This window comes from Clostridium sp. D5, from assembly GCF_000190355.1.
Classification (GTDB): domain Bacteria; phylum Bacillota; class Clostridia; order Lachnospirales; family Lachnospiraceae; genus Faecalicatena; species Faecalicatena fissicatena_A.
Genome location: NZ_GL870814.1, coordinates 145,964 through 203,634 on the forward strand (window position 1 = coordinate 145,964; position 57,671 = coordinate 203,634).

Consider the following 57,671-nt stretch of genomic DNA (forward strand, 5'->3'; position numbering starts at 1 on the left):
CCCTCCATGTTCCCTGTTTTTTCTCCTACGGCTTCTTCACAAACGGCCGCCAACAGAAATGGCATGCACAGCCCCGCAGGACCCCATGTCAGCCTTTCACTTAGCGCCCCTTCTGAACAAAACATCCTTCCCTACAGACTAATGATCCCTAAGGCATTCATTACGGAGCTTACGAGGATCAATACCAACAGAATCGGTGCGATCCATTTTATCATGACTGTGAAGAGTTTTTTGCTTTTAAAGCCCGCCCCTTCTACGCATGCCTCTTCGATGATGGCTTTAGGCTTGATAAAGAAACCTACGAAGATACATGTGAAGAGTGCAACAATCGGCATCAGGACGCTGTTGCTCATGAAGTCCCAGAAGTCCAGTATGGACATTCCGATTGGCTGTATAAAATCCCAGACTCCAAAACCAAGAGAGGACGGGATTCCCATCAGCAGTACATAGATTACGACTATAATACAGGTAAACTTTCTTGTCCATTTGAATCTGTCCATAAATATAGATACAATTGTTTCCATCAATGAAATGGCTGAGGTTACTGCAGCAAAGAATACAAGTACAAAGAAAAATGTTCCGACAAAACCGCCCATCGGCATGCTGGCAAATACTTTGGGGAGTGTGATGAACATTAGTCCCGGTCCTGCGCTGAGCGCAGACTGATCTCCGCCGGAGAAAATGAATACTGCAGGAACGATCATAAGTCCGGCAAAGAATGCAATACCGGTATCAAATATTTCGATCTGGCGTACAGCGCCCTCCAGACTGGTTGACTTCTTCATGTAAGAGCCGTAGGTAATCATAATTCCCATTGCCAGAGACATGGAATAGAAGAGCTGTCCCATGGCCGCCAGGAGCGTCTTGACCGAAAAGTCGGACATGTGGGGCATAATGTAATATTTAAGTCCTTCAATGGCTCCATCCATTGTCAAAACATAAATAGAGATACCAACGGTCAGGACAACGAGTATTGGCATCAGGAACTTGCTGACAGTTTCAATACCTTTTTCAACGCCTAAGATAACAACAACTGCTGTGAATACTACAAACAGTGCGAACCAGAAAAGCGGGCTCTGCACTCCGCCGATAAAATTGCTGAAGTAGTCATCCCCCGCAGCAGCTTTTGTTCCCCCAGTGATAAAAGTGGCAAAGTATTTAATAACCCAACCGCCGATAACGGAATAGTACGGTAAAATGATGATCGGTACAATAGCAGCCAAAACTCCCAGAAATCCGAAATGCCTGTCCAGTTTCTTGAAAGCACCGATTGCACTCAGACCTGTTTTACGGCCGATGGCAATTTCTGCTACCATAAGAGTAAAACCGAAAGTTATAGCAAGTATAATATAACATAATAAAAAAGTTCCTCCCCCGTATTTGGCTACGAGATAGGGGAAACGCCATATGTTTCCCAGTCCTACAGCAGAACCGGCGGCAGCCAGTATAAATCCGATCTTGCTTGTAAAATTACTTCTGTTTTCGTCCATCTTAAAAAAACCTCCTCAATTCTCACCCGTAATATTTAGACACGAATAGATATATTATGACATGAGGGTGAGTGATTTTCAAGTGGAATCAGCCAATTCCACCATAAAAAATCCCCAGAATATATACAAGAACAGCAACTCCGCAGAACACGTATCGGGTCATGGGTTCGAACCATCTGCCTACCTTTCTGCTTCTGCCCGTCTGGACGGATTCGCGGGCAAAACCTTTGCGGCAGACCCAGAACATGGTAATACCAGCCAGAAGAGCGCCAAGCGGTATGACATAGATTGAGATGGTATCCATCCAGCTGCTGAGCAGATCCCCTTCCACAAAAACACCAACGCCAAGTGTGATCACGCCGATGATAATGATGGATTTTACCCTGGAAAGCCCGAATCTGCTCTGCAGTGCTTCCACCGGACTTTCCAGAAGATTCATCAGGGAGGTGACACCTGCACAGAGTACTGCAAAAAAGAATATAATGGCAAACAACCGTCCGAAGGGCAGGCTTCTGATCACGGCAGGGATCGTAACAAACAGAAGGCCCGGCCCGGAATTTGGCGACATTCCATATGCGAATACTGCAGGAATAATGACAATTCCCGCCAGGAGGGCGGCAAGTGTATCAAAAACCGCCACATTTTTTGCGCAGCTGATGATATCCACATCCTTTTTCAGGTAGCTGCCGTATACGACAGTACCGCTTCCTGCCAGAGAAAGCGAAAAGAACGCCTGTCCCATGGCGTAAACCCAGGTTCTTGGATTGGCCATAGCGCCCCAGTCTGGTTTAAATAAGTAGGAGTACCCGGAAAAGGCTCCGGGAAGCATAGCTACGCGGACCGCCAGAAAGACAAACAGGATAAAGAATGCAGGCATCATGACCTTATTGATTTTTTCGATTCCATGTGAAATACCAAAAGACATACAAATCAGGACGATCAGCAGACCCAGAAAGTGCCAGGGAATACTCCCAAAATTCTGTGCCAGTGTTCCAAAGACTTCCCCAGGCTCCTGGTTTCCTAAAATATCTCCTGTTATAGAAGAAAAAAGAAATCGCAGGATCCATCCGATGACAACACTGTACCCGATGGCAATCCCCAAAGATCCGATGACCGGAATCAGTCCGATCAAGCTGCCGATCCCCGGAGCATTTCTCTGTTCAAATCCTTTTTTGAAGGCACCAAGCGGTCCGGACTGCATAGCACGGCCGAACGCCATCTCACCGATCACGCCGGTGAGCCCAATCAGTACGACAAACAGGATATAGGGTATTAAAAAAGCAAAGCCTCCGAATTCCCCGATCCGGTAGGGAAAGAGCCAGATATTGGCCATTCCGACGGAACTTCCGATACAGGCGATAATAAATCCCCATTTATTTTTGAATTTGTCTTCAGAGGGCTTGCCCTTAGCCTGATTTTGCTGTAAACTACTCATAGTTATTCCTCATTTCTGTAAAAGTAGCAATATTATAACATAGTTCAAAGAAAAAATTAAGAGGAAATGTATTGACATTTATCTGAAAATGTGGTAAATTATAACCTGCGTGAGGCAAAAAACAAAGTAGAGCATCCACTCTCACCATAGCACAATTGAGTGACTATTGGTTTGATATTGAAGCATTCACACAGTTCGTGGACTGTGCGTGTCGATATACGGGTGGATAGGATTCACTCGTTTTTTATTGCTCTCATGGAAGAACCTAAAGGAAATTCATTTGACGGAGGTATACGACAATTAGCGATTTAATGATTAACGAGCAGATCAGAGACAAGGAAGTTCGTCTGGTTAGTGAGGATGGGGAACAGTTAGGAATTATGTCATCCAGAGAAGCCCTGAAAATGGCCATGGATGCTGAACTTGATTTGGTGAAGATTGCACCGATGGCGAAACCGCCGGTCTGCAAGATTATTGATTATGGCAAATATAAATACGAGCAGACACGTAAGGATAAAGAAGCCAAGAAAAAGCAGAAAACTGTCGACTTAAAGGAAGTACGTCTGTCACCTAATATTGATACAAATGACCTGAATACTAAGGTTAACAATGCGAAGAAGTTCATCGCAAAGGGCAACAAAGTGAAAGTGACGCTTCGTTTCCGCGGAAGAGAGATGGCACATATCCAGCAGAGCAGGCACATCCTGGACGATTTTGCAAAAGAACTTTTGGATATTGCGGTTATTGAGAAACCGGCGAAGCTTGAAGGAAGAAGTATGAGCATGGTTTTAACTGAAAAACGTTAAAAATAAATTATTACGGGTGTCCATACACTCAGTAAACGCACAATGAAGGAGGAAATTTATCATGCCAAAAATCAAAACTAATAGAGCGGCAGCAAAGCGCTTCAAAGTAACAGGTACAGGGAAACTGAAAAGAAATAAAGCATACAAGAGCCATATCTTAACAAAGAAGTCTACGAAGAGAAAAAGAAATCTCAGACACCCGGCTATCACAGATGCTACCAATGTAAAAAACATGAAGAAAGTATTACCATATCTGTAAGATTTGGAAGTTGATGAAGGAGGATTAAGAAATGGCAAGAATTAAAGGCGGAATGAACGCTAGAAAAAAACATAACAGAACATTAAAGTTAGCTAAAGGATACAGAGGAGCACGCTCCAAACAGTACAGAGTTGCAAAACAGTCTGTAATGAGAGCACTTACATCATCATATGCAGGTAGAAAACAGCGCAAACGTCAGATGAGACAGTTATGGATCGCACGTATCAATGCTGCTGCAAGAATGAACGGCCTGTCATACAGCAAGTTCATGCACGGACTGAAGCTGGCTGAAGTTGATATGAACAGAAAGATGCTGGCTGAACTGGCAGTAAGCGACAAAGAAGGATTCGCTACACTGGCAGAGGTTGCAAAAGCAAAGATTGCATAGTAAAATAATACTATGAAGCCCAGTCCCCTTGGGGATTCGGGCTTTTTCTTTTTTTATCGGTGAAAGAACTTCGATGCGGCGTCACGGATACGGTTACACGAGAACCTCTTTTTCTTAGTTGATATGGCTGCTTCAGAAATTTGGATGGACAGGAGATGTTTGCATGAGAAACCATGAAGTTACAACAAAACAGCCTTTATTAAATGAAGACGGAAGCCTGAGGGAACCTGGATGGTCCAGGCAGCTCATCCAGGAATACGACAGAAACCAGATCAAAGCCCCCAGTATGCGGATAAAGGAATGGGATTATTACCTTGTTCTGAACCAGGACTTTGCGGCGGCATTTACACTGTCAGCCGACGGCTATATAGGCCTTCAGTCAGTCTCTCTGTTGAATTTCAAAGAAGGATGGGAACACACCGAGACAATTTTGAATAAATTTCCCATGGGAAAGATGAAAATGCCGTCTACGTCGACAGAGGGCAATATCCGGTATAAAGATAAACGGCTGAAGATGGAATTTGGCGTAGAACCGGGACGGCGTGTCATCACTTGTGATTTCAAAGACTTTTGGAATGGAAAGCCCCTTTACTGCGAGATAACACTTTCCCAGCCGCCGATGGATACGATGGTCATTGCCACACCATGGAAAGAGAAAAAAACAGCATTTTATTACAACCAGAAGATAAACTGCATGCGGGCGGAAGGTTCTGTTACCTTTGACGAAGTTACCTACTGGTTCAATCCTGACACAGATTACGGAACTCTGGACTGGGGGCGTGGTGTATGGACCTATGACAACCGCTGGTACTGGGGTTCAGGAAACGGAACAGTGGGCGGAAGACCCTTTGGCTTTAATATAGGATACGGATTCGGGGACACGTCTGCGGCAACAGAAAACATGCTGTTCTATGACGGCACATGCCATAAACTGGACGATGTCACATTTCACATACAGGACGATTATATGAAGCCCTGGCGTTTTACCTCCAGCGACGGCAGGTTCGAGATGGAATTCGAGCCGGTACTGGACCGCGCAGCCAAAATATCAGCCCTGGTCATCGCTTCAGACCAGCACCAGGTATTCGGCAGGATGAGCGGAAGGGCAGTACTGGATAACGGAATGTTTATCGAATTAAAAGATTTCATGTGCTTTGCCGAAGATGTGCATAACCGCTATTAAGAGGGACTGAGTGAACGAGATTTAGCCTTGTGAATGGAGGGGACGCCTGCCGGGGAACGGGACGGGGAGTAGACGAAATCCTATGTCTGTTTGGAATACCGCCCGTTGCGCTAAGCGGCAGTAAGAGGGAAAACCCAAAATCAGCCGGCACTGTACGCATTCACCGCCTACTCTGATGAGTAGACGGCTCAGGCGTACAGAAAAGTTAATTTGGTGATTAACTTTTCTCCGGCTGATTTTGTGTTTTCCCTCTAACTGCCGCTAAGCTCACTACAGGTATTCCAAACAGACATAGGATTTCGTCTGCTCCCCGTCCCGTTCCCCGGCAGGCTGGTGCATCCGCTCGGAAGGAAAGAACTCATTTCCCGGTGAGGGTCCCGGACCGGAGAGACGCCTGTCCCGCCTTGTCATTCGCGTCCCCTCCCCAACTCAATTAATATTTCTTCCCCAAAAAAGTATTGACATTTGAAAATTGACGTGGTAAAGTTTTCTCAAACCTATGAGGAAGAGCAAGTACCTTTTGTACTTACCATACAGAGAGCTGCAGGCGGTGGGATTGCGGCAGGAAGAGGCAATTGGGAATGGGCTTCTGAGGGCGAACTGAAAGTATCAGTAGGTGAGCCGGAGAGAGTACTCCGTTAACAAAGTCGGCATATGTTAGTATGCATGAGAGGATGCGTTCGCTGCATCAAGCTGGGTGGCACCGCAGGAGTTTTGATAATTCATACTCTTGTCCCTGCAATAATTTATTGTGAGGGATAGGAGTATTTTTTGTGCATATAAAAAAACTTATCCCTGAAAAAAAGAAAGGAGATATATAAAATGAGTGAAAACAAGATTCCCTACAAAATTTATCTGGAAGAGAGTGAGATGCCGAAGGAGTGGTACAATGTCAGAGCCGATATGAAGAACAAACCGGGACCGCTTCTGAATCCTGGAACTATGAAGCCTATGACGGCAGAAGAACTGGGTGTGGTGTTCTGTGATGAACTGGTAAAACAGGAACTTGATAATGATAACCGTTATATAGAGATTCCAAAGAAAATAAGGGATTTTTATAAGATGTATCGTCCGGCGCCTCTTGTAAGGGCATACTGCCTGGAGGAAAAGCTGCAGACTCCGGCAAAGATTTACTATAAGTTCGAGGGAAATAATACAAGCGGAAGCCATAAGCTGAATTCCGCTATTGCACAGGCTTATTACGCAAAAGATCAGGGACTCAAAGGCGTGACAACAGAAACCGGCGCAGGCCAGTGGGGAACAGCCCTCTCTATGGCGTGCTCCTATCTGGATCTGGACTGTAAAGTTTACATGGTAAAATGCTCTTACGAACAGAAACCGTTCAGAAGAGAAGTGATGCGCACATACGGGGCAAGTGTAACACCGTCACCATCAGAGACAACCGAGATTGGCAAGAAGATTCTGGCAGAACACCCGGGCACATCAGGCAGCCTTGGGTGTGCGATTTCTGAGGCCGTAGAAGTAGCAACACACTCTGAAGGATACAGATACGTTCTGGGAAGCGTTTTAAACCAGGTATTGCTCCATCAGTCAATCATCGGTGTAGAAGCAAAGATTGCCATGGATAAATATGGAATCAAACCAGATGTTATTATCGGATGCGCGGGTGGCGGATCTAACCTGGGAGGCCTGATTTCACCGTTTATGGGCGAGAAGCTCAGAGGGGAGGCTGATTATCAGTTTATCGCCGTTGAGCCGGCATCCTGCCCAAGTCTGACAAGAGGTGTATTTGCTTATGATTTCTGTGATACCGGTATGGTTTGCCCTCTGGCGAAGATGTATACGCTGGGAAGCGGTTTTATTCCATCCGCGAACCACGCTGGCGGCCTGAGATATCATGGGATGAGTTCCACTCTGTCACAGCTGTACCACGATGGATATATGGAGGCACGTTCCGTAGAGCAGACTTCCGTATTCGAGGCAGCAGAGCAGTTCGCACGGGTAGAAGGAATACTTCCGGCTCCGGAGAGCAGCCATGCAATTAAAGTTGCCATTGACGAGGCTGTGAAGTGTAAGGAGACAGGAGAAGAGAAGACGATTCTGTTTGGTCTGACAGGAACCGGATATTTTGATATGCTGGCATATGAGAAATTCCACAATAAAGAGATGACGGATTACATTCCTACAGATTCAGATCTTCAGGCAGGATTTGATGGAATCCCAAAATTCGAGGGTAACATGGAATAGAAAAAATAAGATTGTTCCACTTCCTCCAAGCCCGGTATTTACAGGGGGCGGAAGTGGAACAATAAATAACTATTTACAAATTTGCAGAGATTTATCATAATCTCAGTTTCAAAACAATTCAAATCGCATATCTGGTATCTGCCAAAAGGATTTAAATATTTCATGCTGATATTAAAACACATAAAAAGAGCCTTCCCAATTGTGAAAAAGCTCTCCTTAAATAACAAAAAACCTTGCAATCGCAAGGCTTCTTATACTGCGGAAGATGGGACTTGAACCCACACGAGCGCATTGCTCACAAGATCCTTAGTCTTGCTCGTCTGCCAGTTCCGACACTTCCGCATTTTGCAGCATCTGCTCATTTGCTGTTCACACGCTACGAATGATATAATACTATTTATTTCCTCAAATGTCAATAGTTTTTCGCCATTTTTCTGTATGGATTTTTACAAACTTTTCATATAATTCGAAAAATTCACCTATCTTGCTTTTTAGTTACATTTACCTCACTATAATAAAAATGTCAGGACAAAACTAATGCAAACCTGCATCCAATTTGTCCTGACTTTCGTACTGCGGAAGATGGGACTTGAACCCACACGAGCGCATTGCTCACAAGATCCTTAGTCTTGCTCGTCTGCCAGTTCCGACACTTCCGCATAATGTAGTACTTGTTAATTGCGCTACGAATGATATCCTACTATGTATTTCTGCAAATGTCAACAGATTTTGCTGAATTTTATATAAGATTATGATAATTTAAATATAAGTGGCAAATATCTCCCCATTTAAGGAATTTTTAATAAACAGTACATTATACTTTCCTTATCAACAAGGAAAGGGAAGGAAAAACACATGATACAGAGGATATTAAAAAAGGATCTGAGGCGAAGGAAGAGTGTAAATATAATTCTTTTTCTGTTCATCATGATTGCATCCATCTTTCTGTCAAGCAGCATCAACAATATTATGGTGGTGTCTTCGGCAGTAGACTACTATATGGATTATGCAAATGTGCCTGATGTGAATTATATCGTCTCGGGCACCCAGGAAAAAGAGCAGATCGACAAATGGATTGAGAAAGATGCACCTGGCGTGGAAGAATGGGGCTATAATACGGTTATTATGCTGAACGAGAAGGATATCAGGATGCAGAGGAGCGGTAAGGAGAGTGCTTTTAACGCGCATGGAGCCAGCATGTATCTGGGGACGATAGATGCGGATTACTGCAAGGTATATGATACAAAAGGGAAAGATTTCAGCCTGAAAGAAGGCGAAATAGCCCTTGGTCAGGGGATGGCTGAAAAAAATAAGCTGGAAGAAGGCGACCAGATTAAAATAAGTGTGGGTGGTTCTGAAAAAGAGTTTACCATTAAGCTGATGATTAAGGACGCGGCTTTTGGAAGTGACATGGCAGGAATGAGCCGGATGATCATTTGCCCCGCAGATTACAAATATTTTTCGGAGAAGGAAAATGCGGATATTATCGGCCTTTATTATGTTAATGTAGAGGATGTGAATGATTTTGTTAACGGATTTGACGATGAAGGGTTTATAACTTCTATGAATTCAATCACAAAAAATATTTATACAATGGCGTATTCATTTGACATGATTATGGCGGGGCTGCTGATTTTGATTGGAATCTGCCTGATTCTCATAGCCCTTCTGGTGCTTCGTTTTACGCTTGTATTTACAATAGAGGAAGAATACCGGGAAATCGGTATTATGAAAGCCGTAGGGCTGAAAAATTTTGCAATTAAAAAAATTTACCTTATCAAATATTTTCTAATCGTTGTTTTAGGAGCGCTGACGGGGCTGGGTGCAAGCGTTCCGGTCAGCAGAATGATGGTGGCCAGTGTCAGCAGCAATATGATTATGGAAGATACGCGGGTGAATCTGTGGGTGAACGGCATCTGTACACTGCTGATTGTCATTCTGGTTATGTTTTTCTGTTACTCCTGTACCAGAAAGCTGAATAAGGTCTCTGCAATCAGTGCAATTCGAGGCGGCCAGAGCGGGGAACGATACAGCAGGCGGGCAGGGCTGCGCCTGTACCGCAGGAAACGGATGCCGGTAGCGCTGTTTCTTGGAATCAATGATATGGCCAGCCATGTAAAGAGGTATCTGGTTCTGATTGTGACCTTTTGTCTGAGTTTTATCCTGATCACGATTCCTCTGAATACCTTGAACACGATGAAGAGTGATGAGATGGCAGGGAAATTCTGTATGGATCCGGACAGTGCCGTTTACGTTGAGAAGATAGAACAATATGGAGAAAATGCTTACAGAACCAGAGCAGAGCTGGATGAAGGCATGGAGAGAGTGGAAAAGGAACTGGCTGAGAAAGGGTATGAGGCCGAACTTACCGGAGTGCCTATCTATTTCCTGAGCTACTCATCAAAAGGGGAGAGCGGGAAGAACAAGATTATGACAGTTCAGATATCCGGTCCCAATAATGATTTTCTTTCTTATCAGGACGGGGAAGCCCCCAAATTGCCTAATGAGGTTGCGTTTTCCAGATATATTATGGATGAGAAAGGTTGGCAGACAGGTGATACTGTGGAAATGGAAGTGGGCGGGATGCAGAAGAAGCTCATTATTACCGGGAGCTACTCTGACTATATGCAGGTTGGAAAGAGCGCCAGAATGAATCCAGAGCTGGACCTGAAAAACGAAACAATGTTCCATTACTGGAACATCATGGTCGATATGGAAACGGATCAGACACAGGCAGAACTTGTAACAGAGCTTGGCAGACTGTTTCCGGAATATAAATGGACAACAGCCCAGGATGTGGTGGACCGGAATGTGGGCGGGATACAGGAGTCGCTCAAAAGTATGCTGATTCCGATGACCGGAATGCTCTGTGCGGTGATTATGCTGATTACCCTGTTGATGGAACGCCTGTTTATTGTCAGGGAGAAAGGCGAGATTGCCATGCTGAAAAGCATTGGGTACCAAAGCAGAACGATCCGTCTCTGGCAGGTGATGCGTATGGTATGGGTAGCCCTCATCTCTATGATTGCTGCAGTACCGCTGTCACTTTTGTCCAACCGTTTCATGCTGAAACCTATTTTTGCTATCATGGGAGCAGACGTGGAGATCCAGGTCGTTCCCTGGCAGGTGTACGGGGTTTATCCCGGAGTGCTGCTTGTGGGAATTATCCTGGCAACCGTGATAGCTGCGATGAATGTGAAAAAGATTAATATACGCGAACTCAATAACCTGGAGTAGGAGGATAGGTAAATGAAGACATTAGAAGTTTCAAATTTGTGTAAAACATATATTATAAATAAGCGCCAGAACAATGTTCTGCGCAATGTGAATCTGACAATCAATGATGGGGAAATGCTGGGAATTATGGGACCTTCAGGTTCCGGCAAAACGACGCTCTTATACACCGTGAGCGGCATGGATAATGCAACAGCCGGAAAGGTGGACTTTTTCGGCAAAGAACTGACTTCGCTGAAAGCCGGTGATATGAGCGATGTGCGACTGAATGAGATGGGATTCGTATTTCAGCAGATGTATATGCTGAAAAACCTGACCGTATATGATAATATAATCTTACCGGGATATCAGACAGCAGAAGGCAGAACAAAGAGCGGCAGAAAGCAGCTCAATGAGAGGGCAAAACTGCTGATGCATAAACTGGGAATCAGCGAAATTGCAGAAAATGATATCAATGAAGTATCCGGCGGGCAGCTGCAGCGCGCATGCATCTGTCGCAGTATGATCAACAATCCGAGAATTATATTCGCCGACGAGCCTACCGGGGCATTAAATAAGCAGAATTCCATAGAGGTTATGGAGGAACTGAATCATATCAATAAAGAGGGCACTGCGATCATGCTTGTGACCCATGATATGAAGGTAGCATCAAAATGCGGCAGAGTGCTGTACATTGAGGATGGAGACATCCGTGAAGAAATCACTCTTGGAAGACGGGAAAATGCGCAGGAGGACAGGGCCAGGGAGAGAACTTTAAATGACTGGCTGATTAAATTGGGATGGTAGGACATGAAAGATATATTACTGGTGGAAGATAATGAGGAACTGGCAGTCCTGATACGGGATTTTCTGATAAGAGAGGGATATTCTGTCTGCTGGGCTGTGTCTGGCAAGGAAGCGCTGGAGGTTATGGAGGAGCAGCCCATAAAAATGCTGCTGCTTGATATTATGCTGCCTGGAATGGACGGATTTGCAGTCTGCCGTGCCGTGAGAGAAAAGTGGAGTCTGCCTGTCCTCATAATGAGTGCCAGGGCGGGCAGAGATGATAAACTGACCGGATATGAGCTGGGTGCGGATGATTACATGGAGAAGCCTGTAGATGCAGATATTCTCATCGCCAAGGTTAAGGCATTGATGCAGCGCGCCTATGGAGCCCGCCAGGAATCGGATATGCTTGTATCCGGCCAGATAAGCCTGGATACCGGAGCCAGGCAGGCGTATCTGGCCGGGCGTGAACTGGAGCTGAATGTGAAAGAATATGAGCTTCTGCTGTTGTTTCTGGAAAATCAGGGGAAAACACTTAGAAAAGAATATATCTTTGCACAGATCTGGGGGATGGACAGCCTCAGCGAGAACCAGACTCTTACCGTGCATATTAAGATGCTCAGGAGTAAGATTGAGGATAACCCTAGGGAAGCAAAGCGAATTCAGACAGTCTGGGGAGTAGGCTACCGTTATGAAGAAGTATAACAGGCTTATTGTTCTTTCTGTAATGCTGTATCTGCTGGCCGCACTGGGGATAGCAGACGCATCATACAGGGAGACGGCAGAAAGGGAAAAGGCATATAAGGTCGAGATAAACCGTATCTACAGCAGCTTATCCGGGGGGATTTCTCTGGATAAGCTTGATTTGCGTTCTTATAAATATGTCCGCGAGGTGAGTTACCTGCCGTTGGATGAGCTGGATCATGAGGACATAACATTAGAATTTTACGGTGGCAGTGGCTCAGGGGAAATGGAATTTTCGCCCCTTTACACAGACGGAAGATTCGCGGGATTCCTGCGTTTCGATTATCACAGGCCTGAGTTAAATCAACGAAGGATTATCCTGTTAACGCAATTTGCCCTTGGACTAATGGAGCTGTTTTTGCTGGGAATTCTTTTCTATTTGAAATATCAGCTCATACGGCCCTTTCAGAGGATGAGCAGTCTCACATATGAACTGGCACAGGGGCATTTCAAAGGGGAAGTTAAGGAAGAAAAAAGCAGATTCTTCGGCAGATTTATGCTGGGGATCGGCCAGCTTAAAGATACACTGGAGGTGACGAAAAAGAGGGAGCTGGAACTGCAGCGGGAGAAAAAGCTGCTCCTGTTATCCCTTTCACATGACATCAAAACCCCTCTTAACACCATTCGTCTCTGCGGGAGGGCTCTGGAGGAGGAATTATATAAAACGGAGGAGCAGAAGAGGCATGCAGTCTGTCAGATCGAAGCAAAAGCGGAGGAGATTGAGCGCTACGTTGAGGAAATTATGAAAAATACCCGCGAGGACATCCTGGATATTTCCGTTAAAAAAGGGGAATTTTATCTGGAAGAGCTGGTTACCAGAGCTCTGGATACTTATCAGGAAAAGTGCAGTATCCGTCTTCTGGAACTGAACGTGAACGCTTATGAGAACCGTCTTCTGAAAGGCGATCTGGAAAGATCCCTGGAGGTGTTTGAAAATATATTTGAGAATGCATTTAAATATGGAGACGGCAGGAAAATTGAGATTACCTTCTGCGAAGAAGATTACTGCCAGCTGATCCGTATATTTAATACGGGCATTCCAGTGACAGATAATGAATTTAATCATATTTTTGAGAGCTTTTACCGCGCCGAAAACAGCGGTGGAAAGAAGGGGAACGGTCTGGGACTCTATATCTGTCGTGAGATTATGCGGAAGATGGGAGGGGAAATATTTGCTGAAAAGCTAAATGACGGTATGGCTTTTGTGCTCGTATTTCCCTAAAAACACTGCACCATGTCTTCTTTTTGCCCGAAAGGTTATACAATATGTGTTTCCCGGTAGGAGAGAGGTGTCATTCCGGTATATCTTTTGAAAGATTGGGAAAAGTAATTGGCAGAGGAGAATCCGACCAGCCGGGATATCTGGCTTATACTGAGATCGGTTGTTTTGAGCAGTTCTTCGCTGTTCAGTATCCTTCTTTCCAAAAGATAGTTGATCGGAGCAACCCCATATGTCTTGGAGAACATGCGGGACAGGTAATACTTATTAAAACCGGAAAAATCGGCAAGGGTATCCAGTGTGATATCCTCTGAATAATGGAGCTTAATATAGTCTTTCACGGCGGCACATTCTGGCGGAAAGTGGCTGGCGGAGTAAAGGGCCAGACGGTCGCCGATGATGCGCTGCACCTTCAGAAAAAATACAGACAGATAATGCTGGCAGATCTGCAAGGAGGACTGTTGTCTGTTCTGTAACTCTTCCAGCATCAGATTCATAATCGGAATAACAGTAACTCCATACTCCTCAAGCGCATAAGCATGGAAACGGAATTCAACGTTATCCAGGAACTGAAAGAAAAGATTGTCAATTCCCATAATCGTGTAGGTCAGCGGCACCGGACCGCAGGAACGTTCTGTATGAGGCGTGCCGGGATTGATTAGTACCAGAGAATTCTCATGGATTGGCACTTCTGCATCATTGGCACAGAAAATACCTTCCCCGGATGTGACAAAAAATACTTCTGCAAAACTGTGGGAATGAAGCGTGTACTCCCAGTCTGTCCCAAAAGTGGCGGATGTCAAATACACGAGCTGCTCAGAGGATCTAAGAGCCGAATGTAAAAAGCTGGCAGTTGAATACTGTATGTCAGTCATAGTTATGTCTCCTTTGAAAGATTGCAGCTTTGTTCCTTTTAATAAACCGTTTAATGATCTTTATCCTGCAGTGATCGGATATTCTGCTGTTTTCTGCGTTCCATTCGTCTTTTCCGGCGTTTTTTCTTCTGAAGTATCACATAATAGAAACGAAGGCATCCCAGTAACAGGAGAATTATAATAATGAGAAGCAGAACTTTTAGTACTATAGTAAACCAGGAACCTGTGCGCCCGGAAAGAATCGGGGCAGCTTCATATGAAACGGCAGGAGTTTGATATCCGGGCAGAAATTCTCTTTTTGAATTTACAGATACCTTACCGTTGTCCAGGTTAAATGAAAGATTAGTGCTTTTGGGTACACAGTCCCACAGGTCTTTTTTAACCTCAATTTTCTTATTATTAATCGTATGGATACCTTTTTCCAGTACTTTCCGGTACTCGAAATTTTGAAAGGCCTGTTCCATAATGGCATTGCCAATGAGATGGCGCATTTCCTCACCTGCCTGATCCTCCCACTTTGAAACACCCATTACAATCTCCACAAGACGGGTGTTTCCGCGCAGTGCAGTGGAAGAATAGTTGAAACCGTTTTGATTGGAACCGGTCTTTAATCCATCGGTTCCTTTCAGAGAATATTTGGCGCCTTCGAGCGAATACTGGTATGTATCAAATTTCTCTTCGTATGGAGTTCCTTCTTTTATCACAATTTTAGGGTGTTTTGTATGATTTAGGATATCAGGATAAGTTTTCACAAAATAACAGCACAGCAGGGCATAATCCTCCGGTGTTGTGACATTCACATCCGTAAGGGAGGCATTGACAGGCTGGTAGGGAACCAGGAGTTCGTTGGGCACTCCGACAGGGTTGTAATACCGGGTATTTTTCATTCCAAGAGAGGAGGCCCTTTCGTTCAGAAGGGTGACGAATTTGTCCGGGTCTGGCTCAATCAGATCTGCGAGCATATAAGTCGCGGCAGCGGAAGAGGGTACAATGATCAGGTCGATTAATTCCGCTACAGTATAGGAAGCTCCGGCCAGCATCTTGTTGTTGCTCAGTGAATACCTGCCGGCTATATCCAGATATTTGTCAGTGACAGGAACCTGGGTGTCCAATGAAAATTCACCTTCCTGAATGGCATCGTAGGCCAGAAGTATCGTCATTAATTTGGACATGCTGGCCGGCTCCCAGGATATCTGGGGATTTTCCTGCCACAGAACATGCCCCGTATTGATCTCTACAATAATGGAACCTGCAGGCTGATAGCGCTCTTCCAGTTGATGGCCACTGCTTCGGGCAATATCGATGGCCCGTTCTGCCCGGACATTCATTCCAGGAAACAGAAGAGATAAGCATAGTGAAAAGGCAAAAACAGGAATTAGGTGTAGATAAAGATGTTTTCGTGTTTTCATAGATGGGAATCCCTTTCTCAAAATTAAGTATTTTGATATTATCATAAAGATTGGAGAAAATAACCAGAAATAGTGTTGCCTGCTGATGTATACCTAAGGGCATCATGCAACGCACGCCCTGCGGGCGGATCTGCGGCAAGTCACATAATAAAGTATACCATTTTCAACAATATATGACAAGAATGTGGTATAATAATCAGCATAAAATCGGTGTTTATAATAGTCTGAAGATGCCGGCGTTTATAAATGATCTGACTCGTGAATACTAATAGCAGTAACGGACGGGAGGAAAAAATTATGTTAGAAAAAGTGGACCTTACCAAATCTATGACAAAAGAGGAATACAAAGCGAAAATGCCAATGCTTGAGAACCGGCTGGGAGAGCTTCAGCGCCAGTGCAAGACCCTGAATATTCCGGTAATGATTGTGTTTGAAGGCTACGGAGCTGCAGGCAAAGGACTTCAGATCGGGGAACTGATTCAGAGTCTGGATCCGAGAGGCTTCAGAGTATTTGCCATAAAGGAAGAATCTGAGGAAGAGCGGATGCACCCTTTTCTCTGGCGGTTCTGGACCAAAACCCCGGAAAAGGGGCGGATTGCTATATTTGACGGCAGCTGGTACAGAAAGGTATTGATCGACCGCTTTGATAAGAGAACAAGAAAAAAAGATATCCCGGACGCATATCAGTCCATCTGCTCTTTCGAGAAGCAATTGACTGATGACGGTTATGCCATCATCAAACTGCTGCTTGCCATTGATCAGAAGGAACAGAAAAAACGTTTCCATGGGCTTAAAAAGTCCAGGGAGACTGCATGGCGGGTAAGCCAGGGCGATCTGGAACGCAACGTAAAGTATCGGGAATACACGCAGATGATCGAGGAGATGCTGCAGATTACCGATACGGATTATGCACCGTGGACAATCATTGAGGCGATGGACAGAGAATTTGCTACAGTAAAGATTTATACCGTTGTCATCAAAGCCCTTGAAGAAGAGCTGGAAAAAGCCAAAAAGGCAAGAGCCAGGGAAAAAGCGGCAGAAGCAATAGCGGAGATGGACGAGGAGGCCTTGGCAGGTACAGAAGCGCCAAAGCAGGAAATCGATGAAAAAGAACTGCAGGAGTCTGTTCTTGCAAGGGCAGACTTAAGTCTGAGCCTTACCAGAAAGGAATATAAGGAGAAGCTGAAGAAGCTGCAGAAAAAAATGAGTCTTCTCCACGGAGAACTATACCGCAGAAGGATTCCTGTCGTGCTCGGTTTTGAAGGCTGGGATGCGGGCGGCAAAGGCGGTGCAATCAAACGCCTCACTGCCAGGATGGATCCGAGAGGTTTCGTGGTAAATCCTACGGCATCCCCCAATGATATTGAAAAAGCCCATCATTATCTATGGAGATTCTGGAGAGCCATGCCCAAGGCCGGACACATTGCAATATTCGACCGTACCTGGTACGGACGCGTTATGGTTGAGCGGATCGAGGGGTTCTGCACGAAGCAGGAATGGCAGCGGGCCTATAAAGAAATGAACGATATGGAGAAAGATCTGGCTGATGCAGGCGCAATTGTTATGAAATTCTGGATGCAGATCGATAAGGAGGAGCAGGAGCGCCGTTTCAAAGCCCGTCAGGAAAATCCGCAGAAACAGTGGAAGATTACAGATGAAGACTGGAGGAACAGAGAGAAGTGGGATCAGTATCAGGAAGCCGTCAATGAGATGCTGATACGCACGTCAACGGAATACGCTCCATGGGTTGTAGTTGAGGCAAACGACAAGTATTATGCCCGTATAAAAGTACTGGAGATGGTGGTGCAGGCCATTGAAAAACGCCTGAAATAACAATAAAAAGGAAATAAAATGAAAACACAGAATATATTATATATAGATTCATATTATCTTTTTAAGGTATACCCAAAGGGCACCCCGTAATCCATGCCCATACGGGCGGATCTGCAGCACAGCTGCAGAATAAGGTATACCCAAAGGGCACCCCGTAACTCATGCCCATACGGGCGGGTCTGCAGCACAGCTGCAGAATAAGGTATAAGTTTTGTCACCTGCAGTCAGTATTCAGTGTGAGGAATAGGCCTATGACAATCAGAGAGCAGCTGGAAGAACGAGAACTGGAATATTTAAGCCCTTATGCAACATTCAGTAGAAATTCAAAGGGCAGAAGAAAGACGGAGCCGGAATGTGATATCCGGCCCGTGTTTCAGCGCGACAGGGACCGCATACTGCATTGTAAGTCCTTCAGGCGGCTGAAGCAGAAGACACAGGTTTTTCTTCTTCCCAAAGGGGATCATTACAGAACCAGGCTGACGCATACACTGGAAGTTTCTCAGAATGCAAGAACAATCGCAAAAGCCCTCAGGCTGAATGAAGATCTGGTTGAGGCAATCGCACTGGGGCATGATCTGGGGCATACACCCTTTGGCCATGCCGGAGAGCGTGCTCTGAACAATGTCTATCATTTTTCCCATAATAAACAGAGTGTGAGGGTTGTAGAGTGTGTCGAGAAACAGGGGGCCGGCCTGAATCTGACCTGGGAAGTGCTGGACGGGATACTGAATCACCCCACATCGGGAGAGCCTCATACTCTGGAGGGGCAGGTACTGCGCCTGTCGGATAAGATTGCATATATCAACCATGATATTGATGATGCAATCCGGGGCGGTATTCTGGTGGAGGAAGATATTCCGTCAAAATACCGCAGGATTCTCGGCAATACCAGTAAAGAACGTCTGAATACCATGGTGCATGACGTTATCATCCACAGCATGGATAAACCGGCTATTATTATGTCCGAAGAGGTGGAAAATGCAATGATAGGCCTTAGGAAGTATATGTTTGATAACGTGTATATGAATCCGAAGGCAAAAGGAGAAGAAGACAAGGCGGTCCGCCTGATAGAGCAGTTATATGATTATTATATCCATCACCTCGAGCAGCTTCCCGAGCAGTACCTGCGTGCAATTGACAAGACAGGCAGCTGCCGGGAACAGGTGGTATGTGATTACATAGCGGGAATGACAGATAATTACGCGGTTAAAAAATATGAAGAATTTTTTGTGCCGGAAGCGTGGAAAAATTAAAGGAAATCAGAAAGTTTTGTCGAATATATATTATAGGGCTTTCATTTATTGGAGGAATATATGTATTATCCAGAGGAATTAATAGAAGAAGTAAGAATGAAAAATGACATCGTGGATGTGATATCCGGTTATGTGCGGCTTCAGAAAAAAGGAAGTTCTTATTTTGGACTCTGCCCGTTCCACAATGAAAAATCGCCATCTTTTTCCGTGAGCAGAGGAAAGCAGATGTATTACTGCTTTGGCTGCGGCGCCGGCGGCAATGTTTTTACATTTCTGATGGAATATGAGAATTTTTCGTTTATAGAAGCCGTGAAGTTCCTGGCCGACAGGGCCGGGGTGGAACTTCCCGAAATGGAGTACTCAAAAGAAGCAAAAGAAAAAGCCGGATTGCGCGCAACGCTTCTGGAAATTAACAAAGTTGCTGCGCAGTATTTTTATGTACAGTTGAAAACAGAGCAGGGAAAAACTGCGTATACATATTTAACGAACAGGGAGCTGTCTGATGATACGATCAAGGCCTTTGGCCTGGGCTACTCCAACAAATACAGCAATGACCTGTTCCAGTATCTGCGGAAAAAGGGATACAGCGAAGATCTGATCCGTCAGGCCGGGCTGATCAATACAGACGAAAAAAATGGCGTGTACGATAAGTTCTGGAACCGGGTGATGTTTCCTATTATGGATGTCAATAACCGGGTAATCGGATTCGGCGGCCGTGTTATGGGGGATGGGAAGCCCAAGTACCTGAACTCCCCGGAGACGGCTATATTTGATAAAAGCCGCAATCTGTACGGGCTGAACCGTGCCCGCACTTCGAGGAAGCCTTATTTACTTATATGTGAGGGGTATATGGACGTGATCTCTCTGCATCAGGCAGGTTTTACGAATGCGGTGGCTTCACTGGGAACGGCCCTGACAACCGGACATGCCTCTTTAATCAAGCGCTATGTACAGGAGGTATATCTGACTTATGACAGTGATGAAGCAGGGACAAAAGCAGCGCTCCGTGCCGTACCGATTCTGAAGGAGGCAGGGATTTCCGCCAAGGTAATCCGAATGGATCCCTATAAAGACCCCGATGAATTCATAAAGAATCTGGGGGCGGATGAGTTTGAAAAGCGGATTGGCAGCGCCAGAAACGGTTTTTTGTTCAGCCTTGAGATACTGGCGAAGAACTATGATATGGAATCCCCGGAAGGGAAGACCGCATTTTTTAAAGAAACAGCAAAACGTCTGATGGGGTTTGAGGACGAGCTGGAGAGGAATAATTATATTGAAGCTGTGGCAAAGTCATACAGGGTCAGCGAAGAAAGCCTGCAGAAGCTTGTAACCAAAACCGCCATCAGCGAAGGCATGGCGAAGCCCGCAGCGAGGCCCAAACAGGCAGGCGGCGTAAAGCCGAAGGAAGACGGCATTCTCGTTTCCCAGAAGATACTTTTGACATGGATGATTGAGGATGTTAAGTTATTCGGGACAATCAAACGTTACATAAGTCCGGAAGATTTTACAGAGGAACTGTACAGGACCGTGGCTGATCTGCTCTACGAGCAGTATGAAGCAGGAGAACTGAATCCGGCAAAGATATTGAATCATTTTACAGAGGAAGAAGAGCACAGGGAAGCTGCTTCTTTATTCCATACTAAAATCAGGGAACTGTCAACCAGAGAGGAGCAGGAACAGGCATTAAAGGAGACGATACTGCGGGTTAAGGGACACAGCATCGATTACCGGACAATGCACCTGGATCCTACGGATATGGCAGGGCTGCAGAGGCTGATGGAAGAGAAGCGCAAACTTGATGATATAAAGAAACTGCATATTTCTATTGAATAAGGATAAAATAAAACAAGATAGCCCTATACCGGGTATAGGCAAAGGAAGGATGGACACATGGAAGAAAACACACAGAAATTTGACGAGAGGCTGAAAGAACTTGTTGTGCTGGGCAAGAAAAAGAAGAGCATCCTGGAACTTCAGGAGATCAATGACTTTTTCAATGACATGGAGCTGGACGCAGAGCAGATGGAAAAGGTATTTGACCATCTTGAGTCAAATAATATTGATGTGCTTCGTATCAGCGGAGATGAGGATGACGTTGATGTTGAGGTCATCATTACTGATGAAGAAGAGGTGGATATGGAGAATATCGACCTTTCTGTGCCGGATGGCATCAGTATAGAAGATCCTGTGCGTATGTATCTGAAAGAGATCGGTAAGGTTCCGCTTTTGAGTGCGGAGAGAGAGATTGAGCTGGCACAGCGCATGGAGGACGGGGATGAAGATGCGAAGAAAGAACTTGCTGAGGCAAACCTCCGTCTGGTTGTAAGTATTGCGAAAAGATATGTGGGCCGTGGAATGCTCTTCCTCGACCTGATACAGGAAGGAAACTTAGGTCTGATCAAGGCGGTAGAGAAGTTTGACTACCATAAAGGGTATAAGTTCAGTACTTATGCAACATGGTGGATCCGTCAGGCAATCACAAGGGCGATTGCAGATCAGGCAAGAACGATCCGTATTCCGGTGCATATGGTTGAGACAATCAACAAACTGATCCGTGTATCCAGACAGCTTTTGCAGGAATTGGGGCGCGAACCCACGCCGGAAGAGATTGCAAAGGAACTGGACATGCCTGTAGAGCGTGTGCGTGAGATTCTCAAGATCTCCCAGGAACCGGTATCTCTGGAGACTCCCATCGGAGAAGAAGAAGACAGCCATCTGGGTGATTTTATACAGGATGACAACGTGCCTGTCCCGGCAGAGGCGGCAGCACAGACTCTGCTGAAAGAGCAGCTGGATGAGGTGCTTGATACTCTGACAGAGAGGGAACAGAAGGTACTGCGTCTGCGTTTCGGTATGAATGACGGCAGGGCCAGAACACTGGAAGAAGTGGGAAAAGAGTTTGATGTTACCCGTGAGCGTATCCGTCAGATCGAGGCAAAAGCACTCCGCAAGCTGCGCCATCCAAGCCGGAGCCGCAAGCTCAGAGATTATCTGGACTAGGTACAGGCATATGGAATTATCAAAGAGACTGCAGGCAGTTGCCGATCTGGTGACTGCCGGTTATATTATGGCAGATGTAGGCACAGATCATGCCTATATCCCGATCTATCTTATGGAACATGGGCTGAACCCGTCCGCCATTGCGCTGGATATCAATGAGGGGCCTCTTGGACGTGCCAGGGAGCACGTAGAAGAAAATGGAATGTCAGACCGGATAAAACTTCGTCTTTCGGACGGTCTGGCTGAACTTCTTCCGGGAGAAGCAGAGACGGTGGTACTGGCAGGCATGGGCGGCGGCCTGATGATCCGGATTCTGAAAAACAGCCCGGAGATTATTGCCGGACTGAAGGAATGCATTCTGCAGCCGCAGTCGGAAATAGCAAGAGTCAGAGCCTTTCTTTTAGAGGAAGGTTTTTTGTTTATCCAGGAAGATATGGTACTTGAGGATGGAAAATTTTATCCCATGATGAAGGTGAGAACACCATCCGGAAATATGCCTCATGCAGAAAGCTGGAGTGAAGTGGAGATCCGATATGGAAAACATCTGCTGACGGGCCGGCATCCGGTTTTAAAAGAATTTCTGGAACGCGAGACAGCCTTAAAATCAGAGATACTGAAAAATCTTGAAAAACAGAACAGCCAAAGTGCCCAACATCGAACAAAAGAGCTGAGAAAAGAATTGAACTATGCCAGAAAGGGGCTGGAGTACTATGCTTTGTAAGGAAATCATAACAGTAATAGAGGCTGCCTATCCAAAATCGGCGGCGCTGGATTTTGACAATGTGGGCCTGCAGGCAGGCCGGTCAGAAAAAGAAGTAAACTGCGTTTACCTTGCTCTGGATGCCACGGAAAAGGTAATTGAGCAGGCAAAAGAAGCGGGGGCGGATATGCTGATCACCCACCATCCGCTGATTTTTTCGCCCTTAAAGCACGTCACGGACGAGGATTTTATCAGCAGAAGAATTGTGAATCTGATTCAGTCTGATATTTCTTATTATGCAATGCATACAAATTACGATGTCCTTGGTATGGCAGAGCTTTCCGGCAAGATCCTGGAGCTTGAAGATACAGAAGTACTGGACATTACATCGGAGATAAATGGTGTACCGGAAGGCATCGGCAGGACCGGCGCGCTCAAAAATACTATGACACTTGAGGAATGCTGCGTCTATGTGAAGAATAAACTGGGATTAGGCTCTGTAAAAGTGTTTGGAGATATGGACAGAAAGGTCGTCAGACTGGCTGTCTCTCCGGGATCTGGCAAAAGCGCGGTTTTACCTGCCCTGCGGACGGGAGCTGATGTACTGGTGACCGGTGACATCGGCCATCACGATGGCCTGGATGCAGTCGAACAGGGGCTGGCGGTTATAGATGCGGGCCATTACGGGACAGAATATATTTTTATAGATGATATGAAAGAATTCCTTCAGACAAGGCTGCCTTGCCTGAAGGTAGTAACTGCACCGATCATTCATCCATTTCAGGTGTTATAAAAGAGTGTCTGGTCATCTGTGAATGTTCGGCGGTCTGCCGGTTATTATACTTTTTATGAAGATCAGATCATCATGCAGCAAAACTGCGGAAAGGGAAGTCTATGGAATCAACAACTTGTACAGTACGCATTGGAGAAGAGATAAAGGAATATACGGCAGGAATTACTTATCAGGAGATCGCCAGGGAGTACCAGGACAGATATGAACATCAGATTGTGCTCGTTTTTATCAATCAGTATCAGCTTCAGGAGCTGGATAAAAAACTGGAACCAGACTGCAGAGAGATAGAATTTATCACAACGGAAAATCGCATTGGATACGAGACCTACAAGAGAAGCCTGTGTTTTATGCTTGTCAAAGCGGTACATGACGTCGGAGGCCATGACAAGGTAGAGCGTGTCAGAATTCATTTTTCTCTGAGTAAGGGCTATTACTGTACGGTAGAAGGGAACGTGAAACTCAGCCAGGAATTTCTGGATAAAGTGAATGAACGTATGCAGAGACTTGTGGAAGAAAGAATCCGGATTGAGAAACGCTCCATCCATACGACAAAGGCAGTGGAGCTGTTTCGAAAACACGGGATGTATGATAAAGAAAGACTTTTTGAATACAGAAGAGTATCCAAGGTCAACATATACAGCATGAATGAGTTCGAAGACTACTACTACGGATACATGGTGCCGGATGCAGGGTATTTGAAGTATTATTCCCTCCATTTGTATGACGAAGGCTTTATCATACAGATGCCTACGCGGGAAGCGCCTGAGACTGTAGATCCCTTTGTACCAAGGCCGAAGCTGTTCCAGGTATTAAAAAAATCCATACTCTGGGGGGATCTGCAGGGCATTGATACGGTCGGAGCCCTGAATGATATGGTTACACAGCATGATATGAGTGAAGTTGTGCTTGTGCAGGAAGCTTACCAGGAGCGTCAGATCGGAGAGATTGCCAAGCAGATCGCCGACAGGCCGGAAGTGAAGTTCGTGTTGATCGCGGGCCCGTCTTCCTCAGGAAAAACAACATTTTCCCACAGGCTCTCCATTCAGCTGCGCGTAGGCGGGATGCACCCGCATCCGATCGCAGTCGACAACTACTTTTTAGACCGCGAGAAAACACCAAAAGATGAAAACGGCAACTATAATTTTGAATGTATAGAGGCCATTGATGTAAAGCAGTTCAATGACGATATGCAGGCGCTTCTCGCAGGTGAGGAGGTTTACCTTCCCGTTTTCAATTTTAAGACGGGAAAGAGGGATTACAGCAGCACTCCCAAAAAACTGAATGCCCAGGATATTCTCGTCATAGAAGGAATCCACTGTCTGAATCCCCTGCTTACAGAATCATTGAACAATGACAACAAGTTCAAAATATATATCAGCGCGCTGACACAGCTGAACATCGATGAGCACAACCGGATTCCGTCAACCGACGGCCGCCTGATACGCCGTATCGTAAGAGACGCCAGAACAAGAGGCACATCCGCAAAAAACACCATCGCCATGTGGCCGTCCGTAAGAAAAGGAGAGGAGCAGTACATCTTCCCCTACCAGGAACAGGCGGACGTGATGTTCAATTCTTCCCTTCTGTACGAACTGGCCGTATTAAAACAGTATGTGGAACCACTGTTGTTTGGAATGGGAAAAGACTGCCCTGAGTATGTGGAGGCTAAAAGACTTCTTAAATTCTTTGATTACTTCGTGGGGATCGGGAGCGAATCAGTTCCGACGAACTCATTGCTTCGGGAATTCATTGGCGGGGGATGTTTTAATGTGTAGATTTGATTGAAGCGGAAATGTTTTGTAGGTGGGACGCCTGTCTGAGGAGGGAGTTCTGCCGGGAGGCGGGGGACTTTGCATGTGCTTTCTGAAAGCGGTCCGTTTGCCTGCAAGTCACCTCATCCGCTGCACACGTCCAGGAGCTCCCGTGTAAGTCATTCCATCCGCCCGGATGCGACTAGCTGAGTGAAAGGGGCTGGGGGCGGGGCTTCATATGCTGTTTTTTGAACCCTCAGAGCGCGCTTAGAATCCGTTACAGGGAAAATAAGGGCAGGATTTGATTCACAAAATCAAATCCTGTAGCCGCCTGCGGTGTGAAATCATCAGATTTCACGCCAAATGCGGCTAGTCCCTTCCTTTCCCTTATTTTCCCTGTTACGGATTCTTAGCAAGCGGCCGGATTCAAAAAACAGCATATGAAGCCCCGCCCCCAGCCCCTTTCACTCAGCGTCCCCCTTACTTCGACTTCACCTCCCGCCACAGTTGGTTGTATATGGCGTCGTTTTCATCTCCGAGAAATTGGAATGTTTCGCAGTTTTTCAGGTCTTCCGGGTCGGGGAATGCTATTTTGCTGTTTCGCATCCAGTCGTCCTCGATCAGTTTGCGTCCTTCGGAGTTCGGGATGGAGTAGGTGATATAATCGAAATTCATTTTTGCTATTTCGGGACGGCAGATGAAGTTTATGAATTTTTCAGCGTTTTCTTTGTGTTTGGCATTTTTCGGGATGACCCAGGAGTCGATCCAGAGGTTGGATCCTTCTTTTGGAATGACGTATTCCAGATCGGGGTTTTCTACCTGGGTGTAGAGCGCCTCGCCGGAGTAGATAACTCCTATGGCGGCCTCGTTGCCTATCATTTTGTCGCGGACCTGGTCTACTACGTATGCCTGAACCAGTGGTTTCTGCTCTATGAGGAGCTTTTTAGCCGCCTCCAGTTCATCCAGGTCTGTGGAGTTCAGAGAATAGCCCAGGTATTTGAGTGTGACGCCGAATGCATCCCTTACGCTGTCCTGCATGAGGATGCTGTCTTTGTATTTTTCATCCCAGAGAACACTCCAGCTGTCTATGGGTTCGTCTACCATGGTTTTATTGTATAAGATACCGACCGTACCGAAAAGGTAGGGGACGGAGTATTTGTTTTCCGGGTCAAACTGGCGGGACTGATTCATGTAAGTGCTGTCAATGTATTTAATATTGGGAACATTGTCAAAATCAATTTCAGCGAGCAGATCATTTTCAATCATGCGCTGTACCATGTAATCAGAAGGACAGACCGCATCGTATGCGATGGCACCGGACTGGATCTTGGGATACATGATTTCATTTGTCTCGTATTCTTCGTAGACTACATCAATCCCGGTTTCCTCCTCAAACATGGTGATGGCATCAGGATCCAGGTATTCACCCCAGTTATAGACGATTACCTGATTGCTTCCGCCGTCGCGGTTCTGGGAACCGTAGAAAAAGCCGCCTGCTATGATGACGATTACCATCGCAGTGGGCAGTACTTTTCGGAAAACGACTCTCGAAACTCTGTGTTTCCTGTGGATTTTAAGCCGCTTTCCGCCGGAAGCTTCCTTTTTATCTGGAGTGATATTTACGAGGAAAAGAAGAAGCAGGACTGTCACGAACATGATTGTGGACAGGGCATACATCTCGGGCTTGATTCCTTTTCTGACTTCGCTGTAAATCTTCGTGGAGAGCGTATCCACTCCGGGTCCCTTTGTAAAATGGGTGATTACAAAATCATCCAGCGACATGGTAAAAGCCAGCAGGAAACCGGAAAATACCCCCGGCATAATATCCGGAAAAACGACTTTAAAGAAAGCGTATACCGGAGATGCACCCAGATCCAGGGCGGCCTCGTAGGTATGCTTGCTGGTCTGCTTGAGCTTTGGCATAACACTCAGGATTACATAGGGAATATTAAACGTAATATGAGCCAGCAGAATCGTCTTGAAGCCCAGTGAAAAGCGGAATGCGATAAAGAGAAGCATCAGTGAAATACCGGTTACGATATCAGCATTCAGCATGGGAATATTGGTGACTCCCATTAAAAATGTGCGGAATTTGGGCTTCATGGCCTGTATTCCGATCGCTGCGGCCGTTCCGATGATTGTTGCAATCAGGGCAGACACGAGGGCGATGATAAGCGTTGTATACAGCGCATTCATAATATCCTGGTTCTGAAAAAGGGCTACGTACCATTTGCCCGTAAAGCCGCCCCACTTGGAACGGGTTTTGGAGCTGTTGAAGGACAGCACCATCAGGGTCACGATGGGAGAGTAAAGCAGGATAAATATCAGTATTAAGTAAAAGCGTTTTGCAGCGTTTTTTATCAAAATGCAGTTCCCTCCCCGTTTTTATCGTATTTGGCAATCAGTGCCATGCTGGCAATAATAAATATCATCAAAACAAGAGAAAGCCCGGAACCTACATGCCAGTTGCTTCCCTGTTTGAATTCCTGTTCAATAACATTTCCGATTAAAAGTATCTTGCTTCCGCCCAGCAGATCTGAAATGACGAAGGTGGTCAGTGATGGCACAAAAACCATGGTAATCCCGCTGATGATTCCGGGAATGCTTAACGGGAGGATAATCTTTGAAAATGTCTGCAGATTATTGGCCCCCAGGTCGCGTGCAGCATAAATAACGTCTTTGTCAATTTTGACAAGGACATTGTAAATAGGAAGCACCATAAATGGGAGAAAATTGTAAACCATGCCGAGTACAATGGCATAGGGCGTATTAATCAGTGTCTGTGCCGGGAGATGAAGAAATCCCAGAATACTGTTGATGATTCCGTTCTTCTCCAGCAGGTTCTGCCAAGCCAGAGTACGCAGAAGAAAATTCATCCACATTGGCAGAATAAAGATCAGAACGATGAAGCTGGTCTGATTTACATTCTTTTCTGAAAGGATCATTGCCAGAGGATATGCCAGAACAAGGCAGATAAGCGTACTTATAAAGGAAAGCAGCAGCGCAAGACCGAGAGCCTTCAGGTTTTCGGGTGTGGTTATCTGCGCCAGATTCAGTAATGTAAAGCCTCCCTCTTTATCAGTCAGTCCGTAGTACACGATCATAAGAAGAGGGATGATAATAAAGGATGCCGCCCAGAATAAATACGGGCCGCTCAATAATTTTCTACTCTTCAATTCCAACAGCCTCCGCATCTTCAGATTCCGGTTTTTTCATAATCTGAATATCAAATGGGTCTACTTTAATCCCCACTTCGGTTCCAACAGGGAACATATCCGTACTGTGGACCAGCAGTTCATAGTTGTTTGCAAGAACCTCCATCTCGTAATGGACGCCTTTGAAAATCAGATGGGTGACAACGCCCTCAATAATTCCTTCCTCCGGCTTTACAAGGTCGATATCTTCCGGGCGGATTACTGCATCGACAGGCTTATTCCTTCCGAATCCCACATCAACGCACTGCCAGATGGATCCAAGCATTTTCACGACTTTATCCTCCACCATAGTGGCGGGCAGAATGTTGCTGTCACCGATAAAGTCAGCGACAAACGCATTCTGGGGCTCGTTATAGATATCTTCGGGGGTGCCGATCTGCTGGATATAGCCCTGATTCATAACAACAATGGTGTCAGACATGGTCAGGGCTTCTTCCTGGTCGTGTGTCACATAGACAAACGTAATCCCCAGCTCATTTTTCAGGCGGATCAACTCGTACTGCATATCCTGGCGCAGCTTCAGATCCAGCGCTCCCAGCGGTTCGTCGAGAAGCAGTACCTTAGGTTCATTGACAATCGCACGGGCGATTGCGATACGCTGCTGCTGGCCGCCGCTCAGAGAGTCGGGGGTGCGGTCCTCGTATCCCTCCAGATTGACCAGTTTCAGGGCATAATGAATTTTGTCCTGGATATAACCTTTTGACTTTCCTTTGATTTTCAGGCCAAAGGCTATATTTTCTGCAATAGACATGTGGGAGAAAAGGGCGTATTTCTGGAAAACGGTGTTCAGCTGACGGCGGTTGGGCGGCAGCTTATTTATATTTTTCCCGTCAAAGATGATATCCCCGGAATCCGGCGTTTCAAATCCGCCGAGAATCCGCAGGAGAGTAGTCTTTCCACAGCCGCTTGGCCCGAGAAGCGTTAGAAATTCGTTTTCGCGAATATAGAGATCCAGTTGGTCCAGGACTACGTTCTCATCAAATGTTTTTGTGATGTTTACGATATCAATTAATTTATTGGACATTCTTTTCCTCCGTATAATAGGCTTTCACTTTATCCAGACGGCTGCCCATGTTCTCCAGAAGCAGGTCTGCCAGTGTAAGGGCAGTCATCGCTTCAACGACAACCACAGCCCGGGGAACGATGATGGGATCATGGCGTCCATGGATGGAGATGGATGTCTCTTCGCCATCTTCCGTCACAGTCTGCTGCTCCCGTGAGATGGAAGGTGTCGGTTTTACCGCAGCGCGGACAATCAGCGTAGATCCGTCGCTCATTCCTCCCAGGACACCGCCTGAATGATTCGTCTTTTTATATATTCTCCCGTTTTCCGATGCAAATGCATCATTATTGATACTTCCTGTCAGAGAAGCGGCGTGCAGTCCTTCTCCAATCTCGACAGCTTTCACAGCACCGATAGACATGACCGCCTTTGCAAGGCAGGCATCCAGCTTGTCAAACACTGGTTCCCCAAGTCCCGCGGGCAGGCCGGCCACCTGGCATTCAATCGTACCTCCGCAGGAATCCTGGGCTGCAATCAGGCTGTCCAGATACTCTGCCGCTTTTGCAGCGGCCTGATTATTGGGCATATAAAGGCTGTTCTCCGTTATCTCTGAAAAACGATATTCGTCCTCAGGAACACTGACCGGGCCGATGGATCTGGCATAGGCGGCCAGTTCAATTCCCAGCTCTTTTAATAATAAGGAAGCAATGGCTCCTGCCGCGACACGTCCGATTGTCTCACGGCCCGATGACCTTCCGCCTCCGCGGTAGTCGCGTATACCGTACTTCTGAGTAAAAGTATAGTCCGCATGCCCAGGACGGTAAGTATACGCAAGATTCCCGTAATCACGGGAGCGCTGATCCTGATTGCGGACGATAATAGAGATTGGGGTACCAGTTGTTCTGCCTTCGAAGACACCGGATAGAATCTCTGCCTGGTCCGTCTCGTTTCTTTTTGTTGTATATTTACTCTGTCCGGGCTTTCGCCGGTCCAGAAATGTCTGTATATCTGATTCATTTAAAGGGAGGCCTGCAGGGCAGCCGTCAATTACAGCGCCTATGGCAGCACCATGGGATTCCCCCCAGGTTGTTACACGAAATAATTTGCCAAATGTTGAACCACTCATGGAAATACTCCTTTCTTTTTGCACATAGACTTATTATATAAGAAGATATATAATCGTGCAATCCTTAATTTATCTTTAAATTCATACTTTTTCACTGTACATTTATCCTGTTTCGTAATATAATGTGGACTAGATATTGATAAAAAAAGAGGGAGTAATACTAGATGAGCGATAGAAATGTGACAAAATCAGACAGCATTAACTCAGAAGACAAAGAAAAAGAAGAAAACTACTACCTGGATGAGATAGATGAATCAGATGAGGATTATTATCTGGACGATGAGATAGATGAAGATGATGAAGACTACTTCCTTGATGACGAAGAAGAAGAGGAGGAAGACGAACCTTCTGAAGAATCTGAACAGCCAGATGACGGGAAGAAACCGTCCGGCCAGCAGGATCCGGCCAAAACGCAGGTGATGCCGGATGTGATCGAGATCCGTTCCGCTGTACAGTCTGTCCCCCCAGCCGGGTCCGGAAGCAGCGATAATTATGAAGAATATGAGGATGACGCTGATTTTGATGAGGCAGATGAAGACGAAGATGTAGAGTTTGAGGATATCTTCGAGGAGGAAGAGCCAAAGAAGAAAAATAAGAAGTCTGGGCAGAAGAAAGGCAGAAAAAAGAAGAGTATGAAAAAACTCTGGATTATTACAGGCAGCGTTGTCGCCGCCGTTGCAGCGGTTTATATTGGTGTTTCCGTATTCTTTATGAGCCATTTCTTTATGAACACTGAGATTAACGGACATGACTTTTCCGGAAAGACTCCCGCTGATGTGACGGCATATATGAAAAACCAGGTGGACGGCTATAAGCTGACGATCAAGGAAAAGGATAATAAGACCGATACGATTGAGGGCAGCGAGATCTCTTTAAAATATAAAGAAAACGACGACATCCGGAATGCGCTGAAAAAGCAAAACGGCTTTCTGTGGCCGGCGGCACTGTTTTCCAAAAGCTCTTCCAAGGTAACGGTTGAGGTTTCTTACGATCAGTCTGCCCTGGAGTCTAAGATACAGAGCCTTCAGGCAGTCACCGCAGAACAGATTCCGGCACAGTCCGCATATCCTAAGTTTGACGGCGAAAAGTTCGTAATAGAACCGGAAGTAATCGGCACTGCGGTCAATAGGGACGTGCTGAATGAAAAGGTGCACCAGCACATTTCAGAGTTTAATACAGAACTGGATATGGAAAAGGAAGAGTGCTATGCAGAGCCAAAATTCACCTCTGATTCCGAGGAAGTAAAAAAGGCATGCGACACGATGAACAACTACTGCAAGGCAAGTATTACATATACAATGACCGAACGGGAGGTTGTAGATAAGACACTGATCTCCACCTGGGTTACGGCAGACGAGAATATGAATGTAACCTTCAACGAAGAGGCAGTCAAAGCCTGGCTTACAGAGTTTGGTGACAAATATGACACAGTGGGAACGACAAGAACAATTGTCACACCGACCGGAAAGAGCGCGGAAGTATCCGGCGGTACTTATGGATGGTCGATTGATGAAGATACAGAATTCGAGGCACTGACCAACAGCATTAAGAATGGGGAAACAGTAGAAAAAGAACCGGCATACTATCAGACAGCTGCTGCTCATGCACCTGCAGACTGGGGAAATACTTATGCGGAAGTGGATTTATCTGCCCAGCATATGTGGTATATTGTTAACGGTGCTGTTGCACTGGAGACGGATGTAGTTACAGGTCTTCCCACACCGGAAAAAGAGACACCTTCCGGGGTTTATAATATTCTGGAGATACAGAGAAACAAGACACTGGTGGGTGAGATTGATCCCGATACAGGAAAACCGGAATATGAGACACCTGTAAGTTTCTGGATGAGAGTTACCTGGACTGGAATCGGCTTCCACGATGCCACATGGCAGCCTGGTTTCGGCGGTTCTCTGTATACAAGCATTGGTTCCCATGGCTGTATCAATATGCCTTACGATATGGCTGAATCATTGTTCAATATGCTTGCGATGGGTACACCAGTCATCATACATTATTAAAAGAAGCAATATAGTTACTGTTCATACCGTGCCGTGCATCTGTCTGCATGCCCGGAGGGATGAACAGTAACATAATTTACAAATATATAACAGACGAGGTAATTATGTACGAATTATTAAAAAGAGACGGTCTTGCTAAGCGGGGCCGTTTTCACACGGTTCACGGAGTGATAGAAACTCCGGTTTTTATGAATGTGGGCACTGCGGCCGCCATAAAGGGCGCCGTATCCACAGACGATCTTCAGACAATTAAGACGCAGGTGGAACTCTCCAACACCTATCATCTCCATGTGCGGCCCGGCGATGAAGTGGTGAAGAAGCTGGGTGGGCTTCACAGATTTATGAAATGGGATAAGCCGATTCTTACAGATTCCGGCGGATTTCAGGTGTTTTCTCTTGCAGATCTGAGAAAGATTAAGGAGGAGGGCGTTCATTTTCATTCCCATATAGACGGAAGAAAGATATTCATGGGTCCGGAAGAAAGTATGCAGATTCAGTCCAACCTGGCATCTACCATTGCCATGGCATTTGACGAATGTCCTTCCAGCGTGGCGGACAGAGAGTATATGACGGATTCTGTAGCCAGAACAACCCGCTGGCTGAAGCGCTGCAAGACGGAGATGGCACGGCTCAATGCGCTGCCGGAGACGATTAATAAGCAGCAAATGCTGTTCGGCATCAATCAGGGCGGAATCTATGAAGATATCCGGATTGAACATGCAAAACAGATCACAGAGCTTGAGCTGGACGGATATGCGGTGGGAGGTCTTGCAGTGGGAGAGAGCCACGAGGACATGTACCGCATCCTGGATGCCGTGGTACCTTATCTTCCGGTGGAAAAGCCGACTTACCTGATGGGCGTGGGAACTCCCGCCAATATTCTGGAAGGTGTGGACCGCGGCGTTGATTTCTTTGACTGCGTCTATCCGACCAGAAACGGAAGGCACGGCCATGTTTACACAAACCATGGAAAAATGAACCTGTTTAACGCAAAATTCGAGCTGGATGAAAGCCCCATCGAAGAAGGATGCCAGTGTCCGGCCTGCATAAGCTACAGCAGGGCCTATATCCGACATCTGCTGAAAGTAAAGGAGATGCTGGGCATGCGTCTGTGCGTCCTCCATAATCTTTATTTTTACAACACAATGATGGAGGAAATAAGAGCTGCAATTGAGGCGGGAGAGTATAAAGCATATAAGAAAAAGAAGCTGGATGGAATGTCAGGTATAAAAGAATCATAAAAATTTACAGAAATTCCAAAAGATACTTGAAGAATTGTCCAATTTTGTGTATAGTAAACTTATTGTTTGAAGAGATAGTAATTAGGAGGAAGTAAAATGGATGGTTTATTAGCTGCAAGCGGAGCGACAGGAATGGGTGGAATTATCCTGATCTATGTTGTAATTATCGGTGGTATGTGGTTTTTGCTTATGCGCCCTCAGAAGAAAGAACAGAAGAGAGTACAGGCAATGCTTTCCACAATGGAAGTAGGAGACACCGCTTTAACAACCAGCGGTTTTTATGGCGTAATTATTGATATCACAGACGACGATGTAATTGTGGAGTTCGGTAATAATAAAAACTGTAGAATACCAATGCAGAAAGCGGCAATCGCTCAGATCGAGAAGCCGAGTGCTGAGTAGGGGACTACTGATGGTATGGGGACGCCCGTCAGGGAACACATGGTGATTCCTGGGACAGGCCGTTTGCGAAGAAACACTAACAGCGAAAAAGCAGCAGATGATAGAATCAGCCGCATTCACTTAGAAATCTGATGATTTCTAAGCTCAGGCGGCTTTGAAAACTGATTTGGAGATCAGTTTTCATCTATCATCTGCTGTTTTTTCGCTGTAAGTGTTTCCCGTACATCGCCAAATAATTAACTGCCTGTTAAACCGACCTAAATTTCCGAGAGCACTACTCCCCAAGCCTCGGCGTAGCCCACTACGCCTGCGTTTGTGAAGCAGCACTCTCGAAAATTTATCTCAGCTTAACAGACAGTTACTTATTTTACGATGTACTTGCCGCGCACTCTGATGCCCCAGGAATCACCATGTGTTCCCTGACGGGCTGGTCGCATCCATGCGGGAGACGGCTGCTCAGCAGTGGAGCGGCTGGAGGGGGAGTAGTGGATCGGGCTGGCGACGGGGATAATGGAGTGGGAGAAGGACGATATTGGGAGAATCATATTATGGTACAGCAATATCCGTTTTGCCAGTAGCCATCCGCTGTGTCCGCCCACGAAATCCTACCGGGGTGGAATGGATATGTACCGGCCGGATGCAACAGCCGGCGGCAGGGGAAGGAGGGGCGGGGGAGTGCTGAATTGAGGGATTAGCAGCTCTTCATTAAAAAGGGCGGGAAAATGTGGGCTGGAATCAGGCTCACAAAGCCTGATTCCAAGCAGGCCTGCAAGGCGAATTCATCAGAATTCGGCTTAAATGCCTGCGGTGCCCATCATTTTTTCGCCCTTTTTAATTTAGAGCTGCTTATCCCTCAATTCCGCACTCCCCCGCCCCTCCTTCTCCTGCCGACGGCGTCCACCAGTCCACACATTTCCACCCCAAATTTCGCACTTTTGCGTATTAAAGGGTTGAAACGTGGCAGAAAATACGGTATGATAAAAATTAGCATTTTTATTCTATTATTTATATTGGAAGGAAGTATTGGTTATGAGACTGAATATCGGCGTGATTAAGGGGGACGGCATTGGTCCGGAGATCGTGACGGAAGCAATGAAAGTTCTGGATAAAGCAGGGGAAGTATTTGGGCATGAGTGCTGCTATACACAGCTTCTGATGGGAGGAGCTTCTATTGATGTGAATGGAGTGCCTCTTACGGATGAGACTATTGAACTTGCCAAGGGCAGTGATGCTGTATTGATGGGGTCTATCGGAGGAGATGCTAAGACATCTCCGTGGTATCAGCTGGAACCGTCTAAGAGACCGGAGGCGGGGCTTCTGAAGATCAGGAAGGAACTGAATCTGTTTGCCAATCTCAGGCCGGCTGTGCTCTATGATGACCTGAAAGAAGCATGCCCCCTGAAGGCGGAGATCGCTGCAAAGGGCTTTGATATGATGATTATGCGTGAGCTGACCGGAGGACTTTATTTTGGACAGAGAAAGACCGTTGAAGTGGACGGAGTCATGACCGCATATGATGAGCTTACATATAATGAAAACGAAATTCGCCGCATTGCAAAAAGAGGATTTGATATTGCAATGAAGCGCAGAAAGAAAGTGACAAGTGTCGACAAGGCCAATGTACTGGATTCCTCCAGATTGTGGAGGAAGGTTGTTGAAGAAGTGGCGGCAGATTATCCGGACGTTACGCTGGAAAATATGCTGGTGGATAACTGTGCTATGCAGCTGGTTAAGGATCCGAGCCAGTTCGACGTAATTCTTACTGAGAATATGTTCGGCGATATTTTGTCGGATGAGGCAAGTATGGTAACCGGTTCAATCGGAATGCTTGCATCTGCCAGCCTCAATGAGACGAAGTTTGGACTTTATGAGCCGAGCGGCGGTTCTGCTCCGGATATTGCCGGAAAAGGAATTGCAAATCCAATCGCAACTATTCTGTCGGCGGCTATGATGCTCAGATTCTCATTTGACCTGGATAAAGAAGCCGATGCGATTGAGGCGGCCGTTTCGAAAGTACTGAAAGACGGCTTTCGGACAATAGATATTATGTCAGAAGGAAATACACAGATCGGAACCTGTGAGATGGGTGACAAGATCTGTTCATATATTAGTATTTAGATAAATCAGGGTATATCGACAGCTATCATGGCATAAGAAGAAAAGGAGGTTTTTAAACGATGAGAAGTGATACAGTAACGAAAGGAAGCCAGCAGGCACCGCACCGTTCATTATTTAATGCACTGGGAATGACACAGGAAGAACTGGACAGACCACTTGTAGGCGTTGTCAGCTCTTATAATGAGATTGTTCCCGGACATATGAATCTGGATAAGATTACTGAGGCAGTAAAGATGGGCGTTGCAATGGCAGGGGGAACCCCTATTATGGTTCCGGCAATCGCTGTCTGCGATGGAATTGCCATGGGGCATGTAGGGATGAAGTATTCTCTTGTAACAAGAGATCTGATTGCAGATTCAACGGAAGCCCTGGCGATGGCACATCAGTTTGATGCACTCGTAATGATACCTAACTGTGATAAAAATGTTCCCGGACTGTTGATGGCAGCGGCCAGAATCAATATTCCTACCGTATTTGTCAGCGGCGGGCCAATGCTTGCGGGACATGTAAAAGGCGGCAAGACCAGCCTCTCCAGCATGTTTGAGGCTGTTGGGTCATACGCGGCAGGAACATTATCCGAAGAAGAATTGTGCGAATTTGAAAACAAGGCATGTCCTACATGCGGTTCCTGTTCCGGTATGTACACTGCGAACAGCATGAACTGTCTGACAGAAGCGCTTGGCATGGGGCTGCGGGGCAACGGCACGATCCCGGCTGTATATTCAGCAAGGCTGCAGCTGGCGAAGCATGCAGGCATGCAGGTAATGGAGCTGGTGGAGAAGAATATCCGTCCGAGAGATATTATCACGGAGGAGGCTATTATTAATGCTTTAACCGTAGATATGGCTCTGGGCTGTTCCACAAACAGTATGCTTCACCTTCCTGCAATCGCTCATGAGATCGGTATGGATTTTGAGATTGAATTTGCTAATTCCATCAGTGAAAAGACACCGAACCTCTGCCATCTGGCACCGGCAGGCCCTACATACATGGAAGATCTGAATGAAGCAGGCGGCGTATATGCCGTGATGAACGAGTTGAACAAGAAAGGCCTGCTGAACACGGACTGCATGACAGTTACAGGCAGGACAGTAGGAGAAAATATCGAAGGCTGTACAAACCTTAACCCGGAAGTGATCCGCCCGATCGAAAATCCTTATAGTGAGACAGGCGGAATCGCAGTGCTTAAAGGGAATCTGGCACCGGACGGAAGCGTTGTAAAACGTTCCGCAGTTGTTCCGGAGATGCTGGTGCATGAAGGACCGGCCAGAATTTATGAGAGTGACGAGGCTGCGACTGAGGCAATTAAGACGGGACAGATCAATCCCGGCGATGTTATCGTTATCCGCTATGAAGGACCAAAAGGCGGTCCGGGCATGAGAGAGATGCTGAATCCGACTTCTGCAATTGCAGGTTATGGACTTGGATCTGCCGTTGCGCTTATTACTGACGGACGTTTCAGCGGCGCATCCAGAGGTGCATCCATCGGGCATGTATCACCGGAAGCGGCAGTGGGCGGACCGATTGCACTGGTAGAAGAAGGCGATATTATCAAGATTAATATTCCCGAACTGAAACTGGAGCTGGATATTTCAGACGAAGAGATGGCAGCCAGGAAGGCAAAATGGCAGCCGAAAGAACCGGAGATTACAACCGGATATCTGGCAAGATATGCCTCCATGGTTACATCCGGCAACCGAGGCGCAATTCTGGAAGTACCAAAGACGAACTAGGAGGTCCCTATCATGCATTTAAATGGAGCAGAAATCGTCATTGAATGTCTGAAGGAGCAGGGCGTGGATACTGTTTTCGGGTATCCTGGCGGTGCGATCCTGAATGTATATGACGCTTTATATAAACACAGTGATGAAATCACACATATCCTGACCTCCCATGAACAGGGGGCGGCACATGCTGCGGACGGATATGCAAGAGCAACCGGTAAGGTCGGCGTCTGCTTTGCTACAAGCGGCCCGGGAGCTACTAACCTGGTAACAGGCATTGCCACGGCTTACATGGATTCCATACCTATTGTTGCAATTACCTGCAACGTAGGGGTATCCCTGCTCGGCAAGGACAGTTTTCAGGAGATTGATATCGCAGGAATCACGATGCCGATCACAAAACACAACTATATTGTAAAAGATGTCAATAAGCTGGCAGAGACGATCCGCAAGGCATTTTGCATTGCACAGACCGGTCGCCCCGGTCCTGTCCTGATTGACATACCCAAAGACGTGACCGGTAACAAAGCAGAGTACAAGAGCGCTGTGATAGAACCTGTCATCCCTATGGGAACGGATGAAGTCTGTGACAGAGAAGTCGAGACCGCTATTGCCATGATAAACAAGGCGAAACGTCCTTTTATCTTTGTAGGCGGCGGCGCTGTTTTATCGGGTGCCAGTGAAGAACTGCTGGAGTTTGTAAATAAAGTGGATGCCCCGGTTACGGATTCACTGATGGGCAAGGGTGCTTTTCCGGGAACCAACGGGAGATACACAGGCATGTTAGGCATGCACGGTACTAAAACGTCCAATTACGGTGTCAGTGAGTGCGACTTGCTGATTGTCATTGGAGCAAGATTCAGTGACAGAGTCACCAGCAATACAAAAAAGTTTGCGAAAAACGCAAAGATTCTTCAGATCGATATTGATGCGGCTGAGATGAATAAAAACGTGATCATTACGGAAGGGGTTGTCGGTGATATTAAGGAAGCTCTGAAGAAGATCAATGCAGGCCTTGAACAGCAGTCCCATCCGGAATGGGTGAATAAAATCAGAGAATATACAGAAAAATATCCTCTCAAATATCACGCAGAAACCCTGTCAGGTCCCTTTGTCGTAGAAGAAATCTACAGACAGACAAATGGAGATGCCATTGTTGTAACGGAGGTGGGCCAGCACCAGATGTGGGCAGCGCAGTATTATAAGTATACAAAACCGCGTACCCTCCTCACATCAGGCGGCCTGGGAACCATGGGATACGGTCTCGGCGCATCTCTGGGTGCAAAAACAGGATGTCCGGATAAGGTGGTCGTTAATATAGCAGGAGACGGCTGTTTCCGCATGAATATGAATGAGATCGCCACGGCAGTCAGACATCAGATTCCGGTCATTCAGGTTGTCATTAATAATCACGTTCTCGGGATGGTACGCCAGTGGCAGAATCTGTTTTATGAGCAGCGTTATTCCGCAACTGTTTTGAATGATGCAGTCGATTTTGTTAAACTGGCGGAGGCGATGGGGGCAGAAGGTATCCGGGCGACCACACAGGATGAATTCAGAGCCGCATTTGAAAAGGCATTGGCGCTCAATAAGCCGGTTGTCATTGACTGCCAGATCGACAGCGATGATAAGGTATGGCCGATGGTAGCACCGGGTGCTGCGATAAGCGAGGTTTTTGACGAGAGCGATCTGAGTCATTCATAAGCAGAAGATTTTCATAAAAATGGTTTAAGTTGTAATTAAACATAAAAATGATGAAGTAGAAAACAAAAAGTGCAGGAGGAATTTTAAAGATGAGTAGAGTGTACAATTTTTCGGCAGGACCGGCGGTATTACCGGAAGAAGTTTTAAAATCAGCAGCAGAAGAGATGTTGGATTATAAGGGAACCGGCATGTCGGTTATGGAAATGAGTCATCGCTCAAAGGCTTTCGAAGAAATTATTACAACAGCAGAGGCTGATTTAAGAGAGCTTATGAATATTCCTGACAACTATAAAGTCCTGTTTCTGCAGGGAGGCGCATCCCAGCAGTTTGCCATGATACCGATGAACCTGATGAAAAATAAGGTGGCTGATTATATCGTGACTGGACAGTGGGCGAAAAAAGCTGCCAGCGAAGCTGCAAAATACGGTAAAGTTAACAAAATAGCTTCTTCTGAAGACAAGACATTTTCATATATTCCGGACTGTTCTGATCTTCCGGTTTCAGAAGATGCGGACTATGTATATATCTGTGAGAACAACACGATTTACGGAACAAAATTCAAAGAACTTCCCAACACAAAGGGGAAGACCCTGGTTGCCGATGTATCATCCTGTTTCTTATCTGAGCCGGTTGATGTAAGCAAATATGGTGTGATTTACGGAGGAGTGCAGAAGAATATCGGACCTGCAGGTGTTGTAATTGTGATTATCCGTGAAGACTTAATAACCGAGGATGTACTGCCTGGAACTCCAACCATGCTTACATATAAGACACATGCAGATGCGGAGTCACTTTACAATACTCCGCCGGCCTATGGCATTTACATCTGCGGAAAGGTATTCAAATGGCTCAAGAGCATGGGTGGTCTGGAGACGATGAAGGCCCGCAATGAAAAGAAAGCAGCACTTCTGTATGATTTCCTGGATCAGAGCCAGATGTTCAAGGGAACCGTTGCAAAAGAGGACCGTTCCCTGATGAATGTTCCTTTTGTTACAGGAAACGCTGATCTGGATGCCAAGTTTGTAAAAGAAGCAAAAGCGTCCGGCCTGGAAAACCTGAAAGGCCACAGAAGTGTGGGCGGTATGCGTGCCAGCATATACAATGCCATGCCTTATGAGGGCGTAGAAGCGCTCGTTGCATTTATGAAGAAGTTCGAGAAGGAGAATCTGTAAAATGTATAAGTATAATTGCCTGAATCCAATTGCCGAGGTAGGATTGGAAAGATTTAACGAAAACTATGTCAGAACAGAAGATGCCGGGGAGGCCGATGCAATCCTCGTAAGAAGTGCTGCAATGCATGAGATGGACTTCAGCAGCAATCTGAAACTCATTGCACGTGCTGGTGCCGGTGTCAATAATATTCCGCTTGACAAATGCGCGGAAAAGGGGATCGTTGTATTCAACACTCCCGGAGCCAATGCCAATGGTGTAAAAGAACTTGTGATCGCCGGAATGCTGCTTGCTGCCCGAGACATTATAGGCGGCATCAACTGGGTTTGGGAAAACGAAGAAGACGGCAACATCGCCAAGATGACAGAAAAGAAGAAAAAAGCCTTTGCCGGAACAGAACTGGAAGGTAAAAAACTGGGTGTCATCGGCCTTGGAGCAATCGGCGTACTGGTTGCAAATGCAGCAACACACCTTGGAATGGAAGTATATGGTTACGATCCATACGTATCAGTCGATGCAGCATGGAAGCTTTCCAGAAGCATCCATCATGCAAAGACGGTAGATGAACTTTATAAAGAGTGTGATTACATCACTATCCACGTTCCGGCTCTGGAGGACACAAAAGGGATGATCAACAAGGATACGATCGGCCTGATGAAGAAAGACGTTGTAATCCTGAACTTCGCAAGAGACTTGCTTGTAAACAGCGAAGATATGGTTGACGCCCTGGTATCCGGCAATGTAAAATGCTACGTAACAGACTTCCCGACACCGGAAGTCACAGGAGTCAAAGGTGCAATTGTAATCCCGCATCTGGGTGCATCTACAGAGGAATCCGAGGATAACTGTGCAAAAATGGCAGTGAAAGAGACAATTGATTACCTGGAAAACGGCAATATCACACATTCTGTAAACTATCCAGACTGCGATATGGGCCAAAAAGGTGAAGGATCCAGAATCACAATCCTGCACCACAATATTCCAAATATGCTTGGTCAGTTTACAGCACTGCTCGCAAAAGAAAAATTGAACATTTCCCTGATGGCAAATAAAAGTAAGAAAGAATATGCTTATACAATGATTGATGTGGACGGAGATGTATCACAGGCGGTAAAAGACGAGCTCAGCAGCATAGAAGGGGTTCTTAAGATTAGAGTTATTGTTTAGTAAAGCATTTTATAAGAGAAAAGTCGAAAAGCAGGCGTCATGAGACGTCTGCTTTTTATTGGATAAAACTCTTTGTGACTTTCTTAGTCAGGTTTCCATATTTTTGACTGCTCTGCCAAGAATGAGATAAAAGCATTCAGCAAGTTCTCGCTGCCGACAGGAAATAAACATTTCCCAACAGCCTTTGTTTGTTCAGGGCTTAATACTCCCCATGTCTGCTGATCCATCAGATGGGCGCAGACGGCAGCAACTGTCCAAACTTCTTCCCTGCGGCAGAGTTGATGTCTTTTTTCGGCAGTAAGTTCGGGCAGGCTCGCAGCCAGAACCTCTTCCGTGAGGCCAAAACGTCCCAATAGCCGCACAGCATCATGAAGCCTCCCGGGGGAAGCACCTGTCTGGCGAAAAAGAGCAGACTTAACTGCACTTAATACTGTCCGCCCAATCATTTCCCCCAATTTACTGTGCTTTCCGGTGTCGGTGAGGTGGATTGGACTGGTGGGATCACAGACCAGTACAGCTCCGTCGGTACCGGAACCGGTTGCAATACCGCTGGATACCAGACTGGGAAGCTGTAATTCCTGAATGGCTGCACATTTCGCCTCGGTGGCCGTTAGAAGGGCGCCTGCAAGAACGCCGGGAGGAAGGTCGCAGTCAAAGTGAATCAGGAGATTGATAGTTCCGGCAGGGAGGCCGGTTACACCGTTCCTTTCCTGCCAGGATGCAGGATCACCTGCGCGGCCGCCGTTCTCATCAATCCCAGCTGTTGCCAGGGTCGTGACGGTAACCCCATCCCATTCTTCACAGGCAATTGCCATATTCTTAATCTGGGCAGCCGTACAAAGCCCTGTATTCAGGGCGGGAAGTCCAAGATTCTCTCCAATTCTGCGCATATGTCCTTCAATGGTGGGTTCCAGCAGCTCGCACCATACTGTTTTTCCCTGGCTCTGGTCATAATTGAAAGCACAGCAAAGATCCTCGCGTATGCCTCCGTTCCATGCGGAGGTGGAAAGTACCCGCCGCTTACCGGCAAATTTTATTAGCATAAGGTGCTCTTCCTGATACGCGCGGTCGTTATTTCTAAAAGTCATTGGCAGAGCGGTCTGCCCGACAACGTTCGGGCCGCCGGTCCAATTCTGTTCTATGTAGTTTTTTAAAAATTCCATATGTGGGGTTCCTTCCTCCCAAAAAGTGTCCTTAAAATAAATTTCATTGATTAAGTGTAACATAAATCAAACTGCTTGTATAGAATGAAGGCCATACCGACGTTTGTTGTCAGCAGCCCGCTTCCCGGTCTGCGCGTGGTTCCGTGTAAACCGACCTAAATGGAATTGTAAGGGCCATGTAGAAGCTTCACCAAAATATTGCAGAAAGGTACATGTCCGGCCTCTAAAATTAAGTGTTGACACAGAATGTATAATTGTATACAATTATACGTGGATGTAATCTGTGAACTCGAAAGGTTTCATGGAATGTTAACTGTCTATACAGGAGGTAAGGATAAAATGGATAACAGAAAAGTTTATTTGAACAAGCACACGAATCTATTGGAACTTGAAGAGCATATGTATCAGCTGGTGGATGTGGATTCCCCGAATGTGTTCCGCAATCTTTTCCATTATGACGAGATACCGAAAATTGCATTTAATGACAGAATCGTCCCCCACAATATGCCGGACGAGATCTGGATTACAGATACCACATTCCGTGATGGACAGCAGTCACGTGCTCCTTATACAACGGAACAGATTGTGACTATTTTTGATTATTTACATAAGCTCGGCGGCCCCAATGGAAAGATCAGACAGAGCGAATTTTTCCTGTACAGTAAAAAGGACAGGGATGCTGTTTATAAATGTCTGGAGAAGGGATATGAATTTCCGGAAGTTACAAGCTGGATCCGGGCAAATAAGAAAGATTTTGAGCTGGTGAAAGATATCGGACTGAAGGAAACTGGTATTCTTGTAAGCTGCTCAGATTATCATATATTCTACAAACTGAAGATGACCCGCAAAGAAGCGCTGGAGCATTATCTTTCTGTAGTCAGAGAGTGCATGGAGACAGGTGTGAAACCGAGATGCCATCTGGAGGATATTACAAGGTCTGATATTTATGGATTTGTTATTCCGTTCTGCCTGGAGCTGATGAAGCTGATGGAGGAGTACCAGATACCCGTCAAGATCCGTGCCTGTGATACAATGGGGTATGGAGTGAATTTTCCGGGCGCAGTAATCCCAAGATCCATACCTGGCATTATTTATGGACTTATGACGCATGCAGGCGTTCCAAGTGAGCTGATCGAGTTCCACGGTCACAATGACTTTTATAAAGCGGTTAACAATTCAACCACAGCCTGGCTGTACGGTGCATCTGGAGTGAACTGTTCCCTGTTTGGGATCGGAGAGCGTACCGGCAATACTCCGCTTGAAGCGATGGTATTCGAATATGCACAGCTCAGAGGCACACTGGATGGTATGGATACAACCATGATAACAGAGCTGGCAGAGTACTATGAAAAAGAGATCGGTTACCGTGTTCCCTCCAGAACACCATTTGTCGGGAAGAATTTTAATGTAACCCGCGCCGGAATACATGCGGACGGCATGCTGAAGAATGAAGAGATTTATAACATTTTTGATACAGACAAATACCTGAACCGTCCAGCACTTGTGTCTGTCTCCAATACATCAGGTGTTGCCGGCATTGCCTACTGGATTAACGCATATTATAAGCTTCCTGCAGACCGCCAGGTGGATAAAAACTCGCAGCTTGTACTGGAATTAAAGCGCTGGGTGGACAAAGAATATGAAGAAGGTCGCGTTACAGTCTTGACAGATGATGAATTAGTTGCCAAAATAGACAGTGTATGCAGCGAGCTGCATATAACACTCTGACTTGGGAGGACATAAAAATAAAATGGAAGAATATCAGGATCATTCCTTGGGCAGCCGTGTTTTTCAGAGAATCCGGGACGATATCCTAAAAGGTAAATATGAGGAACACGATGAATTAAGGGAAAATACCATCGGGAAAGAACTGGGAGTCAGCCGTACGCCCGTGCGCGAGGCACTGAGGCAGCTGGAGCTGGAAGGACTTGTTTCTATCATCCCTAATAAGGGCGCATATGTAACAGGGATTTCTCCCAAGGATGTCAGTGACATCTATATGATCCGTTCTATGCTGGAAGGGCTGTGTGCAAGATGGGCAACAGAGAACATTACAGATGAGCAGCTGGATGAGCTGGACGAGATTATGCTTCTTTCCGAGTTTCATATGAAAAAAGAAGGGGGCGGCAGTGCAGATCAGGTGACCGAATTGGACGGCAAGTTCCACGCTATTTTATATGAGGCGTCAAACAGTAAGATACTCAGCCATGTATTAATGGATTTCCATAAGTATGTCCAGCTGGCACGGAGGTCTTCCGTAGTCTCAGAAGAGCGCGCCAGAAAGTCGATCCGGGAGCACAAGCAGATCCTGCGCGCGATCCGGGATAAAGATGCAGACCTTGCAGAACAGCTCGCCAATGAGCATATCCTGCATGTCATACAGAACCTGAAGAAACAGGGTTATGAAGAATTATTAGGAGGAGACAGCTAAGATGGAAAAGATTAAGATGAGTACACCGATTGTTGAGATGGATGGGGACGAGATGACAAGGATCCTCTGGAAGATGATCAAAGATAATCTTCTGGAGCCTTTCATTGAATTGAATACGGAATACTATGATTTGGGCCTGGAATACAGAAATGAAACAGATGACCAGGTTACCGTTGATTCCGCCAATGCCACAAAGAAGTATAAGGTAGCCGTAAAGTGCGCGACAATCACACCGAATGCTGCCCGTATGGACGAATATGACCTGAAGGAAATGTGGAAGAGCCCGAACGGAACCATCCGTGCCATTCTGGACGGAACAGTATTCCGTGCTCCGATTGTTGTAAAAGGAATTGAGCCGTGCGTAAAGAACTGGAAGAAGCCCATTACCATTGCGAGACATGCATATGGTGATGTGTACAAGGGTTCTGAGATGAAGATTCCGGGCGCCGGCAAGGTGGAGCTTGTCTACACAGCGGAAGATGGAACCGAGATGAAAGAACTTGTACATAATTTTGCAGGTCCTGGAATCGTGCAGGGAATGCACAATATCAATCAGTCCATTGAGAGTTTTGCAAGAAGCTGCTTTAACTATGCACTGGACACAAAACAGGATCTCTGGTTTGCAACAAAAGATACCATCTCCAAAAAATATGACCACACATTCAAAGACATCTTCCAGGAAATCTATGATGCAGAATATGATGATAAGTTCAAAGCAGCCGGAATTGAATATTTCTATACTCTGATCGATGACGCGGTAGCCCGTGTTATGAAGTCGGAAGGCGGATATATCTGGGCATGCAAGAACTATGACGGCGATGTAATGAGCGACATGGTATCCTCAGCATTTGGTTCGCTTGCCATGATGACATCCGTACTGGTATCTCCGGACGGATATTATGAGTATGAAGCAGCACACGGAACCGTACAGCGCCATTATTACAAGCATCTCAAGGGGGAGGAGACATCTACCAACTCCGTGGCAACGATCTTTGCATGGACAGGCGCACTGAGAAAACGCGGAGAACTGGACGGGAATAACGAACTGATGGAATTTGCTGACAAACTCGAAAAAGCGACCATTGATACGATAGAATCAGGAAGCATGACAAAGGATCTGGCTTTGATTACATCAATTGAGAATCCAACCGTACTTAACAGCGAGGATTTTATCAAGGCGATTGCGGCAAGATTGTAATACAATCTTCGGTAAGCAAACTTTTACGGCTGTGTGGAACGGTAGAGGAGACACCGTCTCTTCCTTTCATACAGCCGTTCTTTTATATAAAGAGTGGACAAGCCCCAGGGGATTACCTATATGACAAAAAACAGGCCGGCATGCAGAGTAATTATTCCTGCATACCGTCCTGTTTTTTATCATTCAGCCAGTTCCTCCCATTTTTCGTAGAGAATTTCCAGCTCTTCTTCGTTAGAAGCCTTTTCCAGCGCCAGTTCCTGGCATTTGACGGAATTGGAATACACTTCTTCATGTGTCATCAGATCATCGATCTCCGTATTCCTCTCTTCAAGGACAGTGATCCGTTCTTCCGTCTTTTTCAGCTCATTCAGTCTTTTACGCTCCCTGGCCTGCTGTTCCTTCTGTTCCTGCCAGCTCAGCTTTGCCTCCGAGACAGATTCCTCCGAAGCGCCATATCCTCCGGCGCCCCCGGCTGCCGGAGAAGCGTAGACGGCCGTCAGCTCATCCTTTTTCTCCAGATAGTAGTCATAATTGCCAATATAGTTTACAAAAGTCTGATTCACCAGCTCCAGTATGCGCGTGGCTGTCTGGTTGATGAAGTAACGGTCATGTGATACATAAAGCACGGTACCGGTATAATCATTGAGTGCCTTTTCGAGTATCTCTTTTGAAGTGATATCGAGATGGTTGGTGGGCTCATCCAATATCAGAAAATTTGCTTCGGAAAGCATCAGCTTTGCCAGTGATACGCGCCCCTTCTCGCCGCCGCTCAGATCACCAATTCGTTTATATACATCATCCCCGGTAAACTGAAAAGCCGCAAGAGTATTTCTGATCTGCGTATTATTCAGGGAAGGATAGTCATCCGAAATCTCCTCGAATATATTTTTCATATCATGCAGTACATGATGCTCCTGGTCATAATAACCGATTTTCACCTTAGATCCCAACGTAAAAGAGCCAGTATCCGGAGGAACCACCTGGTTAATAATTTTCAGAAGAGTGGTTTTACCTGTTCCGTTATCTCCAATGACCGCCACATGTTCGCCGCGTCTTATGTCAAAGCTGATATCCTGGAATAAGGTCTGGCTGTCAAAGCGTTTAGACAGGCCTTCCACTGAAAGTACATCGTTGCCGCTTAAGGAAGATGGCTCCAGGGAAAAATGTATATCCTTTGCTGCCTCCTGAGGCTTATCAACTAACGTCATTTTGTCCAGCAGTTTCTCGCGGCTTTCCGCCCGCTTAATGGACTTTTCCCGGTTGAAAGAACGTAGCTTCTCAATGACGGCCTCCTGATGCTTGATTTCCCGCTGCTGATTCAGATATTCTTTCATCATGGCATCCCGGATCTGCTGCTTCTTATCCGCATAAGCCTTATAGTTGCCGGAATACATCCTCACAGCTCCGTTTTCTATCTCCACTACTTTTGTAACCACACGGTTTAAGAAAAAACGGTCATGGGATACAATAAATACAGCCCCAGGATAATTGAGCAGATATGTTTCCAGCCAGGTGATTGAATTTAAGTCCAGATGGTTCGTAGGCTCATCCAGAAGCAGAATATCGGGCTTTGTAAGAAGCAGCTTGCCCAGAGAGACCCTTGTTTTCTGCCCGCCGGAGAGAGTGTCAGTCTTTTTATCAAAATCCGCCTCCTGAAAGCCCAGACCCTTCAGGACTCCTGTCAGCTCACTCTCGTAAGCATAACCGTTTTGTGCCTCAAACTCTGACATCATTCTGTGATAGGTGTCAAGTCTGCCCTGAAGTGCCTCCCCGGTCAGTGATTTTAATTCTTTTTCTATCGAGCGGATCTGGTTTTCAAGCTCTATAATATCCGCCTTCGCTGTTTTTACTTCCTCATATATGGAACGGCCGCCCTCAAGATTCTGCTGCTGTGCAAGATATCCGAGTGTTTTCCCCTTTGTCAGTACAAATTCACCGCTGTCAGCAGGCTCTTCCTTCACAATCATTTTTAATATGGTGGATTTTCCAGCCCCGTTTACCCCGACCAGAGCCGCCTTTTCCCTGTCTTCTATATGGAAGGAACCATCTCTGACGATGAGCTGTCCGCCGAATGCCTTATTGAGATTATGACATGCCAGTATCATTAGAAACCTCCTGTTCTCTTCAGTATCAGGCCTGCCGGTTATACCTTATGCTGCAGCTGTGCTGCAGACCCGCCCGAAGGGCATGCATTACGGGGTGCCCTCTGGGTATACCTTATTCTGCAGCTGTGCTGCAGACCCGCCCGAAGGGCATGCATTACGGGATGCCCTCTGGGTATGCAATAACCGCCAAGTCCTGCTCTTTGTCCAAAATTTACATACTTATTCCATTATAACGAAAATAGTTTAAAATACAACTAAAAATTTGACTTTGTCCGTACAATTCTATATAATATAACCTAGATTAAGTTTGGAGGGCGATAGCTGTGGAAGATAGAGAGATATCACGTGCGGTAATTGGACGGCTGCCAAGATATTACAGATATCTGGGAGAACTGCTGGATGCAGGAGTAGAACGTATTTCATCAAATGACCTGAGTAAGAAGATGAGTGTCACGGCATCTCAGATTCGCCAGGATTTAAATAACTTTGGTGGTTTCGGACAACAGGGTTATGGATACAATGTCAAGTATCTCTATACCGAGATAGGTAAGATTCTTGGATTAAACCGAAAACATAACGTAATCATCATAGGTGCCGGGAATCTGGGACAGGCACTTGCCAATTACGCGGCTTTTGAAAAGAGCGGATTTATACTGCAGGGTATTTTTGACGTTAACCCAAGGCTGGAAGGCGTAACAATACGCGGAATACCGATCCGTATGATGGATGATCTGAGACAATTTGTCAAAAATACGGATATTGAGATCGCTGCACTTACAATTCCAAAGTCAAAAGCGGTGGAAGTGGCCGATATGCTTGTTGAGAACGGGATTAAGGGTATATGGAATTTTGCACATACAGACCTGCACTTACCGGATGACGTAATTGTAGAAAGCGTACATTTATATGACAGCTTAATGAAGCTGTCATATAATATCAGTCGTTATAATGAGGAACATGAGAAATAACCGACAACACAAGACGTGTAACAAAGGCTTTGTGCCTTTTTTACACGTTGTTTCGTTTTCAGAGAAGTAAGGAGAGTGATCTTATGAGATATCTGCCTACCGGCGAATGGATGCAGAAAGCAGACAACTATACAATTGATGAAATCGGACTTCCTTCTATGGTGCTGATGGAGCGTGCTGCACTGGCGGCAGTGACTGCCATGGAACAGGAGAAGATCAATACACAGAGAACGCTGGTTGTATGCGGTTCCGGCAACAATGGAGGGGATGGCTTTGCGATTGCCCGCCTTTTAAAGGAAAAGGGATGTCAGGCAGAAGCTGCTTTTATTGGAAATGAAGCGTCTATGACTCCGGATTGCAGACAGCAGATGAAAATCGCTGAAAAATGCGGTGTTCCTATAGTAACAACAATCAGCAGGCAGGAATATACTGTTATAGTGGATGCCGTCTTTGGTGTAGGCCTCAATAGAGAAGTATTGGGAGCTTATGCAGCAAATATTAAAAAGATGAATGATCTGCCGGGGCAGAAGGTTGCTGTCGATATCCCTTCCGGTATCTGTTCCGCTACTGGAAATGTACTGGGCACGGCATTCTGCGCCGATCTGACAGTCACTTTTGAGTGCGAAAAGCTCGGATGCATCCTTCATCCGGGGCATCAGTATGCAGGAAAAACGATTCCCGTGGCGATCGGAATCAGCCGGAAACTTTTTGAAAAGGAGCCGGGTGTCTGTTATACATTTGAAAAATCGGATCTGCCGGAACTGATTCCTTCCAGAAAGCCCAATTCTCATAAGGGCACTTATGGAAAGATTCTGATGATTACCGGAAGCCGGGGCATGTCGGGAGCTGCATATCTCAGCGCAAAAGCGGCATATACCTGCGGTGCCGGTCTTGTACAGATTTATACACATGAAGATAACAGGGTGATCCTGCAGCAGCTTTTACCGGAAGCTATTGTCAGCACCTATACAGAATATGAAGAAGAATCCCTTGGGGAACTCCTTGCCTGGGCCGATGTGGTATGCATGGGCTGCGGGCTGGGAAAGAGCCGCACATCGGAATGTATTGCAACACAGGTTATGAAGGAAGTTAAGACTCCCTGTGTGATAGATGCAGACGGACTGAATATACTGGCCTGCCATCCCGAATTGCTGGAAGAGCGGGAGCGTCCCATTATCCTGACACCCCATATGAAAGAGATGTCCGGGCTGCTGGGATGTTCTGTTGCGGAACTTCAGGAAAAGCGTTTTGAAATGACAAGAGCATTTACTGTGAAGGCCGGTGTCGTCTGTGCTTTAAAGGATGCCCGCACAATTGTGGCCAAATGGGACCGTCAGACATTTGTCAATACAGCAGGAAACAGCTCTATGGCAAAGGCCGGGTCCGGTGATGTACTGGCAGGAGTGATTGCAGGGCTGCTGGCACAGGGACTGCATCCGTATGAAGCGGCTGTCTGCGGTGTGTATCTGCACGCCTGCGCAGGAGATGAAGCCAAATCCGCCAGAGGATCCTACAGTGTACTGGCAGAAGATTTGATAGCAGGGATCGGCGCCTGTTTAAAAAGAACAGAGGAGAGTATGAAACGATGAAACAGTTTAACAGGGTATATGCCAGGGTAGACCTGGATGCCATAGCATATAATATGGAGCAGATGAAACAGAGAATCGGGGAGGGTGCTCAGATCATTGCTGTCATCAAGATGGATGGATACGGCCACGGCGCCGTACCCATAGCAGAGATGTTTGAGGAGAATAATTATATATGGGGCTACGCCACAGCAAGCCTGGAAGAGGCCATTGCTCTTCGAAAGGAAGGGATAAAAAAGCCGATTCTTGTGCTCGGATGCATTTTCCCGGAGCAGTATGAGGAGATGATTCTCAATGATATCCGCGCCACTGTATATATGAAAGAGACAGCCGAAGGAATATCAAAAGCTGCAGCTGCACTTGGCAGGAAGGTCCGCATCCACATAAAAGTTGATACCGGAATGGGAAGACTCGGGTTCCTTCCCGATACGGACAGTGTAAAGGCTATCCGGGAGATCAGCTCGCTTCCGAATATAGAACTGGAAGGAATGTTCACTCATTTTGCCAAAGCCGATGAGACTGATAAGAGCTATACGTATAAGCAGCACGAAAAATTTGTATGGATGAAGGATGCCCTGGAGGCGGAGGGGGCAGATATTACATATTATCACTGCGACAACAGCGCAGGGATTATTGATTTCCCGGACATGAAACACAATCTGGTCCGGGCCGGGATTTCCACATACGGAATGTACCCGTCTGATGAAGTTTCTCAAAAAGCTGTGGATCTGAAACCGGCCCTGGAACTGATCAGCCACGTTACTTTTGTGAAAGAAGTAGAAGCCGGCACTTCTATCAGTTACGGAGGCACGTTTACGGCACCAAAAAGAATGAAGGTAGCCACTATCCCCGTAGGCTATGGCGACGGGTATTCCAGGGGGCTTTCCAACAAGGCGGATGTACTGATCCGCGGCAGGCGCGCCAGGATTCTCGGACGGGTCTGTATGGATCAGTTTATGGTCGATGTTACAGATATCCCGGATGTGAGGTTCATGGACCAGGCCGTTCTGATTGGTTTTGACGGGGAGGAGCACATTCCGGTGGAGGAACTCAGCGGTCTGTGCGGACGCTTCAACTATGAATTCGTCTGCTGCCTGGGCAAAAGAATCCCAAGGGTTTACATTCAGAAGGGAAAAATCGTAAAACAGGTAGAATATTTATAATTGTCCAAAGTTTTCGTGCACTTGCATACATCCGAAAAAAGCGGGAATACTCAAGTATCAAAGTATTAGAATCGGAGTGTGAAGTGATTTGGTAATTAAACGAGGAGACATATATTATGCAGATTTGAGTCCTGTTGTGGGCTCGGAACAGGGCGGTATCCGCCCGGTGCTGATTATACAGAATGACGTGGGTAACAAACACAGCCCCACAGTAATATGTGCGGCGATTACATCCAGGATGAATAAAGCAAAGCTTCCTACCCATATTGAAATCAGTGCAGAAAAGTACCATATTGTTAAGAATTCCGTGATCCTGCTGGAGCAGATCCGGACCATCGACAAGCAGCGGCTGAAGGAATTTGTCTGCCATGTAGACAGTGGAATGATGAAGCGGGTTAACGATGCAATCCGAATCAGTCTGGAACTTCCTACATAACACAAAGATGAATCTGTGAAGAAATAATTGAAATATACAAAAAAGAGTGGTAGAATTGTATGGCAAGTTCAACGGATAAAATACGGAAAGAAAATAAAAAAGAGGAGATTAGAGATGTCAGGACATTCTAAATTTGCGAATATTAAACATAAGAAAGAAAAAAATGATGCTGCCAAGGGCAAGGTTTTCACGAAACTGGGACGTGAGCTTGCCGTTGCAGTAAAAGAAGGCGGCGGACCGGACCCGAACAACAACAGCCGACTGCGCGATGTAATCGCCAAGGCCAAAGCCAATAATATGCCGAACGACACTATCGACCGAAATATTAAAAAGGCGGCCGGCGAGGGTGCGGGCGATAATTATGAGCATATTACATATGAAGGATACGGACCGAACGGGACGGCGATTATAGTAAAGACCCTTACGGACAACAAGAACCGTACCGCTTCCAACGTTAAAAATGCTTTCACTAAGGGGAGCGGCAATGTCGGGACTCCCGGCTGTGTTTCTTTTATGTTCGATGAGAAGGGGCAGATCCTGGTTGATAAGGAAGAATGCAGCATGGACGCCGATGAGCTGATGATGCTGGCTCTGGATGCCGGCGCGGAGGATTTCGCAGAGAACGATGACAGCTTTGAGATACTCACCGCACCGGAAGACTTCAGTGCAGTGCGCCTGAAGCTGGAAGAAGAGGGAATCAGCATGGCAGATGCAGAGGTGACTATGATCCCTCAGACATATGTAGAGCTGACCTCAGAAGATGATATTAAGAATATTCAGAAGACACTGGATCTGCTGGATGAGGACGATGATGTACAGGATGTATATCATAACTGGGATGAGTAAGAATTAAACAATATGTCAATACATAAAGAGGAGATAATATGGATCATGAAAATCTGAAGGCAGAGATGATTTCCTTGTTTGAGGAAACTGCCGAATATGCGAAGAAATTTCATAAGAAGACTTATGCATCTGATATGGACATATTACTGAACAGACACGGCGCGCTTTTAGGGCGTATCAGGGAAGCTTTTGAAGAATCGGATGAGGCGTTGGAAGCGGCTGCTGCTTTGATTCCGGAATATGCAGCCGGACAGCTTGCGGCGATCCCTTCTAAGAGAAAGCGGGATCTGGCCTGTCTGGACTATAATATGAACATGGTATCTTTTTTTGTCCCGCTTCTGGGTGAGATCAACAGTGTGAAGACAAAAGAATTTACGGAAAAAATAATAGAAATCTATAATCAAAAGCTGCCGGACAATAAGATCGGGCATTCTACCCGTGAACAGATTCAGGGAGGTTTCAAAAAGGGACTCTGTTATATTACTACAGCTGTATGCAGAAGTCTGGATAAACCGGATGACTGTTATGAGCTTACCTTGCTTCGGGATTACCGGGATCAATATCTGCTTGGATCCAAAGAGGGTATGAATACGGTGAATGAGTACTACAATATCGCCCCGACGATCGTAAAGCGAATCAACCGCCAGGTAGATTCAGCCGGTATTTATGCAGGAATCTGGCAGGATTACTTAAGCCCCTGTGTCCGTCTGATTGAGGAAGACAAAAAGGAAGAATGCCGAAAGCTTTACAGCGATATGGTGCGCAAACTGGAGAAGAAATATCTATATTCATAGGAGGAAGGAAATATGAGCAGCTATAAGATAGAGACAAAATGTATACAGTCCGGATATGAACCGGGGAACGGAGAGCCGAGAGTGCTGCCGATCTACCAGAGTACTACCTTCAAATATACCAGCAGCGAACAGATGGGGCGGCTTTTTGATCTGGAAGAAGCCGGATATTTTTACACCAGGCTGCAGAATCCGACCAATGATGCGGTCGCTGCTAAGATCTGCGACTTAGAGGGCGGAATTGCGGGAATGCTTACTTCCTCCGGGCAGGCGGCTAATTTCTATGCGGTTATGAATATTGTGGAAGCAGGGGACCATATCGTATGTGCTTCTGCTCTTTACGGCGGTACATATAACCTTTTTGCACATACCATCAGAAAGATGGGTGTGGAAGCTACTTTTGTAGATCCCGACTGCACACCAGAAGAGCTGGAGGCAGCTTTCAGGGACAATACAAAGGCTGTTTTTGGTGAAACGATCGCTAATCCGGCGCTTGTAGTCCTGGATTTTGAAAAGTTTGCAGACGCAGCCCATGCACATGGGGTACCTTTTATCGTGGACAATACATTTGCAACGCCGATCAACTGCCGTCCGTTTGAGTGGGGGGCTGATATTGTGACCCATTCTACGACCAAGTATATGGATGGCCACGCATCCTGCGTAGGCGGTGCCATTGTAGACAGCGGCAATTTTGACTGGGAAGCACAGCAAGGGAAGTTTCCGGGCCTGACAACTCCTGACGAGACATATCACGGGATCGTCTATACACAGAAGTTCGGCAAACTTGCTTTTATCCAGAAAGCGACCGCACAGCTGATGAGGGATCTGGGTTCTATTCAGGCTCCGCAGAATGCCTTTTTATTAAATATCGGGCTGGAGACGCTGCATCTTCGTATGCCGCGCCATTGTGAAAATGCACTTACCGTTGCTAAGTATCTGCAGAACAATGAGAAAGTGGCATGGGTGTCATGCCCCTCTCTTCCGGGAGACAAATATTATGACCTGGCTCAGAAGTATATGCCGGGCGGAACATGCGGCGTTCTCACTTTCGGCCTGAAGGGCGGACGGAACGCGGCGGTTGAGATGATGGATAAACTGAAAATGGTGGCAATTGTGACTCATGTGGCGGATGCACGCAGTTGTGTGCTTCATCCGGCTAGCCACACACACCGCCAGATGAATGAGCAGGAGCTGATGGAAGCAGGCGTACAGCCTGATCTGATCAGATTCAGCGTAGGAATTGAAAATGTTGAAGATATTATTGCAGATATCGAGCAGGCACTGCAATAATTTGAATGGTATGGATGTATACAATCGTCCATACCATTTTTTGTATGCCGAATAAATATGTCCTGCGGGCGGATTTGCAGTCAAGCTGCAAAATAGTGTATAATTCCTGTTTTTCTTTCAGATACTATATAGAAAATAAAGCTGAAGCATTGCTACTATCAGGAAAGGCAGGAATAAAATGGATAAGAATAAAGAAGAGCAGATTCAGAAAACCCAGGCAGGAGAGAATGAGGAGATAAAAGATACCGGCACACTCAGGCTTGGCAAGGAGAGCGGGAGACATAATATCCAGCTGATGACGATCATAGGGGAGATTGAGGGACATGAAGCAGTGTCCGGCAATACAAAGGCAACAAAATATGAGCATCTGATTCCGCGCCTGGCAGAAGCAGAGGATAACGATGATATCGAAGGCATCCTGATATTGCTGAATACATTGGGTGGAGATGTGGAGGCGGGGCTTGCTATTGCAGAGATGATCGCATCTCTGAGCAAACCCACGGTATCACTTGTTCTGGGAGGAAGCCATTCCATAGGAGGACCCCTCGCAGTGTCTGCAGACTACTCCTTTATTGTTCCCAGCGGTACCATGATCGTACACCCGGTAAGATCTACCGGTATGTTTATCGGCGTGATCCAGAGCTACCGCAACATGGAAAAGACGCAGGACAGAATAACCAGGTTCATTGCATCCCACTCCAACATCACCCAGGAGCGTCTGGAAAAACTCATGCTGGATTCCAGCCAGCTTGTGAAAGACGTCGGGACCCTGCTGGAGGGAGAAGAGGCTGTGAAGGAAGGACTCATCGATGAGGTTGGCGGTATCAGCCAGGCACTTTCAAAGCTTCATTCCATGATAGAAGACAGAAAAAAAGAAGAAACAGGTTTCGATTTTCCTTCCTTATAACATGGTATGATATAAGGTGTGTTTGTGAGGAAAGCATACTTTTACATTTTCCGAACGGCGAATGGCGATGATGAATCTTTGATTCATGATATAACAGTACGAAAAATTTAATAATGACATGCTTTTCAAATAATGGTATACTAAATACAGTATGTGTAAAATACCAAGGGGGAAGTATAATGGCTGCAAAGTCGACAAAGAAAAGAAAAACAACGGGCCGAAGGACAAAGAAGCAGGAAAATACAGCCCTGAAAGAGGAGATTCTGATACTTGCCATACTGGCAGTATGTATCCTGCTTGTTATTAGTAATTTTGGCCTGGGTGGAATTGCGGGGGAGGCAGTTTCGTCAGTAATGTTCGGGTTATTCGGATTCATGGCATACCTTCTGCCATTTATCCTGTTCGGTGTGGTTGCCTTTACAATATCAAATAAAGGCAACGCACACGCGTACATAAAAACAGCGGCATCAGTGATCCTGCTGCTTCTGCTGACAGCATTTTTAGAATTAGTAATGAACCCGTATGATTCTGAAGCGGGACTGTTAACCTATTAC

Annotated in this window: 49 protein-coding genes and 2 tRNA genes (1 of these 51 cut by a window edge); 38 read left to right on the forward strand and 13 right to left on the reverse strand. The window is 46.2% G+C overall.

The genetic code is table 11. The annotated features are described in order from the left end of the window. Positions 1–131: 131 nt before the first annotated feature. A complete protein-coding gene (locus HMPREF0240_RS14235) occupies positions 132–1,490 on the reverse strand; it encodes a sodium-dependent transporter (RefSeq protein ID WP_009004120.1) in 1,359 nt (452 codons plus the stop codon). 88 nt (positions 1,491–1,578) lie between these two features. Continuing rightward, positions 1,579–2,925, reverse strand: coding sequence for a sodium-dependent transporter (locus HMPREF0240_RS14240; protein ID WP_009004121.1), 1,347 nt, complete (start codon positions 2,923–2,925; stop codon positions 1,579–1,581). A gap of 311 nt (positions 2,926–3,236) precedes the next feature. Between HMPREF0240_RS14240 and infC the strand changes: the two genes are divergently transcribed. From infC to HMPREF0240_RS14260, 4 genes are all read left to right on the forward strand, one after another. Continuing rightward, entirely contained in the window at positions 3,237–3,731 is a 495-nt protein-coding gene (infC, locus tag HMPREF0240_RS14245; RefSeq protein WP_009004122.1) for a translation initiation factor IF-3, read from the forward strand. 61 nt (positions 3,732–3,792) lie between these two features. After that, a complete protein-coding gene (gene rpmI / locus HMPREF0240_RS14250) occupies positions 3,793–3,990 on the forward strand; it encodes a 50S ribosomal protein L35 (protein ID WP_009004123.1) in 198 nt (65 codons plus the stop codon). Positions 3,991–4,021: 31 nt separating this feature from the next. Then, on the forward strand, positions 4,022–4,378 hold the full coding sequence (gene rplT, locus HMPREF0240_RS14255) for a 50S ribosomal protein L20 (RefSeq protein ID WP_009004124.1): 357 nt from the start codon (positions 4,022–4,024) through the stop codon (positions 4,376–4,378). Between the two features lie 163 nt (positions 4,379–4,541). Next, positions 4,542–5,561 (forward strand): DUF2804 domain-containing protein, encoded by a 1,020-nt coding sequence (locus tag HMPREF0240_RS14260; RefSeq protein WP_009004125.1) that lies wholly within the window; start codon positions 4,542–4,544, stop codon positions 5,559–5,561. A gap of 270 nt (positions 5,562–5,831) precedes the next feature. On the opposite strand, the gene HMPREF0240_RS24430 is transcribed toward HMPREF0240_RS14260, so the two are convergent. Continuing rightward, positions 5,832–5,972, reverse strand: a complete 141-nt coding sequence (locus tag HMPREF0240_RS24430; RefSeq protein ID WP_157134251.1) for a hypothetical protein — start codon at positions 5,970–5,972, stop codon at positions 5,832–5,834. A gap of 54 nt (positions 5,973–6,026) precedes the next feature. On the opposite strand from HMPREF0240_RS24430, the gene HMPREF0240_RS24435 reads away from it, so the two are divergent. Together HMPREF0240_RS24435 and HMPREF0240_RS14265 are read left to right on the forward strand one after the other, a co-directional pair. Further along, positions 6,027–6,203 (forward strand): hypothetical protein, encoded by a 177-nt coding sequence (locus HMPREF0240_RS24435; protein ID WP_009004126.1) that lies wholly within the window; start codon positions 6,027–6,029, stop codon positions 6,201–6,203. 180 nt (positions 6,204–6,383) lie between these two features. Beyond that, positions 6,384–7,769, forward strand: coding sequence for a TrpB-like pyridoxal phosphate-dependent enzyme (locus HMPREF0240_RS14265; protein WP_009004127.1), 1,386 nt, complete (start codon positions 6,384–6,386; stop codon positions 7,767–7,769). A gap of 257 nt (positions 7,770–8,026) precedes the next feature. Here HMPREF0240_RS14265 and HMPREF0240_RS14270 read toward each other — a convergent pair. Together HMPREF0240_RS14270 and HMPREF0240_RS14275 are read right to left on the reverse strand one after the other, a co-directional pair. Further along, positions 8,027–8,111: transfer RNA gene (locus HMPREF0240_RS14270), tRNA-Leu, on the reverse strand. A gap of 232 nt (positions 8,112–8,343) precedes the next feature. Then, a tRNA-Leu gene (locus tag HMPREF0240_RS14275) sits at positions 8,344–8,428 on the reverse strand. A 196-nt stretch (positions 8,429–8,624) separates the two neighbouring features. On the opposite strand from HMPREF0240_RS14275, the gene HMPREF0240_RS14280 reads away from it, so the two are divergent. Genes HMPREF0240_RS14280 through HMPREF0240_RS14295 form a run of 4 tightly spaced genes read left to right on the forward strand, consistent with a single transcriptional unit; the run spans position 8,625 to position 13,734 of the window. Beyond that, entirely contained in the window at positions 8,625–11,006 is a 2,382-nt protein-coding gene (locus HMPREF0240_RS14280) for an FtsX-like permease family protein (RefSeq protein WP_009004128.1), read from the forward strand. 12 nt (positions 11,007–11,018) lie between these two features. After that, positions 11,019–11,789 (forward strand): ABC transporter ATP-binding protein, encoded by a 771-nt coding sequence (locus tag HMPREF0240_RS14285; protein ID WP_009004129.1) that lies wholly within the window; start codon positions 11,019–11,021, stop codon positions 11,787–11,789. 3 nt (positions 11,790–11,792) lie between these two features. After that, positions 11,793–12,473, forward strand: a complete 681-nt coding sequence (locus HMPREF0240_RS14290) for a response regulator transcription factor (RefSeq protein WP_009004130.1) — start codon at positions 11,793–11,795, stop codon at positions 12,471–12,473. Further along, positions 12,460–13,734 carry a HAMP domain-containing sensor histidine kinase gene (locus HMPREF0240_RS14295; protein ID WP_009004131.1) on the forward strand — a complete coding sequence of 425 codons (1,275 nt, stop codon included), beginning with the start codon at positions 12,460–12,462 and terminating at the stop codon, positions 13,732–13,734. Before HMPREF0240_RS14290 ends, HMPREF0240_RS14295 begins: the two co-directional genes overlap by 14 nt. A 35-nt stretch (positions 13,735–13,769) precedes the next feature. Here HMPREF0240_RS14295 and HMPREF0240_RS14300 read toward each other — a convergent pair whose 3' ends face one another. Continuing rightward, positions 13,770–14,606, reverse strand: a complete 837-nt coding sequence (locus HMPREF0240_RS14300; RefSeq protein ID WP_009004132.1) for an AraC family transcriptional regulator — start codon at positions 14,604–14,606, stop codon at positions 13,770–13,772. A gap of 50 nt (positions 14,607–14,656) precedes the next feature. Next, positions 14,657–16,015 carry a DUF1958 domain-containing protein gene (locus HMPREF0240_RS14305; protein ID WP_148486348.1) on the reverse strand — a complete coding sequence of 453 codons (1,359 nt, stop codon included), beginning with the start codon at positions 16,013–16,015 and terminating at the stop codon, positions 14,657–14,659. A gap of 297 nt (positions 16,016–16,312) precedes the next feature. Here HMPREF0240_RS14305 and pap point away from each other — a divergent pair, with 297 nt between their 5' ends. The 7 genes from pap (at position 16,313) to HMPREF0240_RS14340 (ending at position 25,369) form a co-directional block, all read left to right on the forward strand. After that, positions 16,313–17,848, forward strand: coding sequence for a polyphosphate:AMP phosphotransferase (pap, locus tag HMPREF0240_RS14310; RefSeq protein ID WP_009004134.1), 1,536 nt, complete (start codon positions 16,313–16,315; stop codon positions 17,846–17,848). A gap of 251 nt (positions 17,849–18,099) precedes the next feature. Next, entirely contained in the window at positions 18,100–19,101 is a 1,002-nt protein-coding gene (locus tag HMPREF0240_RS14315) for a deoxyguanosinetriphosphate triphosphohydrolase (RefSeq protein WP_009004135.1), read from the forward strand. Positions 19,102–19,161: 60 nt separating this feature from the next. Next, entirely contained in the window at positions 19,162–20,934 is a 1,773-nt protein-coding gene (gene dnaG / locus HMPREF0240_RS14320) for a DNA primase (RefSeq protein WP_035313557.1), read from the forward strand. 57 nt (positions 20,935–20,991) lie between these two features. After that, positions 20,992–22,101, forward strand: a complete 1,110-nt coding sequence (rpoD, locus tag HMPREF0240_RS14325; protein WP_009004137.1) for an RNA polymerase sigma factor RpoD — start codon at positions 20,992–20,994, stop codon at positions 22,099–22,101. 10 nt (positions 22,102–22,111) lie between these two features. Then, a complete protein-coding gene (locus HMPREF0240_RS14330; protein ID WP_009004138.1) occupies positions 22,112–22,822 on the forward strand; it encodes a class I SAM-dependent methyltransferase in 711 nt (236 codons plus the stop codon). After that, positions 22,812–23,594 carry a Nif3-like dinuclear metal center hexameric protein gene (locus HMPREF0240_RS14335; RefSeq protein ID WP_009004139.1) on the forward strand — a complete coding sequence of 261 codons (783 nt, stop codon included), beginning with the start codon at positions 22,812–22,814 and terminating at the stop codon, positions 23,592–23,594. The genes HMPREF0240_RS14330 and HMPREF0240_RS14335 overlap by 11 nt, the downstream gene beginning before the upstream one ends. 101 nt (positions 23,595–23,695) lie before the next feature. Further along, complete coding sequence (locus tag HMPREF0240_RS14340) at positions 23,696–25,369, forward strand: nucleoside kinase (RefSeq protein ID WP_009004140.1); 1,674 nt, start codon at positions 23,696–23,698, stop codon at positions 25,367–25,369. A gap of 456 nt (positions 25,370–25,825) precedes the next feature. Here HMPREF0240_RS14340 and HMPREF0240_RS14345 read toward each other — a convergent pair whose 3' ends face one another. From HMPREF0240_RS14345 to aroC, 4 genes are read right to left on the reverse strand one after another with little or no spacing between them, the layout of a single operon-like run. Then, on the reverse strand, positions 25,826–27,709 hold the full coding sequence (locus tag HMPREF0240_RS14345) for an extracellular solute-binding protein (RefSeq protein ID WP_009004141.1): 1,884 nt from the start codon (positions 27,707–27,709) through the stop codon (positions 25,826–25,828). Next, positions 27,706–28,539 carry an ABC transporter permease gene (locus HMPREF0240_RS14350; protein WP_009004142.1) on the reverse strand — a complete coding sequence of 278 codons (834 nt, stop codon included), beginning with the start codon at positions 28,537–28,539 and terminating at the stop codon, positions 27,706–27,708. Before HMPREF0240_RS14350 ends, HMPREF0240_RS14345 begins: the two co-directional genes overlap by 4 nt. Next, positions 28,511–29,584, reverse strand: a complete 1,074-nt coding sequence (locus HMPREF0240_RS14355) for an ABC transporter ATP-binding protein (protein ID WP_009004143.1) — start codon at positions 29,582–29,584, stop codon at positions 28,511–28,513. The genes HMPREF0240_RS14350 and HMPREF0240_RS14355 overlap by 29 nt, the downstream gene beginning before the upstream one ends. Continuing rightward, entirely contained in the window at positions 29,574–30,689 is a 1,116-nt protein-coding gene (gene aroC / locus HMPREF0240_RS14360; RefSeq protein WP_009004144.1) for a chorismate synthase, read from the reverse strand. Before aroC ends, HMPREF0240_RS14355 begins: the two co-directional genes overlap by 11 nt. A gap of 164 nt (positions 30,690–30,853) precedes the next feature. Here aroC and HMPREF0240_RS14365 point away from each other — a divergent pair, with 164 nt between their 5' ends. The 9 genes from HMPREF0240_RS14365 (at position 30,854) to HMPREF0240_RS14405 (ending at position 42,233) form a co-directional block, all read left to right on the forward strand. Then, positions 30,854–32,707 (forward strand): peptidoglycan binding domain-containing protein, encoded by a 1,854-nt coding sequence (locus tag HMPREF0240_RS14365; protein ID WP_347462612.1) that lies wholly within the window; start codon positions 30,854–30,856, stop codon positions 32,705–32,707. A gap of 104 nt (positions 32,708–32,811) precedes the next feature. After that, positions 32,812–33,948, forward strand: a complete 1,137-nt coding sequence (gene tgt / locus HMPREF0240_RS14370) for a tRNA guanosine(34) transglycosylase Tgt (protein ID WP_009004146.1) — start codon at positions 32,812–32,814, stop codon at positions 33,946–33,948. A 96-nt stretch (positions 33,949–34,044) separates the two neighbouring features. Continuing rightward, entirely contained in the window at positions 34,045–34,350 is a 306-nt protein-coding gene (yajC, locus tag HMPREF0240_RS14375; protein ID WP_035313559.1) for a preprotein translocase subunit YajC, read from the forward strand. Positions 34,351–34,860: 510 nt separating this feature from the next. After that, positions 34,861–35,037, forward strand: a complete 177-nt coding sequence (locus tag HMPREF0240_RS24440) for a hypothetical protein (RefSeq protein WP_157134252.1) — start codon at positions 34,861–34,863, stop codon at positions 35,035–35,037. Positions 35,038–35,379: 342 nt separating this feature from the next. After that, a complete protein-coding gene (gene leuB / locus HMPREF0240_RS14385) occupies positions 35,380–36,468 on the forward strand; it encodes a 3-isopropylmalate dehydrogenase (RefSeq protein WP_009004148.1) in 1,089 nt (362 codons plus the stop codon). 59 nt (positions 36,469–36,527) lie between these two features. After that, the gene (ilvD, locus tag HMPREF0240_RS14390; RefSeq protein ID WP_009004149.1) at positions 36,528–38,201 is read left to right on the forward strand and encodes a dihydroxy-acid dehydratase; all 1,674 of its coding nucleotides are present in this window, start codon (positions 36,528–36,530) and stop codon (positions 38,199–38,201) included. 9 nt (positions 38,202–38,210) lie between these two features. After that, the gene (gene ilvB / locus HMPREF0240_RS14395) at positions 38,211–39,896 is read left to right on the forward strand and encodes a biosynthetic-type acetolactate synthase large subunit (protein ID WP_347462625.1); all 1,686 of its coding nucleotides are present in this window, start codon (positions 38,211–38,213) and stop codon (positions 39,894–39,896) included. A gap of 89 nt (positions 39,897–39,985) precedes the next feature. Then, entirely contained in the window at positions 39,986–41,068 is a 1,083-nt protein-coding gene (gene serC / locus HMPREF0240_RS14400; RefSeq protein WP_009004151.1) for a 3-phosphoserine/phosphohydroxythreonine transaminase, read from the forward strand. Position 41,069: 1 nt separating this feature from the next. Continuing rightward, entirely contained in the window at positions 41,070–42,233 is a 1,164-nt protein-coding gene (locus HMPREF0240_RS14405) for a phosphoglycerate dehydrogenase (RefSeq protein ID WP_009004152.1), read from the forward strand. An 83-nt stretch (positions 42,234–42,316) separates the two neighbouring features. Here the strand turns inward: HMPREF0240_RS14405 and HMPREF0240_RS14410 are convergent, their stop codons facing one another. After that, positions 42,317–43,396, reverse strand: coding sequence for an adenosylcobinamide amidohydrolase (locus tag HMPREF0240_RS14410; RefSeq protein WP_050794549.1), 1,080 nt, complete (start codon positions 43,394–43,396; stop codon positions 42,317–42,319). Between the two features lie 339 nt (positions 43,397–43,735). On the opposite strand from HMPREF0240_RS14410, the gene HMPREF0240_RS14415 reads away from it, so the two are divergent. From HMPREF0240_RS14415 to HMPREF0240_RS14425, 3 genes are read left to right on the forward strand one after another with little or no spacing between them, the layout of a single operon-like run. Beyond that, positions 43,736–45,124, forward strand: a complete 1,389-nt coding sequence (locus HMPREF0240_RS14415; RefSeq protein ID WP_009004154.1) for a 2-isopropylmalate synthase — start codon at positions 43,736–43,738, stop codon at positions 45,122–45,124. A gap of 22 nt (positions 45,125–45,146) precedes the next feature. Then, positions 45,147–45,827 carry a GntR family transcriptional regulator gene (locus HMPREF0240_RS14420; RefSeq protein ID WP_009004155.1) on the forward strand — a complete coding sequence of 227 codons (681 nt, stop codon included), beginning with the start codon at positions 45,147–45,149 and terminating at the stop codon, positions 45,825–45,827. 1 nt (position 45,828) lies between these two features. Further along, entirely contained in the window at positions 45,829–47,025 is a 1,197-nt protein-coding gene (locus tag HMPREF0240_RS14425; RefSeq protein WP_009004156.1) for an NADP-dependent isocitrate dehydrogenase, read from the forward strand. 179 nt (positions 47,026–47,204) lie between these two features. Here HMPREF0240_RS14425 and HMPREF0240_RS14430 read toward each other — a convergent pair whose 3' ends face one another. Continuing rightward, entirely contained in the window at positions 47,205–49,130 is a 1,926-nt protein-coding gene (locus HMPREF0240_RS14430) for an ABC-F family ATP-binding cassette domain-containing protein (RefSeq protein WP_009004157.1), read from the reverse strand. Positions 49,131–49,453: 323 nt separating this feature from the next. Between HMPREF0240_RS14430 and HMPREF0240_RS14435 the strand changes: the two genes are divergently transcribed. The 9 genes from HMPREF0240_RS14435 to HMPREF0240_RS14475 form a co-directional block, all read left to right on the forward strand. Then, positions 49,454–50,098, forward strand: coding sequence for a redox-sensing transcriptional repressor Rex (locus tag HMPREF0240_RS14435; RefSeq protein ID WP_009004158.1), 645 nt, complete (start codon positions 49,454–49,456; stop codon positions 50,096–50,098). Between the two features lie 83 nt (positions 50,099–50,181). Continuing rightward, on the forward strand, positions 50,182–51,687 hold the full coding sequence (locus tag HMPREF0240_RS14440; protein WP_035313561.1) for a bifunctional ADP-dependent NAD(P)H-hydrate dehydratase/NAD(P)H-hydrate epimerase: 1,506 nt from the start codon (positions 50,182–50,184) through the stop codon (positions 51,685–51,687). After that, positions 51,684–52,847: an alanine racemase gene (alr, locus tag HMPREF0240_RS14445; protein WP_009004160.1), complete on the forward strand. Its 1,164-nt coding sequence runs from the start codon at positions 51,684–51,686 to the stop codon at positions 52,845–52,847. The genes HMPREF0240_RS14440 and alr overlap by 4 nt, the downstream gene beginning before the upstream one ends. 88 nt (positions 52,848–52,935) lie before the next feature. After that, positions 52,936–53,283 carry a type II toxin-antitoxin system PemK/MazF family toxin gene (locus HMPREF0240_RS14450; RefSeq protein WP_009004161.1) on the forward strand — a complete coding sequence of 116 codons (348 nt, stop codon included), beginning with the start codon at positions 52,936–52,938 and terminating at the stop codon, positions 53,281–53,283. A 114-nt stretch (positions 53,284–53,397) separates the two neighbouring features. Beyond that, positions 53,398–54,129 (forward strand): YebC/PmpR family DNA-binding transcriptional regulator, encoded by a 732-nt coding sequence (locus tag HMPREF0240_RS14455; RefSeq protein WP_009004162.1) that lies wholly within the window; start codon positions 53,398–53,400, stop codon positions 54,127–54,129. 38 nt (positions 54,130–54,167) lie between these two features. Then, positions 54,168–54,923, forward strand: coding sequence for a CFI-box-CTERM domain-containing protein (locus HMPREF0240_RS14460; protein ID WP_009004163.1), 756 nt, complete (start codon positions 54,168–54,170; stop codon positions 54,921–54,923). 12 nt (positions 54,924–54,935) lie between these two features. Beyond that, positions 54,936–56,210 carry an O-acetylhomoserine aminocarboxypropyltransferase/cysteine synthase family protein gene (locus HMPREF0240_RS14465; protein ID WP_009004164.1) on the forward strand — a complete coding sequence of 425 codons (1,275 nt, stop codon included), beginning with the start codon at positions 54,936–54,938 and terminating at the stop codon, positions 56,208–56,210. A gap of 178 nt (positions 56,211–56,388) precedes the next feature. After that, complete coding sequence (locus HMPREF0240_RS14470) at positions 56,389–57,117, forward strand: ATP-dependent Clp protease proteolytic subunit (protein ID WP_009004165.1); 729 nt, start codon at positions 56,389–56,391, stop codon at positions 57,115–57,117. A 179-nt stretch (positions 57,118–57,296) separates the two neighbouring features. Beyond that, a protein-coding gene (locus HMPREF0240_RS14475) for a DNA translocase FtsK (RefSeq protein ID WP_035313563.1) crosses the window boundary here: on the forward strand, positions 57,297–57,671 show its start. 2,058 nt of this gene lie beyond the right edge of the window; 375 of the gene's 2,433 nt are visible here — the first part of the coding sequence; its start codon is at positions 57,297–57,299; the stop codon falls past the right edge of the window.

Excerpts from the sequence above, each read along its gene's own strand:
- HMPREF0240_RS14235 (WP_009004120.1), bottom strand. The coding sequence starts at position 1,490 with ATGGACGAAAACAGAAGTAATTTTACAAGCAAGATCGGATTTATACTG.
- HMPREF0240_RS14240 (WP_009004121.1), bottom strand. The coding sequence starts at position 2,925 with ATGAGTAGTTTACAGCAAAATCAGGCTAAGGGCAAGCCCTCTGAAGAC.
- infC (WP_009004122.1), top strand. The coding sequence starts at position 3,237 with ATGATTAACGAGCAGATCAGAGACAAGGAAGTTCGTCTGGTTAGTGAG.
- rpmI (WP_009004123.1), top strand. The coding sequence starts at position 3,793 with ATGCCAAAAATCAAAACTAATAGAGCGGCAGCAAAGCGCTTCAAAGTA.
- rplT (WP_009004124.1), top strand. The coding sequence starts at position 4,022 with ATGGCAAGAATTAAAGGCGGAATGAACGCTAGAAAAAAACATAACAGA.
- HMPREF0240_RS14260 (WP_009004125.1), top strand. The coding sequence starts at position 4,542 with ATGAGAAACCATGAAGTTACAACAAAACAGCCTTTATTAAATGAAGAC.
- HMPREF0240_RS24430 (WP_157134251.1), bottom strand. The coding sequence starts at position 5,972 with ATGACAAGGCGGGACAGGCGTCTCTCCGGTCCGGGACCCTCACCGGGA.
- HMPREF0240_RS14265 (WP_009004127.1), top strand. The coding sequence starts at position 6,384 with ATGAGTGAAAACAAGATTCCCTACAAAATTTATCTGGAAGAGAGTGAG.
- HMPREF0240_RS14280 (WP_009004128.1), top strand. The coding sequence starts at position 8,625 with ATGATACAGAGGATATTAAAAAAGGATCTGAGGCGAAGGAAGAGTGTA.
- HMPREF0240_RS14285 (WP_009004129.1), top strand. The coding sequence starts at position 11,019 with ATGAAGACATTAGAAGTTTCAAATTTGTGTAAAACATATATTATAAAT.
- HMPREF0240_RS14290 (WP_009004130.1), top strand. The coding sequence starts at position 11,793 with ATGAAAGATATATTACTGGTGGAAGATAATGAGGAACTGGCAGTCCTG.
- HMPREF0240_RS14295 (WP_009004131.1), top strand. The coding sequence starts at position 12,460 with ATGAAGAAGTATAACAGGCTTATTGTTCTTTCTGTAATGCTGTATCTG.
- HMPREF0240_RS14300 (WP_009004132.1), bottom strand. The coding sequence starts at position 14,606 with ATGACTGACATACAGTATTCAACTGCCAGCTTTTTACATTCGGCTCTT.
- HMPREF0240_RS14305 (WP_148486348.1), bottom strand. The coding sequence starts at position 16,015 with ATGAAAACACGAAAACATCTTTATCTACACCTAATTCCTGTTTTTGCC.
- pap (WP_009004134.1), top strand. The coding sequence starts at position 16,313 with ATGTTAGAAAAAGTGGACCTTACCAAATCTATGACAAAAGAGGAATAC.
- HMPREF0240_RS14315 (WP_009004135.1), top strand. The coding sequence starts at position 18,100 with ATGACAATCAGAGAGCAGCTGGAAGAACGAGAACTGGAATATTTAAGC.
- dnaG (WP_035313557.1), top strand. The coding sequence starts at position 19,162 with ATGTATTATCCAGAGGAATTAATAGAAGAAGTAAGAATGAAAAATGAC.
- rpoD (WP_009004137.1), top strand. The coding sequence starts at position 20,992 with ATGGAAGAAAACACACAGAAATTTGACGAGAGGCTGAAAGAACTTGTT.
- HMPREF0240_RS14330 (WP_009004138.1), top strand. The coding sequence starts at position 22,112 with ATGGAATTATCAAAGAGACTGCAGGCAGTTGCCGATCTGGTGACTGCC.
- HMPREF0240_RS14335 (WP_009004139.1), top strand. The coding sequence starts at position 22,812 with ATGCTTTGTAAGGAAATCATAACAGTAATAGAGGCTGCCTATCCAAAA.
- HMPREF0240_RS14340 (WP_009004140.1), top strand. The coding sequence starts at position 23,696 with ATGGAATCAACAACTTGTACAGTACGCATTGGAGAAGAGATAAAGGAA.
- HMPREF0240_RS14350 (WP_009004142.1), bottom strand. The coding sequence starts at position 28,539 with ATGCGGAGGCTGTTGGAATTGAAGAGTAGAAAATTATTGAGCGGCCCG.
- HMPREF0240_RS14355 (WP_009004143.1), bottom strand. The coding sequence starts at position 29,584 with ATGTCCAATAAATTAATTGATATCGTAAACATCACAAAAACATTTGAT.
- aroC (WP_009004144.1), bottom strand. The coding sequence starts at position 30,689 with ATGAGTGGTTCAACATTTGGCAAATTATTTCGTGTAACAACCTGGGGG.
- HMPREF0240_RS14365 (WP_347462612.1), top strand. The coding sequence starts at position 30,854 with ATGAGCGATAGAAATGTGACAAAATCAGACAGCATTAACTCAGAAGAC.
- tgt (WP_009004146.1), top strand. The coding sequence starts at position 32,812 with ATGTACGAATTATTAAAAAGAGACGGTCTTGCTAAGCGGGGCCGTTTT.
- yajC (WP_035313559.1), top strand. The coding sequence starts at position 34,045 with ATGGATGGTTTATTAGCTGCAAGCGGAGCGACAGGAATGGGTGGAATT.
- HMPREF0240_RS24440 (WP_157134252.1), top strand. The coding sequence starts at position 34,861 with ATGGAGTGGGAGAAGGACGATATTGGGAGAATCATATTATGGTACAGC.
- leuB (WP_009004148.1), top strand. The coding sequence starts at position 35,380 with ATGAGACTGAATATCGGCGTGATTAAGGGGGACGGCATTGGTCCGGAG.
- ilvD (WP_009004149.1), top strand. The coding sequence starts at position 36,528 with ATGAGAAGTGATACAGTAACGAAAGGAAGCCAGCAGGCACCGCACCGT.
- serC (WP_009004151.1), top strand. The coding sequence starts at position 39,986 with ATGAGTAGAGTGTACAATTTTTCGGCAGGACCGGCGGTATTACCGGAA.
- HMPREF0240_RS14405 (WP_009004152.1), top strand. The coding sequence starts at position 41,070 with ATGTATAAGTATAATTGCCTGAATCCAATTGCCGAGGTAGGATTGGAA.
- HMPREF0240_RS14410 (WP_050794549.1), bottom strand. The coding sequence starts at position 43,396 with ATGGAATTTTTAAAAAACTACATAGAACAGAATTGGACCGGCGGCCCG.
- HMPREF0240_RS14415 (WP_009004154.1), top strand. The coding sequence starts at position 43,736 with ATGGATAACAGAAAAGTTTATTTGAACAAGCACACGAATCTATTGGAA.
- HMPREF0240_RS14420 (WP_009004155.1), top strand. The coding sequence starts at position 45,147 with ATGGAAGAATATCAGGATCATTCCTTGGGCAGCCGTGTTTTTCAGAGA.
- HMPREF0240_RS14425 (WP_009004156.1), top strand. The coding sequence starts at position 45,829 with ATGGAAAAGATTAAGATGAGTACACCGATTGTTGAGATGGATGGGGAC.
- HMPREF0240_RS14430 (WP_009004157.1), bottom strand. The coding sequence starts at position 49,130 with ATGATACTGGCATGTCATAATCTCAATAAGGCATTCGGCGGACAGCTC.
- HMPREF0240_RS14440 (WP_035313561.1), top strand. The coding sequence starts at position 50,182 with ATGAGATATCTGCCTACCGGCGAATGGATGCAGAAAGCAGACAACTAT.
- alr (WP_009004160.1), top strand. The coding sequence starts at position 51,684 with ATGAAACAGTTTAACAGGGTATATGCCAGGGTAGACCTGGATGCCATA.
- HMPREF0240_RS14455 (WP_009004162.1), top strand. The coding sequence starts at position 53,398 with ATGTCAGGACATTCTAAATTTGCGAATATTAAACATAAGAAAGAAAAA.
- HMPREF0240_RS14460 (WP_009004163.1), top strand. The coding sequence starts at position 54,168 with ATGGATCATGAAAATCTGAAGGCAGAGATGATTTCCTTGTTTGAGGAA.
- HMPREF0240_RS14465 (WP_009004164.1), top strand. The coding sequence starts at position 54,936 with ATGAGCAGCTATAAGATAGAGACAAAATGTATACAGTCCGGATATGAA.
- HMPREF0240_RS14470 (WP_009004165.1), top strand. The coding sequence starts at position 56,389 with ATGGATAAGAATAAAGAAGAGCAGATTCAGAAAACCCAGGCAGGAGAG.